The following is a 57671-nucleotide window of genomic DNA, read 5'->3' as shown; positions in this document are numbered from 1 at the left end:
TGGCTCAGAAATCTTCCAAACTGAATTCACTAGAAAACTTACATAATCGCTATTGTAATATAAATCTCTCGTATTTTTTAAATACGCTAGTTTACTGTTCCAATCGTATGTTTCCAACCTCTAACGCCTCCTTTTATATACACCCCTTACAATTCTCTATTTAACAAAACATTCCTACATTTTTAACAATTACCCAAGAAATTGGTTTTAATAAGGTGAGATTACTGCTTACATGACTCCTATACCAAATAAAAAGGCATACATATCTGTAATGATACATACACCTTTTATGCTACATCTCCTCAGGAGCCTCCACCCCAAGTAAACGTAATCCTTCTTTTAATACAACCGTCACAGCATAAACCAATGCGAGTCTGCTGTCTTTTTCTTCACTCTCTTCTAATATACGAACATTACCGTAATATTTATTGAACGATTGTGCTACATCTAATACATATTTCGAAATAATCGATGGCTCATTTTTATTGAAAGCTGCTTCAATTACTTGTGGGAATTTGTTTAATAATTTTACGACACTCCAGCTATGATCGTCTTTTAAAGCAAACGTACATGTTTCAAATTCTACACTTTCTTTTCTTAAAATAGAGCAAGCACGTGCATGTGTGTACTGTACGTACGGGCCTGTTTCTCCTTCAAATTTCAGCATGTTTTCTAATGAGAATTCAATATTGTGCATACGCTCATTTTTTAAATCGTGGAAAATAACTGCACCTACACCGACTTGCTTTGCTACTACTTCTTTTTGTTTTAAGTTTGGATTTTTCTCTTCAATATTTTGTTTTGCAAGGTCGATTGCTTCCTCAAGTACTTCTTCAAGTAAAATAACTCTTCCTTTACGTGTCGACATTTTCTTACCATCTTTTAAAATGAAGCCAAACGGTACGTGTTCCATACCATCAACCCAAGTATAGCCAAGTTTTTTTAATACAGTGAAAAATTGATTGAAATGTAAGCTTTGTTCTGGACCAACAACATATAGCGCTTTATCAAACCCATAAGTGTTTTGACGATATAAAGCTGCCGTTAAGTCACGCGTTGCATAAATCGTCGCACCATCTGATTTTCTAATTAAGCAAGGCGGCATTCCTTCTTCTTCTAAATTAACGACTAATGCGCCTTCTGATTCTTCCAGTAAGTCGTGCTCTTCTAAAATCCCAATAAAGTCTTCCATTTTATCATTATAGAAAGCTTCGCCTTGAAAATTAGTAAATTCCACACCGAGAAGTTCATAAATACGAGAAAATTCTTTTAATGATTCGTGACGGAACCAATTCCAAAGTTCAACTGCTTCTTCATCGCCTTCTTCTAGCTTTTTAAACCAAGCACGTCCTTCTTCTTCTAATTCATCATTCTCTTTTACTTCTACATGAAACTGAACATATAACTTAAATAGCTCACGTATTGGATCCTCTTTCACTACTTCTTCATTTCCCCATTTTTTATAAGCCGTAATTAACTTTCCAAACTGTGTTCCCCAATCTCCTATATAATTAATCCCTACAACTTCATAGCCACATTTTTCAGCGATATGTTTCAGCGAATTTCCTATCATTGTAGAACGTAAATGCCCCATCGAAAAAGGTTTCGCGATATTAGGAGAGGAATAATCAATTACTACTGTTTTTTCACAGCCAAAGTGGTTTTGACCGAACTCTTCTTTCTCCGCTAAAACTGTTTTTAATACTGCATCACTTACAGTTTCACGATTGAAAAATACATTTACATAAGGACCAACGGCTTCTACTTTCGTAAAAAACGGATCATTTAATTTCTCAGCAACTTCCTTTGCGATAAGAGCTGGTGCTTTTTTATATTGCTTCGCTAATGAAAAACATGGGAACGCTGCATCTCCAAATTCATCTTGTTTCGGTGTTTCAATTAAATCTAAAATTTGTTTTTGCGTTAATTCATTCGTGAAAATATTAGATAAACTTTCCGCAAACTGCATTTTATAATCCATGATACAACCTCCTTATTTTTTAAAACACAAAAAACTCGTCTCTAAAAAAGAGACGAGTTTGAACCCGTGGTACCACCCTTGTTGTTCGTTACGAACCACTTTCCCGTTTATAACGAGGACAGGGGGCCTCGGCTTTCTCTACTATTCGTTCAAGAAGCATCTCCGAAGTGCGCTTCATCTTTTTCTTCCGTACTAGGCTCACACCATCCCTAGCTCGCTTTCCTTCTAAAAAAGACTACTCTCTTCATCACAGACAGTATATTTAATTAATTATTGCTTATTATACATCTTTTCAAACAATTAGCAAGGGGCAATTACACCAAAGTGAAACTTAGCACTTTTTCTTTTGTATACGTGAAAATTGTGTTTTTCAAATCTAGAACTACGGAAATGATCTTTTAATACAACACGCTTTCTCGCCACTCGCTTCGCCTCCGCAATTGTTTCATCAGTAATATCATGATACAAAGCCAAGTGTTTTAATCCTTTAATTCCGTCAGATTCTATGACAGTTTCTTCAAACATCGGATCAAGGTAAACGACCTCATAACTATTGTCTTCACATTGCGCTAAAAATGAAAAATGCTCCGTTTGCGTTACTTGGATTCTTTGCATTGCTTCATCGATTTCAGAAACAGATGAAGACCATGTTTTCAAACCATTTCTCATGATATATGCCATATATTCATTGCCTTCAAGTCCTGTTACTGTTCCACTTTCACCAACAATATAACTAGCTACAATACTATCTGATGCCATACCGAGCGTACAATCTAACACTGTCATTCCGCTCTCTAATTTAGCAGCTTGTACAAACGGATCGTGTTCTCCACGCATTAACCTTTTCACACGAAACATCGCTGAGTTCGGATGAAAGAAAAATGATTCTTCCGTACCTTTCGGATAAATAGCTAATCGGTTCTTTCCTACGACAAGTATATCTTGTTCATACTGCTCATGTAATTTATGCACTGGTATATCATTACGTAAAATGAAAGAACGATTTAATTCTTCTGCTACCTTTTTTGCATATGCTGTCATTTCTTTGTTTGTTCTTCCTGCTGTTGTTACGATCATTGTTTCACCTCTATATAAAGAAAAGAGGGAGATTTACTCTCCCCCTTCTTTAACAATTCTTTTCGAAAGCTTGCTCTAAGTTCGTAATAATTTCATCCATAGTTGCACCTTCAATTTCATGACGGTGAATGAAGTGAACAACTTCTTTTCCTTTTAATAATGCCATAGATGGTGAAGATGGAGGAATTTCTCCGAAGTATTCACGCATTTTTGCAGTAGCATCTTTATCTTGACCTGCGAATACAGTTACAAGATGATCAGGTTGTTTTTCAGCACGAACAACCGCTTGACCTGCTGATGGACGTGCTAAACCAGCTGCACAACCACAAACAGAGTTTACAACTACTAAAGTTGTACCTGATGTATTTTCCATAAATTCTGTTACAGCTTCTTCTGTAGTTAACTCTTCAAACCCAGAACGCACTAACTCCTGGCGCATTGGGATTACCATTTGGCGCATGTATTCTTCATAAGCATTTGACATCTTGTAATCTCTCCTTCAACTTTCATTCCAAATTCATCATATCACGCTCTATTAATAGGTGCAAAAGAAAGATAACGATGATTTCATTTTTTTGTAGGGATTTCACAAACCCCACCGCGGCAATGTCCCACTGGAACAAGTTTTCTATTATTAGCGATATAATCGTATACTTTACTTCCAAAGCCAAGTACGATAGATAGCTTTATAAAAGGAACTGCAAACCAATAAGATGGAACGGCCTTTGCTAATACATCTATGCTCTGAATGCCGTCATACCACTTATTATTTTTAAAAATATACAGTCTTTGTTCCATTTTACTTTGTAGTTCTTGAGAAAGCTTATATTTCTCAACTACATCTTCATTTCGAAATGAAACAAATTTCATCTTACCCTTTTTATCTAATTTTTTCGTACGTTCTGCAACGGCCGTACACATCGGACACCAACTATCATAGAAAACAATCATACATTATTCCCCTTTACGAGACTCCGTCATTTGTTTCCATACAGAACCTTTTGCTTCTTCTCCGCCTTCAATACGCTCTAATGCTAGACGTGCTTGCATCGCTACTTCAAACTCTGAATCATCTTGCGCTGCTTTTAATGCTGGAATCGCACTTTCATCTCCAAGTTCAAATAAGAACATCGCTGCACGCCAGCGTACTAATTTACTTGGATCTTTCAGAGATTTAATCATAACGAACATCGCTGCCGGATCACCTACATCTGATAAACAATCTCCTGCAGTACGACGAACACTTACAGAGCGATCTAACAACGCTTTATATAATAACGGTAATACTTCATCACCTTTTACCATACCTAAATACGCTGTTGCTAAACGGCGTATTGAAACTTTTTCATCATCTAACGCCATCTTCAACACTGGAATATCTTCTTCAGTAGGATCCATTTGTTCTAATGCTGCAAAACGGTTTTTCCAGTCAGAATCTTTCATCATCTCTTCTGTTACTTTATATGGTTCACGCTTTTGAATCGTTACTTCAACAGCACCTGCTTGATTTAATAATTCTTTAACCGTTTCATTTACACGTTCTTCTGAATAAGCAGCAACAATCTCTTCTACTACTTCTTTCCCGATTTCTTCAAAATTACCGTAACGTGTACTTTGTTCTACCCATTTACGCTCTTTTACAACGTTTGGTGCAGACATTTGTACTTTCATAATTGATTCTTTGAAACGATCTGGTAAGCCAACGCGTTCTTCCGATGTTCCATCTGTTAACTTTACTTGCATTGGAATTGTAAAGAACATTTGAACAAACACTTTCACTTCTCCAAAATGAGACAGTTGTTGTTCTTCACTTTCTTCCACTACTTCTTCGCCAAAAACAGCACGAACTTGTTGTAATAATACTTTCCAGTCATACTTTGCATTTCGCTCGACTGCTAAAAAGTCAGCTACATGATACACACCTTTAATGCCTTCAATTTTCAAAATTTCTTGCACTTGCATTGGTGCTTGTTCTTTATTTTCATTTGTATAATTATTACGCGCTCCTGATGGTAATACTTCATTCAAAATAACTTTCATTGTATTTGGACTTGGCGTCGGTTCAATTGCTTTAATCTTCACGTAAAAAACTCTCCTTTATTGCGTGTTCTTAGCTGTATTGTAACATGTTATCACTCGATACTCCTACTCAGGTGCTTAATTTTACTACTTTCTTCCCGCTACCATACTATTTCATTCTTTTTACATTTCAAATTAGGGATGGGATTTTAAAAGCTTTCGTTTCTGATGATTTTTATTTTTTATCCATTTCTTGAGGCATCGCCATTATTTTTGAAAAAAACACGCTAAACAAAAAAATATGTAAATAAGCTATCCATATGGATAGCTTATTTACATATTTTTCGTTATTGGAAGTTATTTATTTGCTAATAAATCTTCTGCGTAACATTTAATCATCATGTAGCCTGCGTAACCGAACTGATCATACGTATCTGCTTCTTCTTTGGTCGCCTGTCTAAGTACTGAATATCCTTTCATTAACATACAATTCTCATCATGAACCATTTGTGAAGTGAAATACTCTGTTTCAATTCCATCTAATTCTAATGAACGATAGCCACTTATAAAACCATCCAATGCTGTTTCATGAATGGTTTTAATATGAACATCTATTTGTATTAACGTTTTACAACCTTTTAAATTTTCAGCCATAGGTGGGCTATCTCCGATCCAATCCATCAAACCTGCTAAAAATCCCCTTCTACTATTTGGATCTGTTTCAATTACTCTACCACATGCAAATTTACTGTTATCTAAAGGAATAGTCCAAAATTGCCCTGGTACTAAATAACGATTTGATTTTGGTTTAAATGGATAGTTTATACTCGTTGTTCTCCCCATCTCTTTTTTATCTATTGTATAACATATTCATGTAAAGTTAACATAACGTCCTATTATCGGTAGCAACAAAAAGGAGGATTCCTTACTCTCAGAAGGAATCCCTTTTTTATTTTCTATCACTCGATTCATCTTTTTATACATTCCTATACTGTGATGGGTTTTACGGTTCTCGATTGTTACTGGATTAGCCGAAAAACGTAATAAAATTTTGTATACTCTTTACTTGTTTTCCAAAAAAAAGCTGGCGGTACTCCTTCTTTAAGTTTATTAAAATACTTTCCACAATTTTTTCCGTAGCTATTACTTAAAATCACCTTTTATTACGATGCCCCCTCCCGCCTTCTCTCCAAAAAGGTAATACTCTCAATCACAACTTCAGTTCTATATATTCTCTTGCCTTGTTCATCATCGTAATTACTCGTCTGAATACGCCCTGTAATCCCAACAAGTGATCCCTTCTTACAATATTCAGTTACATTCTCAGCCGATTTTCGCCAAACGACACAATTAATAAAATCGACTTGTTGTTCACCTAAACTATTTCGAAATCCTCTATTCACCGCAATACATATTCTTGCATAAGCAACGCCTTGTTTTGTGTAGTATAATTCTGGCTCCTTTGTCAATCTACCGATTAATACAACTCGATTCATCATAAGTTATACCACCTCACATATTTTTCTTCATTGTAAGGAGAAGTATTTGAATAGTAAAAAGCACAAAATGATATATCCGTAAGTAAAAAGTATTATTTTAGACCTTACAAAACAAAAAAAGAAACCATACATAGTTCAAACATGTATGGTTTCAAAATTTATTACACTTCAGTACAAGATATGTAATATCCTCCGCGAGCCATCTTTATTTCAGCACGGTACATTACATTTTCTAAGTAAAAAGTAATCGGTTTAACTTTACTCTCAAATTTTAGTCTTTCATTGCATTCAGTTGCATATCCTTTAATCGCTGAAGTAATAACTTCAGATGATGGATACGTTAAAGCTTCATCTAGTTCTATGAAAAAACTTTTAGAAAATAGTTTTTTCATAATCCCCTTCTTCTCTTTCATCATATTCCATCTCCTTCAATTCAAGTTGATAACATCCATATTATACCATACATTCAATGTATCTTTGAAAATAAAAAAAACCTGCATTTTTCATGCAGGTTTTTTTTATTAGTCATTTTTCGTAAAGTAAGAAACGAAACGAAGAATTTCTAAGTATAACCAAACTAATGTAAGCATTAGTCCCATTGCAGTGTACCACTCCATATATTTCGGAGCTTGACTACGTACACCATTTTCGATTAAATCGAAATCTAGTAATAAGTTTAATGCAGCAACTACAATAACAACTGCACTAATAATAATACCGATTGTACCACCTTGGTGAATGTACGGAACAGTTACACCAAACATATTTAGTAGGAATACGACTAAATACATAACCATAATTCCGAGTGTTGCTGCCATAACGCCTGTACGGAATTTATCCGTTACTTTTACTACGCGTGTTGCATATAACACTAACATTGCAAATAGAATTGAGATTGTTAGTAATACAGCATTTAAAACGATAGAATCGCCAAATTTCATTGTATAAACTGCTGAAATACTTCCTAACACAACCCCTTCTACCGCCGCATAGATTGGTGCACCAAAAGGTGAAATACGCGGGAAGAACATAGACGCAAATGCGATGATTGCTGCAACGATTAAAGCACCAATTAATACTGGCATCTTCATCGTCCCCTGCATCATCTGTATGTATGAATAGACAGACGTTGCAAGTAGCAAGATAAGCATAATGAACGTTTTGCCTACTGTTCCGCCAATTGTCATCGCAGAAGCGCTTGCTCCCTCTTTACGGAATGCCTCTTTTTTCAACATTGGATTAGATGTTCTCATTTTTTCCCTCCTAAAATAGGTTCTACCAATAGTGTAAAGTTTTTCTCTTTACTTTTCAATATATGCAGCTTGTTTTTATTTTAATCCTTCAACGATGTCTGATAGTTCACTCCATCTTTCCATCTTTTTTTCTAGCTCTTCTTCTGTTTTCTGCTGTGCTTCAGATAATTCTTGTGCCTTTGTGAAGTCCGATCCAACTTTCGCAAGTTCTTCTCCAATTGACTCAATTTTTTCTTCAAGTTCGGCAATTGTATCTTCAATCGTTTCCCATTCACGCTGCTCATTGTATGAAAGTTTACGTTTACGTTGTTGTTTTGGAGCTTCTTCTACTACTTTTTTCTCTTTTTGAACTTCCGCTTTCTCCATAAGTTCTCTCGTTTTTTCCATTTCTAAATAATCTGTATAACTACCTAGGAACTCACGCACTTCGCCTCCGCCAGTAAAGATGAACAGTTCATCTACTACTTTATCTAAGAAGTAACGGTCATGCGATACAGTTAAAACGACACCTGGGAAATCTTCTAAATAATCTTCTAGTACTGTTAATGTTTGTGTATCTAGATCATTCGTAGGTTCATCAAGTAAAAGTACGTTTGGTTCTCCCATTAAAATACGTAATAAATATAAACGTCTTCTTTCACCACCAGATAGTTTACCAAGCGGTGTACCATGTGAATGAGTCGGGAATAAGAAACGTTCTAACATTTGAGATGCACCAATTACTTTTCCATCTGTTGTATGAATAACTTCTGCAATCTCTTTAATGTATTCAATCATACGCTGATTTAAATTCATCTCTTCATTTTCTTGCGTATAATAAGCAACTTTTACAGTTTGCCCAACTTCAATTTCACCACTATCAGGAGATAACTTACCTGCAAGCATATTTAATAGCGAAGATTTCCCGCTTCCATTCGCTCCAATAATTCCGATGCGATCGCCTGGTTTCACGATATGATTAAAGTTGTTTAATACCGTTTTATCACCAAATTTTTTCGTCACATCTTTTAACTCAAGTACTTTTTTCCCAAGACGGCTACCGCTAAGTGCAATATCAACTGACTGTTTTGCAGCTGGCCCTTCTTGGCCCTTTAGCTCATCAAATCGTTGAATACGTGCCTTTTGCTTTGTTGAACGGGCTTTTGCACCGCGGCGGATCCATGCTAGTTCGCGGCGATATAAGTTTTGACGTTTTGATTCTTGCGCAATTTCTTGTTCTTCACGAAGTGCTTTCGCTTCTAAAAACGTACTGTAATTCCCTTCATAACTATACAGTTTTCCATTATCTAATTCGAAAATACGATTCGTCACACGATCTAAGAAATAACGATCATGGGTTACAAGTAATACTGCGCCATTATATCGAGCTAAATATTCCTCTAACCATTCCACTGTCTCATGATCAAGATGGTTCGTAGGCTCATCTAAAATTAATAGATCCGGTGTTTCAATAAAACATTGCGCCATCGCAATACGTTTTTTCTGTCCACCAGATAAATTTCCAACAGTTGCAGTGAAGTCCGTAATTCCTAATTTCGTTAAAAGAGATTTCGCATTTGCATTTGCTTCCCATGCACTCATTGCATCCATACGTTGCTGCACTGCAAATAATTGTTCCTGTACTTTTTCATTACTTGGATCTTTTTCGATATGTAATAGCGCCTTTTCATACTCACGAAGAAGACGAATTAAAGGAGTATCACCATGGAAGACTTGCTCTAGCACTGTTAGTTGTTCATCAAACTCTGGTTGCTGTGATAAATAACTAATTGTATACCCACGAGAATGAGTCATATCACCTGTATCAGGAATTTCTGCCCCTGCAATAATTTTTAATAACGTCGATTTACCAGTTCCGTTTACACCGATAATTCCGGCACGGTGTCCTTCTGCAATACTAAATGATAATCCATCAAATAACGGTTTTTCTCCATATGATTTTGATAAGTTTTCCACAGTTAACATTTTCATATTTGTGCATTCCACTCTTTCATAAATTGTTCAATAAACTGTTCCATATAACGATGACGAACTTCCGCCTCTTGTTTTGCTGCGTTCGTATTCATTAAATCTTTTAATTTCAAAAGTTTTTCATAAAAATGATTTAAAGATGGATCATTATTTTTTCTATACTCTTCTTTCGTCATTTCTTCACGCGGCGGAATAGTTGGGTCATACATTAATCTCCCTTTTGCCCCGCCATATGCAAATGTACGTGCAATTCCAATTGCACCAAGAGCATCTAAACGATCCGCATCTTGAACAATTTCCCCTTCAAGCGACTCAAGTGTGCCGCCATGACCACCTTTATAAGACATATTGGCGATGATATGAAGAACATGTTTACTTTCCTCTTCTTCCACATGTAACTCTTCTAACCAATCAGAAACTTTTTTCATTCCTTCTTCTTCACTTTCATTTAACTTCTCATCTGCCACATCGTGAAGTAATGCTGCCATTTCAATTATAAAACGATTTCCCCCTTCTTGCTCGGATAAAGAAATCGCCAGTTTATGTACGCGTTCAATATGATACCAATCATGCCCACTCGCATCTTTTTCTAAAATATGTTTTACAAAAGTAATTGTTTTTTGAATCTTTTCTTGTTTTGTCATTTTATCTTCACCCAGTTACTTATTGTAACACGCCCGCATTTTTTCATCACATATTTTCTTGTCCGCCCATACACTGAGTGGTAAGCATCATCATGAAGGAGGAATAAATATGTTCTATAATAATCAACCGCCTTATCCAAGGCAACCATTTTACCCTCAACAACAAGAACAAAGATACACAGAACAATACGAAGAACAAGAGTTACAACAGCAAGAACAACAATATGACGAAAACCCATATGCAACAACGCAAAATCAAGAAACTGAATTTCCACAAAATCCATATGAAACACGTCCAAATTATGAATATCCTCAAAATCCATATGCGGTACCACAAAACCAAGAACAACAATATCAGCAAAATCCATATGCAGCACCACAAAACCAAGAACAACCATATCAACAAAATCCATATGCAGCACCACAAAACCAAGAACAACCATATCAACAAAATCCATATGCAGCACCACAAAACCCATACACAACTCAACCACAACAACCGCAATACCAACAACAAATGTATCAACCAAACTACGACGCACGTGTCTCACCACCTAAACCACCAACAATAGATCCAACGCAGCCACAAATTTTACCGCCTGGACCAACATTAGACATTACACAACCACAAATCTTACCACCTGGACCAATTACTGAACCAACACAACAACAAATTCAACAAGTTGTCGGTACACAGTTTTTACCTTTCAAGAAACCCGTACTAGATTTCGTAAAACCATGGGTAGATTACGGTTTAAATGAAGCAAAACATACATCACACGAACACGCATTAACAGAAGTTGCTGCGATTATGTTTTTAGTTGGTAAAGGCTTCAATCCGACGATTGCTCATTATATCGTAGAATCTTGGGAAAAGAATGAGCAGTTTTAAGGGTGTTTATTTTTAAAACATCAAAAATGCCAAATCCCTTATATCACAAAGGATTTGGCATTTTTAAGTATCTAGAACACTCGCTAAGTTTAAGGAGAACTTAACAGACATGCGTCCGGCATAATGCCATGTCCACACCCAAGGATTGGTTACATAAAATAACGTATCTAACATGGGAAGTCTATTGGTCTTTTCCCCTTATAGTAACACTCTCTTCTACTAAGACCTTTTCTTTCTAGGGCCTACAATTAATTTAATCGCTGTTCTTTCTTCATTATTGATAGAAATCTCTTGAAACGCTGGAACAAAAGCTAAGTCAATACCACTTGGAGCGACGAACCCTCTTGCAATCGCAATTGCTTTAATCGCTTGATTTATAGCTCCAGCCCCAATCGCTTGAATTTCCACATTACCACTTGTTCTTAGTACACCCGCTATTGCACCCGCGACTGAATTTGAGCTTGATTTTGAAGATACCTTTAATATATTTTCCATGTAAGTTGCTCCTTCTATTATTTAATCTCTCTTTCGTTACAATTTTAAATATTTTAGCGTATCTTTAATTACTATTCACACCAAAAACAAACGATGCTTCATATGTACATTTATTCTATATTTTCTGACTTCTTCCTGCCCAGCTACACAAATAAAAAAATAAACTAAATAATCTAATATACATACGATTAAATATCATAACTTCACCAAACGATAACATCCATACAGCAAAAGATAATATTGCTTTTTGTCAGACGAAATTAATATAGTAAAGTGAAACTTTACTCAGTGGGGATTTTGTTCATCCCCCAACTAACTTCTTTGCTTTCACTGAATTTTGAGGTGGGGTCTTACCGCTCGGAAAATAGCGGGATAAACGTTTCCTCGTTACTTTAATCCATTTAGAAATCCCATTCATTTTTCTATCAAATTATGAACCTTATCATCTTCAAAAAGTGTTACAGGTAATACCCCAATACTATATTTCATCATTTGAGCACTTTATATTCTAAATCTATCTCCTTTTATAGTACAAGCATACACGCCAATTGTGATTCATTTTCATAAACTATTATGTGTTTTACATTTATTAAGAATAGGAGGTAATATATTGGGTTCATACTATCATTCTTCAAACTCGTATAAAAAATGCTCATGTAAATCTTCTTCCAGTTCAAATAAAAAATGTTCATGTGACCATTCACATAAACGAAGCTGTCCTGCATACGGAACTTTTTGGCAAACTGAATTTATAACTGTTCCTTTTGGAAACCCTTTTCCATTTAATCACGTTGGACCTTTAGCAGGAGGCGTTTCCTTACTAAACCCTACTACTATACAATTTAGACAAGCTGGTGATTATAGAGTTTCGTTCATTTCCAGTATTAATACTACTTTAAATCCTGTATTTCCACATATCCCAGTCATAACTATATTTTTAAATAACAATCCACTTGCTAATAGTCAAGGTGACTTCGCTATTCAAATGAATACTTCATCAAATAACGAATGTCTTCAACTCGTTGGCGAAACGATTGTTACAGTGCCAGCTAATTCAACTCTTCAACTTAGAAATAATAGTGGCTTTAATCGTCAAAGTATTGTAACTTGTGACAATGGTATAAATTCAGTTGAATTAACAGTTACAAAACTAAGTTAATATTATTTCTTCACATTCAGATGCTATTTCAGCATCTTTTTTTATTGAATGCTCTTTTTTCTTCAAGTTCTATTCTCTCTCTTATAGAACTTAATTCCCCTTTTCACTGTAATAAAAAAGAAAAAAGTGCAGAATTTTTTCTAACACAAGATTTCTGCACTTTTATATTATACTTATTTATTCTGCCTTATTTCTCCACATAAACCGACTTAACAATTGTACGATTATACGGTTGTCCTTCTTTATTCATCCCTTTTATATCCATCGTAACGTTATATACTCCTGGTTGCTTAATGTCCTTTAAAGCACCTGTAAATGTATTTGTATTAATATTTTTTGATTCATTAAATTCAGATACTAACTTTCCTTCTTTATTAACGACTCTTACCGTTATGGAAAGATCCCCTTTTATTTCTGGTGCCGCAGGTGATTTTTTAAGTTTATATTCTGGCTTATTTACTTTAACCTTTGTTGGCATTTGAAGAATGAATGGCGCATTATTCTTGTAATCGCTTACGATTAAATATGCATCTTTCGACTGCTTCGCCATCATTTTAACTTTCCATTCGCCTACTTCCAATTTATCAAACTTAAATGTTCTAATTGTCGCCCCATTAAAGAAAGATTCACCTTCACCAGTAGTTATAGCGCTATCTTTGTTTGCATAGATTTTTCCTTTTGGAGATACCATTTGTACTTCTACATCAGAAGAAGCAGTTAGTACAGAAACTATTCCTTCAGCCTTTTTATCAACAGAAATACTTTGCTCTATCCACTGATTTTGTGGTAATTCGCCTCCTAAAATATTTTGATTTGAAGTTGTATTTAATTGTTCTAGATTTTCATTTGAACTAGTGCTGGATGCTACTAAAGCTGGTAACCCCACATTTGTCGTACGTAAATATGGTTCAATTCGTGCAAAAACAGCTGATCCTTTTCTTATATTGTCATGATCAAATCTTGAATCTGTAAATAAATGTGTACCGTACGATAGCTTCGCACTCCATTCATTTACTAGTCCATCATTTGAACCGTACGACGATAAATATAACCCGCCCATAGATAATGCAGAAAATGTTGGCCCCCAGCTAGTCCCAGTAGCCGTATAGTAACGGTTTAATTTAGCTGCTGGGTTGTTATCTATTGTTGAACGAAACTTTGCCATTTCACCTATTTGTAACGAATACGTACCATCATCTTTTTGACCTAATATAGAAGCAAGCCACCCTGCCCACCAACTATATGATAAATCTGCCAAATTTGAGCCGTGATGCGGTGTAGCAAGTGTAATAACATTTCCAACAAATCGATTCGCACCATATTCAACTAATGCAGCTTGTGTATCAATACCACCTTTACTATGTGCTACAATATTAACTTTTTTACCGAAATGATTATATATTTCTTCAAGTTTTTGTGCTAACAATTTTCCGTTATCCCACTGACTAGCCGAACCTTTCCCAGCAGCATCATATAATTGTATAAACACTGTTTGATAGCCTGCTTTCAAAGCATAATCATACATATCATTTATATCATGATATACTGTCTTTCCATACCAACTATCTGCATTACCATTTCTTCCTTGTACAAAGAGAATTGGTGGTTTATTCTCATCATAATTAGCAGGTTTTTGGCCTAAAAACCATTCTCCAGGTGTGAATACTTCTGTATCAGGAAACCCCTTTCCAAGCTCTTTTACAACTTCTGCCTGTACATTTGTGCTAATCGTTGGAGCCATGATAAAAAATACAATTAGTAAGGCCACACATCTTCTCATCAGTCGCATATTACTCCCCCTATTTTTTTGAAAGAAGGTGTTCTTTATAATATTTTATATTTTCCCTTCCTTAATAATAGCTAATCTTTTATTTTAAAAAGATGTTAGCCCTATTTTTAGAAGGTTACTAGTTGTATACCCTCTTCCTTAACTCTCGTTATTCTCTTTGTTTCTACCTCTTCCTTTTGATAGAATACGACAAAAAAGTTTCTCAATAATTGTTAACTTCGCTACACCCAGATATTTTTTTAATCATTATTGTTTATATAAAGCATACAAATCTTGAAAAAATTTTAGTAAAAAAACATTTTATTACTAGTTAGTTATTTAAAAATATAATAAAGATATGTACTTTCTTTTCATTAAATACAAACTAATTTTAAAGGAGCTTATATTATAAGACTTTCCTACGATTAAAATTTAAACTGAAATTTCCGAATAGATAGTTATATTTCCAGAAACATATATTATGATAATTTTCGTGCACTTGAATTAACTTTTTAGAAGTACTAACCTATCGGTGAGCAGAAGAAAATTCTGTAAAAAGAAAGGAGAATACTTTATGATGACCAAATTACAAAAGGAGTTTTTTAAACGCTTAAAAATTCCTGCAAAAGAAATAACATTTGATGATTTAGATGAAATTCTCTTAAAAATGGGAATGATTCTCCCCTATGAAAATCTTGATATTATGGCTGGTACTATTAAAAATATCTCAAAAGATAACTTAATAGAAAAGTTACTTATTCAAAAACGAGGTGGACTTTGTTATGAATTAAACTCCTTATTGTATTATTTCTTAATTGATTGTGGGTTTCAAGTATACAAAGTAGCCGGTACTGTTTATGATCTGTACGATAATAAATGGAAACCCGATGATGGTCATGTCATTATCATATTAAGTCATGAGAATAAAGATTATGTTGTGGATGCAGGTTTTGCATCTCATCTCCCTTTACATCCAGTACCTTTTAACGGAGAAGTCATATCCTCTCAAACAGGAGAATATCGAATTCGTAAGCGAAATACTCGAAAAGGTACGCATATTTTAGAAATGAGAAAAGGAGCTAACGGAGAATCTACAAGTTTCTTACAATCTGAACCTTCAAACGAATGGAAAATAGGCTATGCTTTCACTGTAGATCCAATAGATGAGAAAAAAGTGAATAATATTCAAAAAGTGATTGTAGAGCATAAAGAATCTCCTTTTAATAAAGGAGCTATCACTTGTAAATTAACTACTTATGGTCACATATCATTAACAAATAAAAATTATACAGAAACCTTTAAAGGCACCAAAAATAAACTACCAATAGAATCTAAAGATTATGCTCGCATTCTTCGTGACTCTTTTGGAATAACGCAAGAGAAATATGTAGGAAAAACACTAGAAAGAGGCTAGTTCACTACAAGTATTTCATAATAAAGCAGATTCTATATTTAGAATCTGCTTTATTTTATATTTCGTTATAATTTAATTTAATTTAATTTTGTTGTTACCCTTTAATTTTCAATTATATACTCATCATCATATTTATCGTATTGTAGCCCTTCCCCTATCTTTGACTCCGTAACTTGATCTCTTAAAAACGGTGCAGCATCCATTTTGCTAGTTGCAATTTCAATTCCATATTTTTTCGTTAAATGAGCTAACTCTATTAAAAACCACTCTCTTCGCAATGTAACTGGAATATCCAATGTTTTTCTTTTCATATATAATAGCACCTCTTTTATTTTCATAGCTTAAAAACATCACTGGATGCACTTATTAAAACTACCTTTCACCGCTAACATCCAATGAAACATTATAGTATATGCATGTCCATTTCAAACGTGCTATCACAAATATGATATTTAAGTTTACATAATTATATTATGTAATAGTAGAAAAGGAAGGCATGTCCCTTCCCCTTCTACTATAGAGATTTAAATTAAGAACATCTTGGTACACCTAAAGCTAAAAATAAACCTGCTACTCCCGCAGTAATCGGTACTTTTAACGTAATAACATCGTCTACCTTCGTTACTAAAAAGTAAGCATTACCTTCTTGTAATATACAAGTTACCAACAATTGAAATTCCATTCAAATCTCCTCCTTTCAATCGATATACTATAATTTATGAAATATCTTTCAAAAAGTAATAGGAAATATATCTATTTTTCTCTATATATAAAATAATCGTTTATAAGTCTAGTAAAAATATTAATTTTCTAAATTTATATAATACGTGTAATATCCAATAAGTTCCTATATAATCAATAAAGAAAATCTTACAAATGGAGGTATGAAAATGGAGGTTTTGAGTAATATTGGTGCAGCTTTATTTTTTATTGCTTTTATTCTTTTAATCTTATGTATCATTTCATTCTTTAAGAAAAATGGAAAAGCAAAACAATATGGTCGTCCTACCGTTATTCTTTTTATGATTTCAATTATATTAATAGTGACCGGTACAACAACATCTGAACACCCGGTCATCGAATTTTTTGCTATTTTAAGTTTCATTCTATTTATATTCTTCCTTGTACTTGCAATATTATCTGTTATTAAGAAGACAGGTGTAGCGAAAAAACAATTTATTATTACAGCCGTATTATTTGTCATTTTTGTTGCGCTATCAGGTATTTCAGCTCCTTCTTCTGAAAAAACGACAGCAACTAGTACAAAAGTCGCATCAAACAATGAAGAACAAAAAGATAGTGAACAGAAAAAAGAGCTAGAAAAGAAAGAGGCGGACGAAAAAACTCAAAAGCAAGAAGATGAGAAGCGTCAAGCCGAGGAACAAGCTCGTAAGCAAGAAGATGAAAAACGTCAGGCTGAGGAACAAGCTCGTAAACAACAAGAAGAACAGAAACGTCTAGCTGATGAACAGGCTCGTAAGCAACAAGAAGAACAAAAACGACAAGCTGAGGAACAAGCTCGTAAACAACAAGAAGAACAAAAACGTCAGGCTGACGAACAGGCTCGTAAACAACAAGAAGAGCAAAAAGCACAGCAAACTCAAACACAACCTGCTTCAGGAAATACTAGTAGTGCATATTACAAAAATTGTGCCGCAGTTAGAGCTGCCGAGAAAGCTCCTCTATATAAAGGACAACCAGGTTATGACTCACATCTTGATCGTGATGGCGATGGAGTTGCATGTGAAAAATAGTAATAAAAAAGAAGCTTCTAATAAGCTTCTTTTTTATTATCAGAAACTATTACGACGAATTCCCCTCCCACTTCCTTTTATAAAATTCATTTTATTATCCTTAAAACTGACACAGAATAAGTGATTTCAATCACTACATAGATGTTAATTTATCGCTATTCTTAATTTAGTTATTACATTCAAACTTTATGGAGGCGTTCATATGAAACATGCATTTACTGAAACTTCTATTGTCGGTGAGATCGTTACACAATTCCCGAAAGCTAGTGATCTTTTTAAATCATATAGAATAGACTTTTGTTGTGGTGGTAATAAACCACTTATTGATGCAATTCATGAAAGAAATTTATCAGCAACAGAAGTACTTACAGAATTAAATACACTTTATAATAATACGAAACGATTAAATGAATCTGAAATTGATTGGAAAAATGCTTCTTATCGTGAATTGATTGATTATGTTATAAATAAGCATCATCGCTATTTAAATGAAGAATTACCACAGTTAAGTCCGTATGTGACGAAAGTATTACGCGTCCACGGAGCAAGTCAGCCTCACTTAGCTCAAATTCATAAGCTATTTCACGAATTAAAGATGGAATTAGAACAACATTTAATTAAAGAAGAAACAGAAGATTTCCCATTAATTTTAGAATTTGAACAAAATCCAATTGAAGAAAACTATGTGAAATTACTTAAAGTAGTAGATGAGTTGGAAAATGAACATAATCACGCAGGCAACATTATTAAAGAGCTTCGTAAAGTTACAAATGACTTTACTCCTCCAGAAGGAGCTTGCGGTACTTATCGACTTGTTTACCAACGTCTTGAAGCATTAGAGTCTGACTTAGTTGAACACATTCATTTAGAAAATAATATTTTATTTCCACGTGCCATTACGAGAGCATAAATAAATTGCAGGACATGAGTATACATACTTATGTCCTGTTTTTTCATTTGGTAAAAAATATACACATCCCTCTCGAATAAATCCGAATTTTAACAATTTGTGAATCATTATAAAAATGTGACAAATATCACATCTCCCCTTTTTTGGATTTTCTATAATAGAAATATAATCCTTTGTTCAACATTTCACAGAAAAAGGGGAAACGAAAATGAAAAAACGTTTAGTTATGATCGGAAATGGTATGGCTGGCATACGCTGTATAGAAGAAATATTAAAACATAATAGTGATTCATATGAGATTACTATTTTGGGAGATGAACCGCATCCAAACTACAACCGTATTATGCTCTCTCACGTTTTACAAGGCAAAACAAATATGCAAGATATCATTATGAATGAATATAGTTGGTACGAAGAGAATGAGATAACTTTATATACAAACGAAAGAGTTCAAAGTATTAACCGAGAAGCAAAAATCATTATCACAGAAAAAAATCGTACTCTTACATATGACAAACTCATTATCGCAACAGGTTCTAGTGCTTTTATTTTACCTGTTGAAGGTTCTACTCTTCCTGGTGTAACAGGATTTCGAACAATTGAAGATACACAATTTATGATAGACACCGCTAAAGAAAAGAAAAAGGCCGTTGTTATTGGTGGTGGGTTACTTGGTTTAGAAGCCGCAAGAGGTCTTATTGACTTAGGGATGGACGTACATGTTGTTCATTTAATGCCAAACTTAATGGAGCAGCAACTAGATACGAAAGCAGCTTCTCTATTACGCAAAGATTTGGAAGCGCAAGGCATGAAATTTCTAATGGAAAAGAAAACTGTAAAAATTCTTGGTACAGACCATGTTGAGGGCATTCAATTTGAAGATGGTGAAGTTGTAGATTGTGATTTAGTCGTAATGGCTGTCGGAATACGCCCAAATACGCAAATAGCAAAAGATGCTGGTTTAATTGTAAATCGCGGTATTGTAGTCAATGACTATATGCTAACAAATGATGAGTCCATTTATGCAGTTGGAGAATGTGCAGAGCATGACGGTATCGCATATGGACTTGTTGCTCCTCTTTATGAACAAGGTGCGATATTAGCAAAACATATAACAAATTTACAAACTGATGGATATTCGGGCAGTATCGTCGGTACGCAATTAAAAGTTGCTGGTTGTGATTTATTCTCTGCTGGTCAAATTTATGAAGATGATCAAACGAAAGCAATATCCATCTTTGATGAATGTAAACGTTCCTATAAAAAAGTATTAATTCGTGATAATAAAGTCGTCGGTATCGTTTTATATGGTGACACAGCTGACGGTACACGCCTCTTTAGCATGTTAAAGAAAGAAGAAGATATACAAGAATATACACCAGCTTCCATTCTTCACAAAGCTGGTGAAGAGAGTGAACTTGACGTTGCTACTATGAGTGCTGATGACACGATTTGCGGATGTAATGGTGTTACGAAAGGTACAATCGTTCACGCCATTTTAGAACAAGAGTTAACGACTTTTGAAGAAGTTAAAGGCTGTACGAAAGCCGCAGGGTCTTGTGGTAAATGTCGTCCGCTTGTGGAACAAGTTTTATCTCATACACTTGGAGATGCTTTTGATGCCTCAGCGCAATCTGCCGGTATGTGTGGATGTACACCTTTATCCCGTGATGAAGTCGTAGCGGCCATTCACGAGAAAGGCTTAAAATCTCCAAAAGAAGTACGAAATGTTCTTGGTTTTGCACATGAAGACGGCTGTTCGAAATGCCGCCCTGCTTTAAACTACTATTTACGTATGGCGATTCCAGAAGAATATGAAGATGATAAATCGTCCCGTTTCGTTAATGAAAGAATGAATGGTAACATCCAACACGATGGTACATTCTCTGTTATTCCACGTATGTACGGAGGCGTTACAACAGCAGATGATTTAATGAAAATTGCTGAAGTTGCGAAGAAGTATGATGTTCCACTTGTGAAAATTACCGGTGCAAGCCGAATTGGCTTATACGGTGTCAAGAAACAAGATTTACCTAACGTATGGGCTGACTTAAATATGACTTCTGGATATGCGTATTCAAAATCTCTTCGTAATGTAAAATCATGTGTTGGCTCTCGTTTTTGCCGTTTCGGTACGAAAGATTCATTAGGACTTGGTATGTTGCTTGAACAATCATTAGAAATGGTAGATACACCTCATAAAATGAAAATGGGTGTAACTGGTTGTCCGCGTAACTGTGCGGAAGTACTGACGAAAGATTTTGGCGTTGTTTGTGTCGAAAATGGATATCAACTTTATATTGGCGGAAATGGTGGTACTGAAGTACGTGAAGCTGATTTTGTAATGATTGTCCCTACTGAAGATGATGTCCTTCGCATCGCTACAGCTTACATGCAATATTATCGTGAAACTGGTATTTACGGAGAGCGTACTGCCTACTGGACAGAACGTTTAGGCTTCGATCACATAAAAGAAATACTGCAAGATGCAAATATGGTTACTACGTTAAATGAACGTTTCCAAAAAGCTCGTGGCACATATAAAGAAGCATGGGGACAAGCACTAGAAACGAAATCATTAAAAGCGATGTATGAAGTAGAAACTGTGAAATAAGGAGCTGTGACCTATATGATACAAACGAAAGAAAAAATAAAAGTTATGCGTGCAGAAGACCTTCCTATTCAAATCGGTAAAGAGGTGCAAATGAAAGGTATGTCTTTCGCCCTATTCCGCCTTTCAAATGGCGATATTCGAGCTGTAGAAAATCGTTGTCCTCATAAAAACGGGCCATTAGCGGAAGGTATCGTATCTGGAGAATTCGTCTTTTGTCCACTACATGATTGGAAAATTTCACTACTAACAGGTGAAGTTCAAAAACCTGATGACGGTTGTATTCAAACGTATGAAGTAGAAGTTATTGACGGAGATATTTATATATACATGTAATTTACAAAAGGAAGCCTCCCCTGGCTTCCTTTTAAATAAAAATAGACGAGGTGCGAATATGAACGGATATGTATATTTAGTTGGTGCAGGACCAGGTGATGAAGGGCTTATTACAAAAAAAGCGATAGAGTGCTTAAATCGTGCAGATATCGTCTTATATGACCGCTTATTAAACCCTTCCTTTCTTAATTATACAAAAGAAACATGTGAACTTATTTATTGCGGAAAAATGCCAAAGAATCATACTATGCGTCAAGAAATGATTAACTCACACCTCCTTCAATTTGCGAAAGAAGGAAAAATCGTAGTCCGCTTAAAAGGCGGAGATCCATCTATTTTTGGCCGTGTTGGTGAAGAAGCAGAAACTTTAGCATCAGCAAATATTCCATATGAAATTGTACCAGGTATTACATCTAGCATCGCCGCTAGTATCTATGCAGGTATTCCCCTCACCCACCGTGACTACAGTAATAGTGTCACTTTATTAACCGGACATGCAAAAGGTCCTTTAAGCAATCATGGAAAATATAATTCATCTTACAATAGCGACACGATTGCCTACTACATGGGTATAAAAAACTTACCTACAATTTGTGAAAACTTACTACAAGCAGGAAAAAAAGAAGATACGCCAGTAGCAGTCATTGAATGGGGTACAACTGGTAAACAGCGCGTTGTCACAGGGACACTGTCTACCATTGTTTCTATTGTCAAAAACAAAAATATTTCTAATCCTTCTATGACAATTGTTGGTGATGTCGTTTCCTTACGTAATCAAATCTCTTGGAAAGAACGCAAGCCATTGCACAGCAAGAAAGTTTTATTTACATCTGCAACAAATAAAAAAAGCGCAATAAAGCAAATGTTACAAGAGTCCGGTGCAGAAATATATCAAATTCCAACTTTCAAAAAGAAAGAATACACATTAACCTCTGAACAAATCAATAAGATTTTTAACGTTGATCGTCTTGTATTTTGTTCCGCTGACAGTGTAGACATCTTAATGCAATCATGCAGTAAATATCATAAAGATATTCGTTCCTTACAGGCAGAACTTCAGTATATGAACCTTTCTATTCAAGAAAAGCTCATGCAATATGGATTGTTCAGTAAACCTGCGCAATTTTCTTCGAATTCAACGATTTATTTAGGACGAAACATTAACCGAATTGCTGTTATTCAAGAAAAAATTGGTGCTGGTTCCTATATGATGACTCATGAGTACACAATTGATCATCGCTTCGATGAAATTCATTCACGTATTCTTTCTGAATTCTCATGGGATAGCATTGTATTTGAAGGTCGTGCTTCTATTGATACGTTTCTAGCAGAAATAAAACGCCTTGGCTTTATCAATATTCTTGCTCTCCCATTCTCGTATACCGACGTTCCAACTTTACACTATGCAAATAAAGTTGGGTTTCATAGCGTAGATCATCAATTACAAGAAACTCTTATGAAGAAAGACATGGTGAGACAATGAAAGGAATTGTATATGTTGGACATGGGAGCCGGCTACAAGAAGGTAATGAACAATTCATTCAATTTATTCAATCTGTTATGAAAGAGCGAAACGAAAGAATTCAAAAAATAGCTTTTCTAGAACTAACGACACCTACTATTTCGGATGCAGTTACAGAAACGATAATAGAGGGAGTAACTGAAATAATGATTGTACCTGTTTTATTATTTGCAGCAGCTCACTATAAACGTGATATTCCTTTTGAAATAGAGCAACTACAAAAGAAATATCCACAAATAACATTTTCAGTTGTACCTCCTTTTAGTACACATCCACATATGGTGGAACTTGTAGTGAAAAGAATACGTGAAGCTATGTCAATGCAAAATAGTAGTATTTTACTCGTAGGACGAGGCAGTAGTGATCCACAACCGATACATGAATTACAACAAATCAGAGCAGCTGTCGAACGAAAACTTGGTATGCCAGTATCCTGTTCCTTTTTAACGAAAGGAACTCCCTCTTTTGCTGCTGAGCTCAAGGCTATAACATCGACTGCGTCCCATGTATATGTCATGCCGTATCTTCTCTTTACCGGATTATTACTTCAAAAAATTAAATTGCATACAAAAAAATATGATCACGTTACGACTTGTAACTGTCTTCAGTTTGATACATACATGAAGTTAACATTATTAGAACGAATGGAGGAATGCATATATGTATAACATGTACCCTCTTATGTTTAATCTACAAAATAAAGTGGTCGTTATCATTGGTGGAGGTAAAATTGCATATCGAAAAGCGTCTGGATTAAAAAATACAGGTGCTTTCGTCACTGTTGTCAGCCCAGAAATTTGCGAGGAAATGAAGGAACTTTCTTATATTACTTGGAAGCAAAAAACTTTTAGTAATGATGATATTAAAGATGCTCATCTTATTTATGCAGCTACAAATCAACATGCTGTAAATATGATGGTCAAACAGGCCGCTCATGATTTCCAGTGGGTTAACGTTGTAAGTGGTAGTACAGCATCATCTTTTCACACACCTGGTGTCATTCGAAATGATAAATATGTTGTCACTATTTCAACTTCAGGTAAGGACCCATCGTTTACGAAGCGCATGAAGCAAGAATTAACATCTATACTTCCTAAACTTATAAAAAAACTTTCTCATACTCGCAAATTGTAATCTATCACTCAGCTAAAATAGTAATTAACTTTGAACAAACGTTTTTAGAGGCGTTTGTTCTTTTTGCTTTAGTTTCGTTTTTTAGGCTCAGACAAGCAATTGGACAAGAATCTGTGAAGAAAAATAACGGCAACAATTACGGACATAAAAAACAGTTGCTTGAGAGCAACTGCTTCAATACAGGTTTTATATTGGATATTCATTCAACCAAATTAGCGCATATTCATACTCATCAAAAAATCTCACAGATTCTTTCGTATTAGATTGTTGTAAATAATCCATTATCTCCCCCTCTTCAAGGAGAAATGCAATTGCCTTACTGTGATTCAAAATGGTTTCATTGAAAAACTTCTCTTTCCATACTTTTTGAACAGAAAAATGATTTGGCGTGTATCCTTTTCTATCCACCAACAATTTATATTTCCGCCCTTCGGAAATGAATTGCTGACAAACCTGCTCGAAACCATTAAACCATTCATACACATCATCTGTTTTTATATTACCAACTAGATGGGTAACAATTACATCTCCTGAAACTGTTGTGCTGATATTTTGTTTACTCAACTTGGAATCATCCCCCTTATTTACAATAATACGGAAAAACTACATGGAATCAATAAAGATAAAATTCTTACTTGACGCTCCCCCATCACTATCAACCTAAGCTCATGTAACGTCAATTATAAGCGAGATTGTGTCTTTTTTCGCAAATCTATATGTAGATGCTTTAAAGATTTACATACGAAATAACCCGTAACGAGTTTCCTTTTTTTTGAATTAAGCCACTTGATTATCAGACATAGTACAATTGTAAACGACACTCAATATATTTAAGACTGTTTTCTTCTCATATCGATGGGATTTCCGTCCATCATTTACCGCCTCAAATCTATTCGTTTTTGCACGTACATTCAAAACAAAATATATGACAAATAAATAACGACAGTTACTGTAATAATGCTGAAAAGTGTTGAAAATAAAACGATTTGTGCATGTAATTCAGGTTCTATTTGATACTCCATAGCAATGGTTGATGTATTTCTTGAAGTAGGAAAAGAACTTGCAATAAATAATGATTGTGCAACAATACCATCCATGTTTAGTAGATATATCATAGCAAGTGCTAATAATGGTCCCATCAGTAACCTTCCAATTAAAGCCCATGTTATGACTCGATGGAAAAAATTAAGCTTAATGTTGGATAATTGTGCCCCTAGCAATATGAGTGCTATTGCAACAAAACCATTCGCAAGCTGATTAAGAGGAATAAAGATAGAATTAGGTATTTGAATTGTAAAAGATTGAAAGAAAACCCCTAATACGAGTGCATGAAATACAGGCAGTCTTAGAAATGATTGAATAATACCTCCGATTGTTTTTGTTGCTGATAGTAAGTTATATATCCCATATGAATAAGTTAAAAGATTCTGGAAAATAACAATAAAAATTTGAATGGAAACCCCCACTGGATTGTTACTGAAAATCAATTGACTTACTGGTAACCCATAATTACCGGAATTCATTAACGAAATGCTATTTTTTAGAGCTGCACTTTCTCCTTTTTCTAACTTTAATATTTTTGAAATGAAATGACTTACTATGATCAGACTCAGACTATAAAGCATTAAATAGTATATTATCTGGAGCAACAAACCTGTTTCTATACGAATATCATATATATTCACAAATACAGCCGCTGGCATCAAGCAATAAGTAATAAGTGTAGATAGCTGCTTTAAGTTAAATTGAAACTTTCTTTGTAAGATTGCACCAATTAGCATCAATATTAATATTGGTAATATCACGTCTAATATAATAAAAACAAACATGTAAAACCTCATTCCAAATATATTATAGTTGGATGAAACTCTTTACTAAATATGGACCACATTTAATTCATCGGAAAACACCCTCAGTTCTTAATAATCAGAAAACTGAAATCAATAATATGAAAATGCTCATCAAAAATTCTTATTTCATTTCCCTCCCCTCTCTTTTCTTTAACATATCAAATATAACTCATAAAGAAAATTATGGATTGTTTATACAAATTCATAATTTTATCTTATCAACCTAAACGGTATTTTTTATTTTAAGTATTCTTTTTCACAATATCCATTAGCCTTACCAAAAAATCTGGCCCTAGAGAAATCTGATACTGCAGTTACTATGCGAAGAATACTTACATCAATTCCATACTTGTCGCTTAAAACACCTAACATACCTGATACTTGTTTATCTTGAGTGGACTTATATTTTTTTCATCTAAACATCCCGATTCAATTAAATATTTGCATTCTAAAAATGAGTTCGATCTTTAGAATAGATTTAAGATTTCCTTCACTAATCTACCCTTTAATTGAATAACTTTTGACTTCTATATTTTAAAATAAAATTCCATAAACCTTCTGTTTTTCATTTTAAAAACACATTCTTTTAGAAAACGAGCGTTTGTTGAGATAGCAATAAAAACATGTTGAAGCCTATTACTAAAAAAACCATCCCAATATACTTTGGGACGGTTCTTTTTCCTTATTAATGATTCTTTAACATCACTAACAATTTCTCTTGGCTATACATCCACACTGTAATAATTAAACAAGCAAGTGCGACTTCTGATAACGCCATAAATCCAATTGCATAATGACCTGTTAATTGGAATAGTAATGTTAAAATTAGCGGTGGGAAGAATCCTCCTAGTCCACCTAAAGCTGATACGAGACCATTTACAATACCAGCTTGTTCTGAGAAATACATTGGAACGAGTTTAAAGATTGTACCATTACCTATACCTGCACAAAATGCGACTAGTAGGCAACCAAATGTATACACGTTCATGCTAGGCATAAATGATAAAATAATACCTGAAAGTGTTAAACCGATAAATACAAAGATTAATATTTTAAATGGATTAAACTTATCACCGAGCCAACCACCAATTGGGCGCATAATTGTTGCGAGTACGATGAATCCAGCTGTCCGCATACCTGCATCTACTTTCTCTAATCCGAAGTGAGATACTAAAAAGTTTGGTAAGTATACGGTAAATGCGACAAATGATCCGAATGTTAAAAAGTAAAAGATACATAAAAACCAAAGTTTTTCATTTTTATATACACCTTTTATTTGTTCCATTAATGGTGTATTCACCTTTTTCTCTTTACGATCGCCTAATAAAAAATTCATAAGTGCAAATGCTGCAAGTAAAACCAAATAACATTGTACTGTCGCTCTCCAGCCAACTGAAGTTGCGATAACAGGGGCTAAAAATGAAGTAATGGCTGTTCCGGCATTACCTACACCGTAAATACCATTTACAAAACCGTGACTCTCTTTCGGAAAGTATTTTGGTAAAGAAGTTACCCCTACAGAGAATACAGCACCACCGATTCCGACAAATAATCCACCAATAATTAAATCCATCATAGAATTGGCAACACTAATATAAAAGACAGGAAATAATAATAAAATAAAACTAATAAAGAATAATTTTCTTGCTCCGAAACGATTTGTCCAATAACCAATTGGAATGCGAAGAACAGAACCTAAAATAACCGGTACTGCTGTTACCATAGAAATTTGTCCCGCAGTTAATGAAATATCCGCTTTAATATAAGGCATTAATGATGATAAAATGACCCATACCATAAAACCGATAACTAGATTAGAAGTTTGTAAACTTAATTGAAAATTAGGACTTTTCATCCTGTTCCCTCCTATGTATGCATAGTTATATTCATTCTCTCCAGCCTAATCACGTCCTAACATGATTAGGCTGAAAAGAATCAACCACCACTTACTGGCGGAATCATTGCTACGACATCGCCAACTTGAATGATGTCATCCTCATTTGCATACTCTTCATTTATCGCGACCATAATCTCGTTTGAAATTGCTACATTATATTCCTTAATCAGAACTTCCTTCAGCTTCACAACTGTAATATTTTCACAATCTATGTGTAATGCTGGCTTACTTACTTCTTCTTGTAAATGTGCAAATAATAGTACTTCAATCATATACTCCTCTCCTTTCCAGGCTCACCATTTGCATATGTTACCTTCTCTAACTGATCACCTATCCATGACTCACCATCTTCCCAAAACTCTTTCTTCCAAATTGGAACAATTTGTTTAATACGCTCCATAATATATTCGTTCGCCTCATATGCAGCTTTCCGGTGTGGTGTAGAAACAGCGACAACAACAGCAAGATCAGAAATTTGTAATGTACCAATACGATGTGTAATAGCGACATATGTCCCCGGCCACGTCTCTCCTACTTCAGTGCCAATTCTCTCAAGCTGGTTCTCCGCCATTGTCTTATAAGCTACATACTCTAAACAAAGTGTACGTCGACCTTTCGTAAATTCTCTAACAGTACCAATAAAAGTAGTAACCGCACCACACTCACGACGAATTACTTTGTTTGTAACTTCTTCAATTGAAATAGGTGTATCAATTACTTCATAATACGTATGTGTCATCTTGCACCTCTGATCCTTATATAAGTTAGCAATCTCTTTTTCTATTACTTGTATGATCGAAGCGGCTCTTCCCACGGCCACTCACTTCCGACGTTCGATTCTAATAACAGTACCGAAACGGTTATTCCTGTTTCAAATCCTCTCGTTCCTCTCGGCAGAACGATAAATGCATTCGCTTCTGCAATTGAAGAAATTGCGCTAGATTTATCTAAACCGACTGGTGTAACTTGCAATTGCCCATCTACAATTTCTACTCTCCCTCTTACAAAACGAGTAAACGGATTTGCTTTCGAAATGTCTTTCTGTAAAATTGCCTCTGCACGATATATGTGCGGATCTTTCCTATGCAAGTATGTTCCAATGACAGGTCGAACATACAATTCACATCCGACATAACAAGCAGAAGGATTACCAGATAGACCAAATAATAGTTTTCCCTCTAACTCAGCTACAGTTGTCACACTTCCTGGTCGCATCGCTATTTTGTTAAAAAGTACATTAGCTTGTAATCTCTCATAAATAGCCGGTAAATAATCATAGTCTCCTACTGAAACGCCACCAGTTGTAATTAATATATCAACTTCTTTTATCGCTTTTTTTACAGTGTTATAACACGTCTCAAAATTGTCAGCGAATTGCCCATAATACTGTACAATTCCACCTGCTCGTTCAATTTGAGCAGCTACCATATAAGAGTTACTATTTCGAATCTTCCCTGGCTTTAATTGTTCATGTACTTCGAGCAGTTCACTTCCTGTCGTTACAATTCCAATGACTGGCTGTTTTACAACATATACCGTACTATAACCAAACGTAGCAAGAAGTGCTGCAACTCCAGGATTAATAACAGTCCCTTTTTTCACCAGAATGCTATTTTGTTTTACATCTTCTCCTTTAAAAGAAATGTTATCCCCAGCAACAAAGGAGCGTTTCAATTTCATATAAGTCTTTTCGTTTTCTTCAAATCCTTCCGTTAGCTCTAACATAACTACTGCATTACACCCCGCAGGAATTGCCGCACCTGTCATAATACGGACAGCTTGAAATGCTTTCACATCTTCTGTAAAAACAAAACCTGCTCCAATTTCACCAATCACTTCAAACAGAATGGGATTACTGCTACTTGCTTCTTTTGTGTCTTCTGCTCGAATCGCAAATCCGTCGTATGGAGAACGATTGAAATGCGGGACATCATGATCTGCAATAACATCTTCTCCAAGTGTTCTACCGTAGCTTTCTATAAGAGAAACCTTTTCTATTTCACCTTGGTAAGCATATTCCATTACACGTGCAACTGCTTCTGCCACTGGAATTGGTATACGTTTTTCTAACATTCTTTTTCACCTCGTTTTAATAAGGGACAACTCTCTTTCTGTTCATCCTATATATTTTGCGTATAATCGTTTTGCTATTTTCACATCATTTGTTCCATGAATAAATGCCCTACCGTCTGTAAATAAAACGAAACGATATTCATCAATTAGAAATGATAGTAAGTAAGGCGTTTTTTGGACAAGTACACTTTTTTGTAATCGTTTTTGAACTTCCTCTAAATGAAGAACACGTTTTACCCCTGAACGGATTTGAACCGTATTCCGTCCGCATAGCACTTCCATTTTCATCTGTGCTTCAAATGTTAAACTTGGGTACGTGCGTGTATTTCCACAAGATGGACATGTATTTTTCTTCTGTCTATTTACTTTTAATGAGAGATATTGATTGTTCCAAATATCAAATGATAACATTGTTCCTCTTAGCGCCTCGAAATCATCCACCAATATTTTCATCGCCTCTGTTACTTGATGAGCAACGACCATTTGTACAGCCGGTTGAATGATTCCTGCTGTATCGCATGTTGCACTGCCCATAGGATGATCCATTAAGCAGCGAAAACATGGTGTTTTCCCTGGAAGAATTGTATACGTTACACCGTAACTTCCAATACATCCACCGTATATCCAAGGTATATTTTCTTTTTGTGAAATGTCATTTATAAGTAGGCGCGTATCAAAATTGTCAGTCGCATCTAATATGAGATCCACTTCTTTTGTTAACTCTTTCATTTCTTGCAGTGTGACATCCGATACAACTGATACAATTTCCACTTCAGAATTAATCTTTCTTAAATGCTCTGCCGCTGCAATTGCTTTCGGTTTGCACTGCTGTGCATCTTCTTCTGTATATAATTGTTGCCGTTGTAAATTACTCCATTCGACGTAGTCACGGTCAGCAATTGTCAATTTCCCAATTCCCATTCTAACAAGAGCTTCTGCATTTGCAGCTCCTAGTGCACCCGCACCGATTAGGAGCACATGCTTTTCTCTTATTTTTCTTTGTCCCATTTCACCAATTCTAGAAAACAATACTTGTCTTGCATAACGCTCTTGCATAAGAACTCCGCCTTTCACTATCCACCAATGTAAGACATTTCAACTTTTGGACGTTTACTTGTACTTTCAACCGTTCTTTCATCTGAATATCGATCTGTTCTATATCGCCATGTATGTTGTAAAATTTTTAATAATGAGGCGTCAGAAATATTTTCTCGAAGAAGCGTTCGCAAATCCGTTCCTTTTGTTCCAAATAAACATGTAAAAAACTTACCGTCTGCCGAAATACGGGCTCTCGTACAAGAAGAACAAAATGATTCAGAAACAGAATTAATAAATCCAACTTCTGCATCGCTCCCTACATATCGATACATTTTCGCAACCTCTCCAAAGTAACGAGGTTTAACAGGCTCAATCGGATATACACGATTAATCTTCTCTATTAATTGTTCCTTCGTAATAACTTGTTCAAAGTTCCAGCCGTTTGTACTGCCCACATCCATAAACTCTATAAAACGGAGCTGAATTTCTTGTTCTTTAAAGTAACGAGCCATATGAAGAGTTTGACTATCATTCATTCCTTTTTTTACGACCATATTTACCTTTACTTCTAACCCTGCGTTCTTCGCTTTTTCAATTCCTTTTAATACAGGTTTTGTGCTTACATTTCGTCCATTAATTTTTTTGAAGACATAATCCTCTATCGCATCCAAACTAATATTTACACGTTTTAATCCCGCTTCTTTTAACGCCTTTGCTTGTTTTGCTAAATGAATACCGTTTGTTGTGAGTCCAATATCTTTTAAGCCTTCTAGCTTTGCAAGTCTTGCAATTAACGTCGGTAAGTCTTTACGCAATAAAGGTTCACCGCCAGTAAGCCTAATTTTATTGACTCCCATACTTATAAATAATCTCGCTAATCTTTCTATTTCATCGAACGTTAATAAAAGCTCTTCCTTTAAAAAAGCGTAATCAGGTCCGAACACTTCAGCAGGCATACAGTATGTACACCTAAAATTACAACGATCAATAACTGAAATACGTAAATCTTGAAGTGGCCGTTCTAAAGAATCTTTCATGTTCTCATGCATCTATATCCCTTCTTTTCTGCTGCAATCCTTAGTAAGCTTTCAATTTTTTTATTTGCCTTCATTATAAAAAAGAAGCTACATATTCAATGTGACTTTTCTCACATTACTTTCCCCATTCAAAAATTCTTCACAAATCCGTTCGAATTTTGTTCACATCTTTAATCTCATCCACTTTGTCTATTGAATTTTTCAAACTAAAAACTGAAGATTTCTTCCCCTTACGGTCATTGAAATTTCAATTTATTTTTAAAATAGCTCTTGCATTTTCATCATACTTACACTCAAAATAGGAAATGTATTGCTTATAAGAAGAAAGGTGATCACTGTGGCAAACAGTATGACATTATCTCAAGATTTAAAAGAATTACTTGCATCTGTTGAATATAAAATGCAAATTAAAAAAGGTAGTTTTATTTTTCAAGAAGGTATGGAGGCAACAGAGCTCTATATCATCCACTCAGGAAAAGTACAAATTAGTAAATTAAGTGCTGACGGACAAGAATTGACACTCCGAATTTGTTCGGAATATGACATTATTGGAGAACTAACATTATTCACGGACAATGCGAAATACTTATTAAATTCAAAATGCCTTGAAGATGTTGAAGTAGGAGTTATAAAGCGTGAAGCGTTAGAAAAAGCATTACTCCAAAAACCAGCACTTGTATTTGAATTTATGAAATGGATTAGTGAACATTTAAGAAGAATGCAAACGAAGTTCCGAGATTTAGTATTACACGGCAAAAAAGGTGCCCTGTACTCTACTCTTATACGAATGACAAATAGTTACGGTGTATTAAAAGAAAATGGGATTCTCATCGATTTACCATTAACAAATCAAGAACTTGCTAATTTCTGTGCAACTTCACGTGAAAGTGTAAATCGAATGTTAAATGAATTAAAAAAGCAAGGTACAATTTCGATTCATAAAGGAAAGATTACAATCCACGATTTACAATTTTTAAAATGTGAAATTGCTTGTGAAGATTGCTCTGCTTCTGTTTGTAGCATTGATTAGCATCTTATTTAGATGCTAATCTTTTTTCAATTTAAACTACTTATTAACGGCTATTACCTATATAAACAAAAACGAGGCCTTCCATATTAGACCTCGTTTCGTTTTAGCTGCTAACTCCTATCTGTTTACAGCAGTATTATTTTTTCAACTCATTAGGAATACGTCTTCTGTAAATTACATAACTACGGCTTACATATTTAATTGGGGCACTAAATACATGTACTAGTCTTGTAAATGGCCACACTGCGAATAAACCCATCCCTGCAAGAATATGAATTTTAAACCATACTGGTACTTCCGTCATATATTCAACTTTCGGTTGGAAAATAAAGAGACTTCGGAACCAAGGGCCAATTGTTGTACGATAATCAAATCCTTTTGAATCGATATTTAAAAATGTTGAAGAAAGTCCTGCTAACATTACGATAAGTAATAAAATAAGCGCAATATAATCTCCCTTTGTACTCGTTGCAATGATACGTTTTACAGTTACGCGGCGGTACGTTAATATAATTAAACCGATGATAGAAGCAACACCTGCCGGAAGCCCGAAACTAATTGCCATTATGTGATACGTATGCTCAGAAATACCTATCGAACGGTATACAGCTTCTGGAATTAATATCCCCATAACATGACCGCCAATTACGAACATAATCCCAAAGTGGAATAATAGACTTCCGATTCGGAGCATTTTCTTTTCTAATAGTTCACTAGATTTTGATGTCCATCCAAATTGATCATAGTTGTATCTAAAAATATGTCCACCGATAAAGATTGCAAAAATGATATAGGGAAACAATACCCATAGAAATTGATTCATCATTTTAACAACTCTCCTTTCTAATTTGTCTGTACATCCCATGCTTCGATAGCGAGTAGAACAGCCGCAAGAATTGGTTCATACATACTACCTGCTTCTTTTAACTGAACGTGTAATGCTTGTATATTCTCCTTGTATTTATTCATAATTGGTTCACTGTCTTGCTCATTTGCATTTGCAAAAAACTCAAGAAAAAGTGGTAAATAATCAGGTAGTTCTTTATCCGTTACTTCAAAACCAGATTTTTTATAATGCTGCTTTAACTCTAATAATTCAATACCTCTTTCTCTTTGTTCACCAGTGTTCATATAAGTAAGATACATATTTGTTTTCTTACCAAAATCGAATGTATATACGTAACTATCAATGAGTTGATCATTCGTTTTATGTAGCGCTTGCTTTATAAAGGCTGTAAGTGATGCTTTAACTTCTTCCTTTTCTATCGTTTCAATCTCTTCTTGCAATTCAGTTACAGCTTCTCTCCACCCTAGTTCAGGATAGGAGAGAAGAAAAGAAGAACAAGAAAAAGCAGTTTGTAAACTTTGTTTCATCATTTTCTGCCCCCTTTATTTAAGAAATTGTCATACAAGAGCCTGGACCACCTGCGAATGCTAAACCACAGCTTCCTTGTTCGCTATATAAATCTGCCACTTGTTCACGGTGAGTGCCCGGAATGACGAAGCGATCTTTATATTTCGCAATAGCAAGAAGACGATACATATCTTCTACATCCTGTTTCGTTAAACCAAGTTCTTTTAATACAGCTTCATTTGGCTCTTTATTAATTTGCAGCGCTCTCATATGCGTTCGCATAACAGCCATTTTCTTCAATGTAAGACGAATGTGTGATTCATCTCCTGCAGTGAGTAAATTCGCTAAATATTGAATTGGAATACGCATATTATCGATAACAGGGAAAATCTCTTCTGCTTGCCAGTTACTGCCTTTCCCTTCCACCATATTCATAATTGGGCTAAGCGGCGGAATATACCAAACCATCGGCATTGTACGGTACTCTGGATGAAGAGGCAGAGCAATTTTCCAATCGATAATCATTTTATAGATTGGTGACTCTTGTGCTGCTTTAATCCATTCTTCAGGAATGCCTTGTTTTTTCGCTTCAGCTGCTACTTCTGGATCATTTGGATCTAGGAAAACAGTAAGCTGAGATTCATATAAATCTTTTTCGTCTTCAACAGAAGCTGCTTCTTTTACTTTGTCAGCGTCATATAGCATTACCCCAATATACCTGATACGTCCCACACATGTTTCTGAACAAATTGTTGGCATACCAGCCTCAATACGTGGGAAACACATTGTACATTTTTCAGCTTTATTCGTTTGCCAGTTAAAATACACTTTTTTATATGGACAAGATGATACGCAGAACCTCCAAGCACGACATGCATTTTGATCTACAAGAACAATGCCGTCTTCTTCACGTTTATACATCGCACCAGATGGACAAGATGATACGCAAGACGGATTCATACAATGTTCACATATGCGTGGTAAATACATCATAAAGACGTTTTCAAAATCTGTTTTAATTTCTTCTTCCATTTTCTTTACGTTCGGATCTTGTAATCCTGTTATATGTCCACCAGCTAAATCATCTTCCCAGTTCGGACCCCATTCAATTTTGTCGATAAATTCGCCTGTAATTGCTGATTTCGGACGAGCAACTGGTTGATGCTTACGCTGCGGGCTATTTGTTAATGTTTCATAATCATAATTCCAAGGTTCAAAGTAATCATCAATTGTTGGTTGATCTGGATTGTGGAAAATGTTCATAAGACGTTTCATTTTCGAACCAGATTTCAGCTGAATTTCACCATTTTTCAATTCCCATCCGCCTTTATATTTCTCCTGATCTTCCCATTGTTTCGGATAACCAATTCCAGGCTTCGTTTCTACGTTATTGAAGTACATATATTCCGCACCTGGACGATTTGTCCAGGTGTTTTTGCACGTTACGCTACAAGTATGACAGCCGATGCATTTATCTAGGTTCATTACCATTCCGACTTGCGCTTTAATCTTCAAGCCAATCTACCTCCTTCAGTTTACGGATTACAACATTTAAATCACGCTGGTTCCCAGTCGGACCATAATAGTTAAATCCATAGCTTAATTGGCCATATCCACCAATCATATGTGTTGGTTTAACATGAATACGGGTTGGACTATTATGCGTTCCCCCACGGGTGCTTGTTAATTTCGTACCAGGCACGTTAATGTGGCGATCTTGCGCATGGTGCATAAATGCCATTCCCCTCGGTATACGGTGCGTTACAACAGCACGCGCTACGACAACACCGTTACGGTTAAAGCACTCGATCCAATCATTATCAGCAACGCCAGCTTCTGCAGCGTCCTCTTTATTCATCCAAACAGTTGGACCACCTCTAAACAGCGTTAACATCGGTAATGAATCGAAATACATACTATGAATCGACCACTTATTATGCGGTGTTAAATAGTTTAGTGTAATCTCTTTCCCTTCTACTTCAGGGCGTGACTTACGGAACGGTTTATGTTGCAGAATTGGTTTAAATGTTGCCATCGTTTCACCAAATTCTTTCATCATGTCATGGTCTAAGTAGAAAGATTGTCGACCAGTTATCGTTCTCCAAGGAATAAGACGTTCCACATTTGTTGTAAACGGTGAGTAACGTCGTCCACCTTTTTCTGAACCTGTAAAGGCCGGAGAAGTAATTACTGTTTTCGGTTGTGCTGTAATTTGTTCGAATGTAAAGCATTCTTCTTCACGTTCTTCTGCTAAATCACGTAATTTTAGATCTGTTTGTTTTTCAAGTGCTTCCCATGCTTTTACTGCCATATGACCGTTTGTTGTAGAAGAAAGCGTTAATACCGCTTCAGCAGCATTGATTGCTTCTTTTATGTCTGGGCAACCTTTCGCAATAGTATCCGTTCGAACAACTCCTAATTTGCTCTTTAATTGCTCATACTCTTTTTCTGCTGACCAAGAGATCCCTTTCGTACCAATCGGTTGTTTTCCGGCATTTGGTCCAAGTGCTGTCATTTTGTCATAAATCGTTTTATAATCCCTTTCAACAACATGAATTTGTGGCATCGTTTTACCCGGGATTGGTTCACATTCACCTTTACTCCAATCTTTAATCTTGCCAAGTGGTTGCGCTAATTCTTGCGGTGTATCATGAAGAAGTGGTGTTGCAACAACTTCTTTCATTGGTTCAAGATCTATTTTCTTCGCTAAATCTGACACAGCTTTAGAGAGTGAAGTGAAAATATCCCAGTCAGAGCGTGCTTCCCACGGTGAACCGATTGCTGGATTAAATGGATGCACAAATGGATGCATATCTGTACTACTTAAATCATGTTTTTCGTACCAAGTTGAAGCAGGTAAGACGATATCAGAATACAGCGCTGTTCCAGCCATACGGAAATCTAAATTAATGAGTAAATCAAGCTTCCCTTCTGGTGCTTCTTCATGCCACTTAATTTCTTCTGGTCGTAATGAATCACTATCGTCATTCATTAATCCGTTTGTTGTACCTAATAAATGTTTTAAGAAATATTCATGCCCTTTACCAGAACTTGAAATTAAATTCGCACGCCACACGAATAAGTTGCGCGGGAAGTTGTTTTTATTATCAGGATCTTCAATCGCAAATTTCAGTTCTTTTTCTTTTAATTTTTGTGCAACATATTTTCCGATTTCTTCTTGCGTTGTTGCACCAGCAGCAACAGCTTCTTTATATAATTCAATTCCATTTTTCTCGAATGTTGGATAAGAAGGTAACCAGCCGAGTCGTGCTGCTAATACATTGTAATCACCGTGATGTTGATAACGTGAGTTACCTTCAATTGGTGATGCTAAATGTCCAACAGGTGTATCTTCATAGCGCCATTGATCTGTTACGAAATAGAAGAAAGACGTACCATTTTGTAATTTTGGTGGCCCTTGCCAATCTTTTGCCATCGCGATTGTTTGCCATCCTTCTGCAGGTCGTAACTTTTCTTGACCAACATAATGCGCCCATCCCCCGCCGTTTACTCCTTGTGCCCCAACTAGAAGAACAAGATTTAAAACTGCGCGATAAATCGTATCAGAATTAAACCAATGGTTAATACCAGCTCCAACAATAATCATCGAGCGACCATTTGTATCAGCGGCATTTTGTGCGAACTCACGAGCGATTTGAATAATTAGTTCTCGTTTCACTCCTGTCATTTTCTCTTGCCATGCAGGTGTAAACGGTACATCATCATTGAAGTCTTTCGGCTCTTGTCCGCCAAACCCTCGGTTCACCCCGTAATTTGCTAACGTTAAGTCGTATACAGTTGTAACGAACACTTCGCCTTCTTCTGTCATAACCTTTTTCACTGGAATTGTACGTTCTAATACTTTGTTTCCATCATCAGAGAAGTACGGAATTTGTACCGTTCCAATCGTTTCTTCCATTCCAAGTAAAGAAAGACGTGGATCAATCTTTTCACCTGTTTCTTCATCTTCTAAACGCAAGTTCCATTTCTTTTCGTTATCCCAACGTGAGCCCATTGTGCCTTGAGGTGTTGCAAAATCATTCGTGTTCTCGTTCCAAAGAACAGGTTTCCATTCTCCTAACTTCGTTTCGCGTCCAATATCAGCAGCGTTTAAGAAACGATCAGCAACGAATTGATCTCCTTTTTGTTTCAATGTGACAAAGAAAGGAAAATCAGTATATTGCTTCGCATACTTTGTGAAATATTCCACTTGATTATCTACGTAAAATTCTTGTAAGATCACATGCCCCATTGCCATCGCAAGTGCACCATCTGTACCTTGTTTCACACTAATCCAATCATCCGCAAACTTTGTAGATTCAGCGAAGTCAGGACTGACAGAAACGACTTTCGTTCCTTTATATCGAACCTCTGCTAAAAAGTGAGCATCTGGTGTTCTCGTCATCGGTACATTTGAACCCCATGTCATAATGTAACCAGAGTTATACCAGTCACTACTTTCTGGTACATCTGTTTGATCGCCCCAAATTTGCGGAGAAGCTGGTGGTAAATCTGCGTACCAATCATAGAAACTAAGCATCGGCCCACCCATAAGTTGCATAAAACGACTACCAGCAGCATGACTTAACATCGACATAGCTGGAATTGGTGAAAAGCCAACATTTCGATCTGGCCCGTATTTAATTACTGTATAAAGTAGAGAAGCTGAAACGAGTTGTAATACTTCATCCCAATTCGCACGAATAAATCCACCTTTACCACGCGCCTGCTTATACTTACGTGCTTTTTCAGGGTTTTCCACAATACTTTTCCAAGCATCTAGTGGTGACTCGTTATTTTGTAGTTCATCTTGCCACATACTCCAAAGAACACCACGTACATACGGATATTTCACACGAAGTGGACTATAAATGTACCAAGAAAAACTTGCTCCACGTGGGCATCCTCGCGGTTCAAAATCTGGCATATCAGGACCTGTCGTTGGATAGTTAAGCTCCTGCCCTTCCCACGTCACAATTCCATCTTTCACATATATATTCCAGCTACATGAACCAGTACAGTTCACGCCGTGTGTAGAACGAATTACTTTATCATGCTGCCAACGCTTTCTGTACACATTTTCCCATTCGCGATCTTCATATGTTTCTTGTGTATGATTATCGTTATAACGATCTATTGGTGAAAAATATTTTAAACGTCTCATTAGTGCTGAAGTTTTTTTCTTCATACTGTTCACTCCTTTAATACGTCTCTCTTACATACCCTTACTATAAGAGAGGTTGTAAAATACAGATGTGACATTTCGCACAGTTCAAGAGATTGTCAAAAATTCAGTAGAAAATAAGTTTGTGAGAAAGTCTTGTGTTCCGTTGTGAAGATTATGGTTAATCTTAATTATTAGGAGAATGGTATTTTGAGGTATCGACTATTTTGCAAAAGAAAAAGAGTTTTGATATTATTTCAAAACTGCCATAAGGAAAAGAGTATAAATTGTATGTAAAAAATTTTTTCCCAATGTTATTATTTTATATCGAGTCTGATTTTACATAAAACTACAAATCATTATTTACTGTATTGCCCTTAGTTACGGAAACAATTATACTAGATGTAATCGAAATAAATAATCTGAATATTCTCAGAATTTAAGGTAAAAGTTTTACTATCTACAAATAGAATTAGAAATATGTCCACTAAATAGATTAGAAAACGATAATAACATTAGGAGGATTACGATGCCCCAGCTTGATTCATTACATCCCACTGTAGAAAAAATAATCAATAATATTGAAAAAATAATGGTCGGAAAACGAAAAGAAACGATCTTAGCTTTGACAGCTCTCTTAGCTGACGGTCATGTGCTATTAGAAGATGTTCCTGGTGTCGGGAAAACAATGCTAGTACGTGCTCTTTCTAAATCCATTGATGCTGATTATAAGCGAATTCAATTTACACCTGATTTATTGCCGTCAGATGTAACAGGAGTTTCTATTTATAATCCGAAAGAGCTCCAATTTGAGTTCAAGCCTGGACCAATTATGGGGAATTTTGTACTTGCTGATGAAATTAATCGTACATCTCCAAAGACACAATCTGCTTTACTTGAATGTATGGAAGAAGGCAATATTACAATCGATGGCATTACAAGGCCTTTACCAAAGCCGTTCTTTGTCATGGCTACACAAAATCCGGTCGAATATGAAGGAACATATTCTCTACCAGAAGCTCAGCTCGATCGTTTCTTATTGAAACTAAAAATGGGATATCCTACACCAGAAGAAGAATTTGAAATTTTAAACCGGATGGAAAAAACAAATCCACTCTCTCAATTACAGACCATTACTACAATAGAAGAATTAATTTATTTACAACAAAGCGTACGGGTAGTAAGTATGGACAAAGCAATTAAGCATTACATTGTAAAACTTGTTAATCAGACTCGTACGTACAGTTCTATACAGCTAGGTGCAAGTCCACGTGGCTCAATTGCTTTAATGAAAGCTTCACAAGCTTATGCATTTATCCATGGCAGAAATTATGTTATTCCAGACGATGTTAAATTTTTAGCTCCTTACGTTTTAGCACATAGACTCATTTTAAAAATGGAAGCAAAATTTGAAGGAATAACTGGAGAACAATTTATCGCAAAAATCGTTGCACGAACTACTGTGCCGACTCAAAGGACGATGAACCCTTGATGAAACGAATACTGCGAGCGCTATATCACGTTACGAAGTTATTGCTACTCCCTTTATGTCTAGTCTTAACATTTGTGTACGCTATGTTTCAAGGAGGGTTTGTAAGTTGGTTTTTGTTTTACAGCACAATTCCCATTGCTCTTTATTCACTACTACTCCCCTTTTACGCTTTACGGGACGCTGAAGTAAGACGAATAACAAACCAAAATGGATATGTAGTAGGAGAACAATTTATAAGCACGATTACAATAAAAAGAAAATTTCCTTTTCCCTTACTTTATTTAGTTATAGAAGATGAACTGCCACCACAATTTATAAGTTGTAAACAAACAAAGATGAATAAGGTAGTACTCTTCCCAGGATTGAAACGAAATATTTCGTTTCAATATGTTATTGACACAATCTCTAGAGGCGAGCACACTTTTTCAAGCGTTCGTGTAAAAACTGGCGATTTATTCGGCATGATAGAGAAAGAAGTAACTTTTTCAGTTCCAGATACATTTTTAGTCTATCCCCAGTATGTAGATATAGCATATCGACAATTGGAAAATCATTTCGAACAAGGAGCGCTTTCAGCAAATATAAATTCAGCAAAAGACTCTACAATCTCTGTCGGTGTCAGAGACTATAAACCTGGTGATCGCTTTTCATGGATTGATTGGAAAGCAACTGCACGAACAAACACTATTATGACAAAAGAGTTTGAACAACAGCGCAGCCATAATGTCATGATATTCATAGACAGAACCGAGTCTCCTCTATTCGAATCAGTCGTCACATTTACTGCCTCTATCGTAAGGACTGTCTTGAAACAAAATTTACCAGCATCATTCGTGTCTATCGGAAAAGAACAAACTATTTTCCCTTTAGACAATGGAGATACGCAGTTACAACAAATCCTTTGTCATTTAGCAAAAGTGCAAGCAGACAGTGTATTCCCGCTCTCCCAGAGTGTAGACATGGAACTAAGAAAAATTTATGAGCCCGTCACGGTTATACTCGTGACCAGTAATCTTTCTCCCGATATTCAAAAGGCGGCTGATTGTGCTGCTATAAGAAATAGAAAATGTATGGTTTTTGTCGTGAAAGAAAAAGCGAATCAACTTTCACACCGAGAAATCAGTATAATAGAAACTCTAAAAAAACGACAAATATTTGTAAACACGGTTTATGAAAACCGGTATACAAACGTGTTTTTTGAGGTGAGCAAATGATAACATTACAAACAAAATACAAGTGGGATACGAACAGATTCTTTATGCATGCATGTGTATTTCTTCTTTTACTAGAATGGCTAAGACCTCTTATAGGTATTACAAATGTAGGTAGATTAGATATTTTCGTAACATTTATAGGAATTTGCTTCGCTCTCTCTTTTTTTCAAACGAGGTGGCAGATTCCAATAAAAATTGTCACAGTCCTATTTATCATTCATTCCCTATATTATAAAAATGCTTTTATAAATCCATCTTGGCTAACAGCATTCTTTTCTGATATGTTTCGAAATTCCTCCCTGTTTTTCCAAGGGAATTTACTAGATATTTCTCCAGTTTTTCCGACGGTTTTATTTTTTCTCTCATTTTGGTTTTTGAGTTCTTTTACTTCATTTTGGATTATTCATAAAAAACGTGGGTTTCTATTTCTTGTATTGACTATTATTTATATCGCAACTTTTCATAACTTACATTTATACAATGCAAACTACGCTATTATTCGTACTGTTGTCATCGGCTTTTTTATGCTTAGTCTTCTTCAAGTAGAACGAATAAAAGAACGTGAACACTTACAAAATTATGCTAGGGAAATCTCAAAATTACTTAGACCACTTACAATATTTATTGTATTATTAGCAACCATCGCATACTTTTCTCCAAAATTTGGCCCTCAATGGCCAAACCCAATGGATTTTTTAAAATTCAACACATCTGAAGCAAGTAAAGAAAAAAAAGTTTCTACAATTGGGTATGGTTTAGATGACTCACGATTAGGTGGTCCTTTTAAGGCGGATCCTACAATTGTTTTCACAGCACGAACGCAAAACAAACAATATTGGAGAGTCGAAACCAAAGATTTTTATACCGGAAAAGGCTGGGAGGTTTCTGAAAATCCGAAAAAGGTTTCTTTTAAAAATAAAAACGACGTCGTAAGCTGGTACGAACAAAACACAAAAACAGAAACTACTGAGGCAACAATTACCATGCAAAAAAGTTACCCTCACCTTACCTATCCAGCAGGATTAGTAACAGTTGAAGCTTCTTCTGATGTATCATACAGTGTTGACCCGTTTTCAGAAAAAATTTATACAATGAATGGAGACTCTTCTACTACTTTACATTCGTATAAATTAACATATGAGATCCCTGAGTTTTCCATAAAAAACTTGCAAGCTGTAAAAACAAATGAAGGTCAAGAAACAAATCCTTATTTTATGACAAAGTACACACAACTTCCCGAGTCATTACCACAGCGCGTAAAAGACTTGGCTATCAATCTTACAAATGATAAAGACAACCGATATGATAAAGTATTAGCTATTGAAAATTACTTCACAGACAACTCTTTTACATACGAATCAACGAATGTCTCATTCCCTGCCAAAAGCCAAGATTATGTAGATCAATTCCTTTTCGATACAAAAAGCGGCTACTGTAATAATTTTTCGACGTCTATGATTGTACTACTTCGTTCTGCCGGGATTCCAGCTCGCTGGGTGAAAGGCTATACAGAAGGAACTCTTGACAATACACTTGCCTCTGCAGAAGGTGAGGATGTTTATACAATCACGAACGATAACGCACACTCTTGGGTCGAAGTATATTTCCCAGAATACGGATGGATTCCATTCGAACCGACAAAAGGATTTACTAATCCCTATAATTTTATAAATAATACGCCTGCTCCTATTTCACAAAATAGCGAAGCAAATAATTCTAATAACGAGCAAATACAACAACGAAATAATGAAGCAAAACTTAAAAGTTTAATTGAAAATACAGAAGAAGCTTCTACTAAAAAGGTCACAAATTCTAAAACTAGTTTTTCTTGGTGGTACGTATTCCTCTCTACGATACTAATTAGTATTATAGGATACATTCTCTTCACCACTAGAATGAAATGGATGACATTTCTTATTATTCATTTCTATAAATACCGAAAAGATGATGCTGTTTATCAAAAAGCTTACGGTGCACTTTTAAAACAATTTGCGAGAATTGGCATACCACGGGGTGAAAGTCAAACATTCCGAGAATACGCTCTCCATATCGATACACTTTACAACTCGACCGATATGCAACAACTTACTGCCAGTTATGAGAACGCTATGTATCAACAGGGGCAGGCTACGGTAGAATGGAAGAAATCCGTACACTTATGGGAAGTACTTATGAAAAAAACAGCTTCTCCACCTAAATCAGATGGCTTTGATACAGTTATTTAATCTTGAAAATTTGAGTTTAAAGAAAACGTCTCAAAGAACTACATTGTTCTTTGAGACGTTTTTTAATAAAGTGAAACTCCTACTTATTCCCCAAGCACCTTCTCAATCTCAACCTCTAAATCTACCGGCTTCGTCTGCGGAGCAAAACGCCCTACTACTTTCCCGTCTTTTCCGATTAAAAACTTCGTAAAATTCCATTTCACTGCTTTCATACCAAGTAAACCTGGTGCTTGTTCTGTCATGTATGTATATAGAGGGTGAGCCTTATCACCTTTCACATCAACCTTTGCAAACATCGGGAAGTTTACACCGTAGTTTAATTCACAAAAACTAGTAATGTCCGCTTCTGTACCTGGTTCTTGTCCCCCGAATTGGTTACAAGGAAATCCGAGTATTTCGAGTCCTTGGTCTTTATATTTATCATATACCTCTTGTAATCCTTTATATTGTGGTGTGAAACCACATTTGCTAGCTACATTGACAATAAGAAGTGCTTTTCCTTCGTAATCTTTTAACGATTTTTCTTCACCTGTAATTGTTTTAGCTGAAAAATCATAAACTGTCATTGTCTTTGCCCCTCTCTTCACTATCATTCTATGTTTATACTATACTACATTCGTGAATATACAGCTCTTATTACGTACTTATAAGTTGTAATGATAGCGCTTTATTTCTGTTCGAAAATTCGACACAAACTACTAGACTTTTATGATGGAAAGTTTTACAATTGAAATGTGAACAAAATGTGACAGTTTATATTCCATTATAAAAGAAAAGGATGGTGTTCATTATGAAAACTGCACAACATGAAACGATTTCAAATCGCGAGTTTTATTTCGTACTATATATGATGTTATTGTTTGTTACTGGCTGGGTAATCGATGTAAATGGTTTATTCTTAAGCTCCTACTTTAATTTAGCAGGAGAGATTATGCTTCCATTAGTAGGCGGGATTGTTGGACTGTTCATTATGTCTATTAATAAACAACAAACGAAATAATAATATTACAAAAAGGCAGAAGACGAGCTTCGTTTTCTGCCTTTTTTCTATTTTAGCGTATAATAAAAACATGCAGTATATAAGGAGTGGTAACTATGAAAAAAGTAGAGCAATTATCTTCTCACCTATATCTTATTGATGATTTCGATTTACAGCATAATGAACGAACAGGTACGTACGTTTTATTAGGTGACGATATTACTTTAATTGAAACTTGTGCAGCCCCTTCTCTTCCGTATATTTTAGACGGCTTACAACAATTACATATTGATTTAAACGATGTTAAAAACATTATCGTTACACATGTGCATTTAGATCACGCTGGCGCAGCTGGTTTAATGATGGAAAAGTGCCCAAATGCTACGTTATATGTGCATTCTCGTGGTGCTCGTCATATGATTGATCCAACAAAACTTATTTTAGGTGCAAAAGCTGTCTACAAAGAAGATTTCGATAAACTCTTTGATCCAATTCTTCCAATTGAAGAAGAACGTGTTCATATTGTACAACATGGTGATACGTTAAAAATTGCAAAAGATCGCACCCTTACATTTTATGATACACCAGGACATGCGAAGCACCATATTAGCATTCACGATTCATTAACAAACGGGATTTTTACTGGCGATACAATTGGAATTTATTATAGAGAACTCGCAGACGTTGATGTAGAGTTATATCTACCATCAACGTCCCCTTCACAATTCCAACCAGATGCGATGATTACTTCTAAAAATCACATTCAAAGTATAAATGTAGATACTATTTATTTCGGTCATTACGGCGCATCCTCTCATGTTACAGAAGTATATAATCAACTGGAATATTGGCTACCTATTTTCGTTCATACTGGTAAGGAAGTCTTTGAAAAGTATAATGATTTCGATGAAGCAACTAAAGCTTTACAAACTTTGTTAATGGATAAAATCTCTTCTCATCTTACAAAGTTAAACGTTCCATCAGATCATTCCGTTTATAATATTTTACATTTAGATATAGAAATTAGCGCAATGGGCATTATTGATTATTTCACGAAGCAAGATAAAGCAAACTCCACTATTAACTAACAGTAAAAGAAGAGATATACAACAGTAGTTATTGTATATCTCTTCTTTTTTTGAATATATTTTGAGTAAAGGATGGTGGAATATAATGCAAAAAGTGATGCTATACCTCTGCTTCACATTATTTATCGTCTTATTATTATTTGTAGGAGTAAAAATTCAATTTTATTTAGATACAGATGCACAAGTGAACTTTAACGTTTATCCAAGATTATTCTACTTTACACTCTTCCCTCTTATAGTTGGCATTTTATTACGCTTCCTTCAATCTATTAATCGCGAAACGAGTAAACAAAACTGGAGCTTTCAACCGGATAAATTTATTGCTATTACAGTGCCTACACTATTCATTTCCTTTTCCCCAGCACTACTCTTTTCACCACTTGCCGAATACCTACCTTATTTAGTTAATATTATTCTAATAAATACAACTTTTGTTACGATTATTAGTTTAATAGCTGGTTATTCCCTTTTAGATTGTTTTATACAAAAGGATCATGCAAATATGAAAAAATATAATTGAATGCTTTATTTAATCGTGCAAGTCAAGGATTGTACTGCCTTGGCTTGTTTTTAGAATACTTATATTCCTGTATAATACAGTTATCGAATGAAATTCGGAGGAATGATACAATGTTTTTTCAATTTTTTCTACTAGCAGTCATTATGTCTTTTATTAGTGGTCGACTAATTGGTACAAAACTAAATCTTGTCAAACAAGCAAGTGCAGCCACTTTAGGTGTTTCACTTACATCAGCTCTGTATTGGTTTTTATATTTACGCTATCAAGATGAATCTGTTGTCGGTGTTGATAGATATTTTTGGCTAGGAAGCTCATTAATTGTATCGATGCTATGTTACCTAGTTTTTGAATTATTTGATCCTATTAGGCGTGGCGAAATGGATGACGTAGCAACGGAAAGCCGAAATCCTATTTCAAAATTCTTCGCTAAAATTGGTAGACAAAAAAGATATATGCGTGTCTCTTCTATTGCAATAAAACACGGAATGGGTAAATATTTAGCTTTAAAGCGCTCGCCAGAAGCAGATCGTAAGCTCGCCACTTCACTTCGAAATACACTAGAAGAATGCGGCGGTGTATTCATTAAATTCGGACAAGTTTTATCAACTCGCTCTGATTTATTACCACCTGCTTTTATTCACGAGTTATCAAACCTTCAGGAAAATGTAACGCGTTTATCACAAAAACAAGTTGAAGAAATATTGAAAAAGGAACTACATATACCAAAAGATGAAATTTTCAGCTCCTTTGAAATGGAACCGTTAGCTGCCGCCTCTATTGGCCAAGTACATAAAGCGAAGTTGAAAGAAAACGACCAGGATGTCGTCGTTAAACTACTACGTCCTAATATTTCTGAGACAATTAAACGTGACTTAGATATTTTAATTCACTTTTCTTTATGGATTTCCAACAAATCAACTTGGGCTAAAAATATCGGATTTCTTGATTTAGCACATGGCTTCTCTATCGCAATGAAAGAAGAAATTGATTTCAAAATTGAGGCTCGTAACTTCGAACAAGTGTCTGATTCACTAAAAAATAGCGAAACGAAAGTAAAAATACCGAAAGTATATCAAGAATACAGCAATTCAAAAATACTTGTGCTTGAATTTTTAGATGGAGTAAGCGTTAAAAGTGGGTCAGCATTATTAAATGAATTACAAATTGATACGAAAAAAGTACAACGGCAACTCTTTGATTGTATTTTAGAGCAAATTTTCTTTAAAGGTATTTTCCATGCAGACCCTCATCCAGGTAATGTGTATATTCTTCGTGATGGCACTCCTGCATTACTTGATTTCGGTTCTGTTGGACGATTAGGAACACTACAACAAGATGCATTCAAGCGACTACTTATCGGCTTTGAGCGCAAAAATTCATATGTCTTGCTTGATGGATTGCTTCAATTAGTTGAAAAGAAACCAAATGTTGATAAAGAAGGATTAGAACAATCTATCAGTCAATTATTAATCCAAAGTACGTATGGTTCTACAAATGGTTCTGAAGAATTCATTCAGGGGCTATTTCAAATAATCGCTGAGTTTGAATTAGCATTTTATCCAATGGTTGCAGGGGCTTTCCGCTCTCTAATTACGCTAGAAGGAACGATGCTGCAACTAAATCCTGAATTCAATTTAATGGACGAAGCGAAGCGCTTTGCGAAAGATCATGCAGCTAGCTTCATGCCGGTTAACAATTATTCTAGTTTAAAAGAAGCTGCAACAAACGAATTACTCACTATGTTACCTGCCATGCGACGCATTCCTAGAAAACTAGATGATTTAAGTTCAAAACTAGAAAACGGAGAATTCTCCGTAAAGGTCGGCTTTTTCTCTGACGAAACAAATGCATCGTTCATTACTACTTTTATCTCACAATTCCTCATTGCATTTATTGGAACTGCATTTGGTGGGATTTCGGTAGGCGTATTGCATTTAGCAAACAATGCGGAAGAGCCAAATGATCAATTTTTAAGTGTCGTTGGTTACGGTGGTTTATTTATAAGTGCGATATTACTTGTAAGAGTAGCTATTCATGCGGTAAGGAAATTTAAGTAATAATAAAATGAGTATGAAATCACGTAGATTTTATACTCGTTTTTATTGTGAAAATATTCAATATGCACTAGGAAATTTATGTTAAACTAAAGAAAATCGTGCACTATGTCAAAATACATGTCAATCAAGGGAGAATTATTATGTATAGATTTTTTGGATTCTCGTGTCTAATGTTTCTCGCAAGCATATTTTCTTTCTTTATTCTAAGAGGGCCTAATGCAAATTTAACTTTAATTATTTCGATACTAGGTATTCTCTCATTACTCGGCATTATTTTTGCGATAGCATCAAAAAATTGGTTATTCGGAATAGTTGGTACTGCATTAAATGGTGTAATACTAGTATTGGTATATTTCTTATTGCTAGCAAAAGGAATAGGTGGTTAATATATTTCCATTTCAATAAGAAAAGCTCAGAGCTTAGGCTATGAGCTTTTCTACTTATCTCACCTTTTCATCTACATACTCCATAAACTGCTCCGCTTTAATAAATCTTTCTTTGTACGCCTCAGGCACTTCTTCTACTGTTATCCCGCCACTCGATTTCGTTTTTACTAACACAGTTTGATGTGACATTAATGCCTCCATATATTGTTCATACTCTTCAGGAGTTAGTACTTCTTTACTAGATTTATGGCCATTTAATTTATCAAAATACGGATGAAGCTCCATTACTACCTTTTTCAATTCCTCTTTTTTAGCTGGTGATAATTGATCATAATCTATATTACCATTCGAATCCCCGTACGCAAGCTTTGCATTAGTTAATTTTTTCAGTTCTTTTGTAAACTCTTCATATTCCTTCGAACTCATTTCATCTTTCGCTTCTGATAATTTTGCATTAAAACGCATATACGTTTCTAATGTCATCGCTCCGGCGTGTTTTTTTAAATTCTCAAAAGATCCGTATATACCATCCGCCATAATAGATTGATATGCAAAACCGGTCGTAGGGATTAAAAATGCTGCTGCAAGCACTCCGGCGATAAGACGTTTCTTCACCTTACTTCCCCCGCGATTCATTTTGATTTGAACAATTACTTTTTCTTTTAACTCCGGCGGGGCAACAATCCCCTTCGCTTCTTCTCGTATAGATTCTCTAACTCTACAATCTAAACTCATTTCACATTCCCTACCTCTCCTAAAAAGATTTCTTCTACTTGCTCTTTTTGACGTAGTTTCTTTAATGCCGCATGAATTCTAGACTTCACTGTACCAATTGGAATATGTAATATTTGTGCTACTTCTTCTTGTGAATATTCGTATAAGTATCTTAAGATAATAACTTGTTTCAATTTATACGGTAATTTATGAATGAGTTCGATTAGTTTTTGGTTTGATATTTTACTTACAACATCGTTAGAAAAATCAATTTGCACTGGCTTTCTTTGCTCTTCTGCTTTTTTCATAATTCGTAGTCGCATCCATCTCTTTCTTCTATAAGAATGAATTTGTTTAATCGCAAGCCCAATTAGCCAAGGGCGAAATGGCTTCTCGCTATCATATTTACGAAGCGATTCATATAGCTGTATGTATACTTCTTGAACGACATCATCTACATCCGTTTTATCTTCAATTAAAAAATGTGCTGTTTTATATACTTCTTGAATCGTTACATCATACAATTCGCTATACGCTTCTTTATTTCCTGATAAAGTTAATCGAATTAAATGTGCGTAATCTATTTCAGCCTTCATATTCCAGCCCTCCTTTGTCTTACACTATATATTGGCAAGTAATTCATATTTCGTTCGATTTTTCCGAAAAAATTTTTTATATAAATTAATATTATGATCCAATGAGTTCATAAGCTTCACTTATAACCACACATAACTATTATATAATTTTCCAATTTCTGATAAAGATTTAAAATGATTTATATAGTCAAATTTAGGAGGATATATGATGAAAGCTATCGTTGTAACGTCGTTCGGTGGTCCTGAAGTGATGAAATATACAGATTTGGATATACCGGCTATTTCAGAAGATCAAGTTTTAATTCGCGTTGTTGCTACTAGTGTAAATTTCGCTGATATTAAATCACGTTATGGCAAAAAAGGAAATAAAGCACTACCTTTTATTCCAGGTATAGATGCCACTGGTATTGTAGAACGCGTCGGTTCTCATGTGAAAAATATTCAACCTGGACAGCGTGTCATTGCTTTTCCTCATAATGGATCTTACGCAGAGTACGTTGTTTCAAATGAAAATCTCACTTTCGTTTTACCCCATGAAGTCGACTTTCAAACCGCAGCTGCTTGTCCGATCGTATCTTTCACAAGCTATAATTTACTCGTGAATGTTGCAAGGCTTCAACAAAATGAATCCGTGCTGATTCATGCAGCTGCTGGCGGAATTGGTACTACCGCGATTCAACTTGCAAAACGATTAGGGGCTGGAACAGTTATCGGTACTGTCGGAAGTGAAACGAAAAAAGAAATCGCTTTAGATGCTGGAGCTGATTATGTTATTTGTCATCAAGATGAAGATTTTGTAGAGAAAATCAATGAGCTGACAAACGGAGAAGGAGTGAATATAATTTTGGACTCTATTTCTGGAACTGTCTCTGAAAGAAGTTTAAACTGCCTAGCTTATTACGGTCGCCTCGTTCATTTCGGTAATGCAAGCGGTAAAATTGGCAATTTCAAAACGAAAGATTTACACGCAAGTTGCCGCTCTATACTAGGCTTTAGCTTTGGCACTACACGGAAAAAACGTCCTGAACTACTCCAAGAAACGGCAAATGAAGTTTTCCGTTATTTGCGTGACGGAAGTTTGCAAATGAAAGCTACAAAATCTTTTCCCCTTCAAGATGCAGGGAAAGCACATGAATGGGTCGAAAGTAGAAAAAGTACAGGGAAAGTAATACTAACTGTTCAGTCTTCTTCCTGAAATGAATACTGGAAACAGAGGTGGCATTCATGGGATCACGAATTATGCATGTTATTATCGCTAACGGTATTGCTGAGAAACTATGTATTCAAGATAAAACTTCTTTCTTACTTGGAGGGGTAGCCCCTGATGCGGTTCATTCAGCAGAAGAAAAAGGAACTTCACACTTTTACGCTGGTACAACGAAGAACTATACGAGAAGAATAGATTATGATTCATTCTTTCATAAATACGAAGCACATATAGATTCCCCCTTTATTTTAGGCTATTATACCCACCTCATTGCCGATGATAATTGGCTAAGTGGCTTTTTTCTACCATGGCTAAAAAATAGAATAGAGAATGACGAAACCATCGCACCCCTGTACTATAACGATTTTAAACTGTTAAATGCAAAGTTGCTTCATCATTACGATCAAGAACAACAGCTCTTCTCTCTTCTCAATCAAGAGGCTCACATTGTGGATATTGAAGAGGTTTCTAAAGAAAACGTTTTAGCTTTTCGAAAGTATCTTTTTGAAGATATGTTGTATCCTGAGCAACATTTGCATGAAGACTTACAGGTGTTTACGTTTAATCAAATTGTCGGTTACATTGAAACCTCTATTGAAAAAGGTGCATTTTTTATTAAACAACTCTCTCATGAAAAATCCACTTCAAAGATTTAATCCCCCTCAATATATTTGAGGGGGATTTTCACATAGCAATATTATTATTGGTTCTTCTCCATAACCGCAAAATAATTCCCTTCACTATCAGCAAAGTTAAACACTTTACCAGAAGGCATAGTTACCATTTCTCCAACAGTAACATTTTTATTTTTTAAACCTGCATATAATTGATCCAGATTTTCTGAGAAGAACATTAAGGACGGTGTACCAAGATTTAATTCTGGGCTCATTTTCGAAATAACTTCTTTATTATGTAATATAATGTTCGTTTCAGCACCGTTAGTTGGAGCAATTTCAATCCATCTCATTCCTTGCTTGTTATCTTCCTCCGCAACTACATGAAACCCTACCTTTTCCGTCCAAAAATTTACTGCCTCATCTTGATTATTTACATATAACATAATTTGTCCTACTTTATGAATCATTTCTATTCCTCCTATTGTTTTTTTACATTCTATGTAGCTTTCTACAGCTGGTATCGTTATTCCTTTTGAGTTGGTATGTACTTCTTTGCAAAATTTATCGACTGACTCATCCCATCCAGTTCGTCAAAATAATTGTTTCTTTCAATCATGTTATATCCGTCGAATCCAATTTCATCTAATACTTTGAAGAATATATCGAAATCCACTTCACCATTTCCTACTGCTACTTCTATATACTTACTTGAACTATTACTTTTCACTTCTTTACAATCTTTAATATGAGTTTGTACTATATAATCTTTTAATAGTAATAAACCTTCTAACGGATTTTCATTTACATCACTTATTAAATTTGCTGGGTCAAAGTTAACAGCTAGTCCTTTCGAGTTTGCATTTTCTAAAAATCGTTTTAATACTATTGCTTTTTCAGATCCTGTCTCAATAGCAAAGACTCCCCAAAATTTGAACGCTAATTCTCCTATCTCATAACAAACCCGTATCATTTTATCATAGCACTCACTTTTTTCATCATCTGGAACTTTCCCAATATGAGCTGTTATGATCTTTGCTCCCAGCTCCAAACCTCTGTCAGTAATATATTTAATCTGATTTATTGTACTGTCAACTTCTGTTCCTGTAATTCCATTTTCTCCAAAACTAATTGCTAATGATGGAATCTTTATTCCATTAAAAGATAAGCTTTTCTTTAAAGCAGTCCATTCTACCACTGGAATATTAGCTAAGTTGAAGTTTTTATTCATAGCATATAATTGAATATATTCTAAATCCCATTCCCTTGCTTTTTGTATTCCTTCGTTTACTTCAATATGTTTCGTATTCAAAAACATTCCTAATTTCCTATCCATATATGAACCTTCTTTTTATCATTTCGCATCAGTTTAATATTCGACTTTTTTTATATTACTTCCTTGTACATATGTTGATTAAAAAAGTGATAATAGATACATTTCAATAATCATTAATAAAACTCCTTGTATTATTCAATTGCAAATAAAAAAGACGTAACTACAAATAGTTACGCCTTCCCCATTATTTATCTAGGCTTTTTCTTCCCAGTAAATGCTGGTTTCTTTTTCTTAGGTGCTGGTGGCTTCGATTCTACAAATGTTCCTTTGAACATTTCTTGCTTCGTAAATACGATGCCTAGTTTTTTCGCAAATTGTAGTAATTTGCGCTCTTCTTGTGGAGTTACAAGAGATACGACAGTTCCTTCTTTACCCATACGTCCAGTACGTCCTGAGCGGTGAATGTATTGGTCTACTGTGTCTGGTAATTCTAAGTGAATTACATGTGTTAAATCATCAATATCAATACCGCGTGCTGCAATATCAGTAGCAAGTAGGATTTCTAATTTTCCACCGCGGAAAGCACGCATCGTTGCTTCACGCTCTTGTTTACTTGCTTCTGCATGAAGAGCCGCTGCTTTCATTTTACGGAATTTCAATTTCTGAGTAATTTCATCTAAACGGAATGGATCGTTTAAGAAAGCAACTGCTTTTACATCGCCCATATGCATAATTCTTCTTACGTAATCATTTTTTTCGCGTCGCTCACAAATGATATACGTATGCTCAACTAAGCTTTTTGATTCTGCACGTGTTACACGTACTAATTGTGGTTCAACTGCTAAATCACGTGCCGCATCTTCTGCCGCTTTTGTCATTGTCGCCGAGAAGAATACTAATTGACGATCGCGCATCGTTGATTTAATTACATCTTGCACTGCACCCATCATTTTTTGCTTTACAATTTGATCAAACTCATCAAATACAATTGTTTTTACTTCATGCATTTTTAGCTTTTTCATACGAATTAATTCTAAGATACGGCCTGGTGAACCGACAATTACTCTTGGGTGTTTCTTTAATTTTTCAACTTGGCGCTTAATATCTGCACCACCAATTAAAGATGCACCTGAAATTTCAGTTCCTGCTGTAAATTTTTGAACCTCTTCATGAATTTGCATTACAAGTTCACGCGTTGGAGCTAAAATAACAACTTGTGGCTGTTTTACTTCAGGATTAATTTTATGTAAAAGGGGTAATAAGTACGCTAATGTTTTTCCTGTTCCAGTTGGAGATTCAGCTATAACGTCTTGTCCTTCTAAAATAGTTGGAATCGCTTGTTTTTGAATTTCAGTTAATTCTTTAAAACCAGCCTTCTCCCAAGCTTCTTGTAAAAATGGTTGCATATCTTTTATCATTTGTTTTTCTCCTTTATCTCTATTTTTGAAGAAAATGCTGTATTGTTCGCACCGTTTCTATCATGTGTGAAATAACAGCTATTAAATCATCAACATGGTCTTCTGTAATCGCTTTTTGAAATAGAACCTCTACCTTATTATGATATGAAATCGCTTGCTTATTATATTCGTATGAAACTTTCTGCATAATCATTCTTTCTTTTCCCCATATAGAACGCATTAAAGTTTCAATTTCTTTGCATCCTACTTCTGGTTGTTCTAACGGGAATGAAAATGCTAGCTTCATTTCACAACCTGGTGTAAACTGAGGCACTTCTAGTATTTCACCAGACAAGTTCTTTGCATCCACAGATAATGAAAATGTTGCTTCTACTAATGGTTCGAACGGTTCTGTTAATTGAAATGAGATATGATATATACGACTTAATGAGGCAAGGTCCATCATATCTTTTCGATCTGTTACAAGAATATCTCCATGTAGATCAAAATCATACACAGCACCTTCTACGATTACTTTTAAATTGTCAAAAGCAGTTGGATCAAACATAATTTCCTCCAAAAAACAGGCGCCTTTCGATGGAAAGGCGCCACTTGATGTATATATAGTTTACAGATAAACGAGATGAATTACAACCTTTTAGAATAAACCTACTGCTTTTCCATCTTCATTTACATCCATTTGAAGTGCTGCTGGTTGTTTTGGAAGACCTGGCATTGTTAACATTGTACCTGTTAACGCAACGATAAAGCCTGCACCGATAGATGGTTTTAACTCACGAATTGTAACGATAAAGTCAGATGGACGACCTAATTTTGTTGCATCGTCAGAAAGAGAGTATTGTGTTTTCGCCATACAAACTGGTAGGTTACTCCAACCTTCTCCTTCATATTGAGCTAATTGCTTACGTGCTTTCGGAGCAAATTCAATATCTTTTGCGCCATACACTTTTTGAGCAATTGTACGAATTTTTTCTTCTAATGGTAATTCTAATTCATAAAGTGGTGCGTAGTTGTTTTCACCTTTTTCGATTTCTTTTAGTACTTTTTCAGCAAGGTCAACTCCGCCTTGGCCACCCTTCTCCCAAACTTCTGTTAAGGATACTGCATAGCCACGCTCATTACACCACTCTTGTAAGTATGTAACTTCTGCATCTGTATCTGTAATGAATTTATTAATTGCAATTACGAAAGGCACACCAAAGCTTTGAATTGTTTCAACATGCTTCTGTAAGTTTTCCATACCTTTTGCTAATGCATCTACATTTTCTTCTTTTAATTGATCTTTTGCTACGCCACCATGCATTTTAAGCGCACGAATCGTCGCAACAATAACAACTGCTTCTGGTTTAATGCCAGCTGCACGAGCTTTAATATCTAAAAACTTCTCAGCGCCTAAATCAGCACCAAATCCAGCTTCTGTAATAACATAATCACCTAATTTTGCTGCCATTGTCGTAGCGATAACACTGTTACAACCGTGAGCAATATTCGCAAATGGTCCGCCATGAATAATAGCTGGTGTATTTTCTAATGTTTGTACTAAGTTTGGTTTTAATGCGTCTTTTAATAATAGCGTTAACGCACCTTCTACACCTAAATCTTTAACCGTTACAGGTTGATTTGCAAAGTTATAAGCAACTACGATGCGAGATAGACGCGCTTTTAAGTCTTGAATATCTGTTGCAAGGCAGAATACGGCCATAATTTCAGATGCGACTGTAATGTCAAAACCGTCTTCACGTGGTACACCTTGTACAGGTCCACCAAGACCAATTACTACGTTACGAAGGGCACGATCATTTAAGTCAACACAGCGTTTCCAAACAATTTTACGCGTATCAATTCCAAGTGTGTTTCCTTGTTGGATATGATTATCAATAAACGCTGCTAATGCGTTATTGGCAGTTGTGATCGCATGGATATCTCCAGTAAAGTGAAGGTTAATGTCTTCCATTGGTACGACTTGTGAAAAACCGCCACCTGCTGCTCCACCTTTTAATCCC

The 57671-nt window shown here is 35.3% G+C and carries 57 protein-coding genes and 1 other annotated feature (2 of these 58 running past the window's edge); of the genes, 21 read left to right on the top strand and 36 right to left on the bottom strand.

The genetic code is table 11. The features are described 5' to 3' along the window. The 12 genes from N2V79_RS10695 to N2V79_RS10640 all read right to left on the bottom strand — a co-directional run. A protein-coding gene (locus tag N2V79_RS10695; RefSeq protein ID WP_053564639.1) for a class I SAM-dependent methyltransferase crosses the window boundary here: on the bottom strand, positions 1-117 show its start. Its footprint begins 762 nt before the window's first position; the window shows 117 of its 879 coding nt (coding positions 1-117); it begins with the start codon at positions 115-117; the stop codon falls past the left edge of the window. A gap of 175 nt (positions 118-292) precedes the next feature. Then, positions 293-1981, bottom strand: a complete 1689-nt coding sequence (argS, locus tag N2V79_RS10690; RefSeq protein ID WP_053564640.1) for an arginine--tRNA ligase — start codon at positions 1979-1981, stop codon at positions 293-295. A gap of 45 nt (positions 1982-2026) precedes the next feature. Continuing rightward, positions 2027-2241, bottom strand: a binding site (T-box leader). Positions 2242-2281: 40 nt separating this feature from the next. Then, on the bottom strand, positions 2282-3058 hold the full coding sequence (locus tag N2V79_RS10685; RefSeq protein WP_340719839.1) for a class I SAM-dependent methyltransferase: 777 nt from the start codon (positions 3056-3058) through the stop codon (positions 2282-2284). Between the two features lie 49 nt (positions 3059-3107). Next, positions 3108-3542: a BrxA/BrxB family bacilliredoxin gene (locus N2V79_RS10680; RefSeq protein ID WP_000063706.1), complete on the bottom strand. Its 435-nt coding sequence runs from the start codon at positions 3540-3542 to the stop codon at positions 3108-3110. Between the two features lie 83 nt (positions 3543-3625). Then, entirely contained in the window at positions 3626-4009 is a 384-nt protein-coding gene (locus N2V79_RS10675; RefSeq protein ID WP_000634891.1) for a thiol-disulfide oxidoreductase DCC family protein, read from the bottom strand. Positions 4010-4012: 3 nt separating this feature from the next. Beyond that, positions 4013-5140 (bottom strand): conserved virulence factor C family protein, encoded by a 1128-nt coding sequence (locus N2V79_RS10670; RefSeq protein ID WP_000692587.1) that lies wholly within the window; start codon positions 5138-5140, stop codon positions 4013-4015. A 294-nt stretch (positions 5141-5434) separates the two neighbouring features. Further along, positions 5435-5920 carry an Imm26 family immunity protein gene (locus N2V79_RS10665; RefSeq protein WP_088021925.1) on the bottom strand — a complete coding sequence of 162 codons (486 nt, stop codon included), beginning with the start codon at positions 5918-5920 and terminating at the stop codon, positions 5435-5437. 320 nt (positions 5921-6240) lie between these two features. Beyond that, positions 6241-6576: a single-stranded DNA-binding protein gene (locus tag N2V79_RS10660; protein WP_000982013.1), complete on the bottom strand. Its 336-nt coding sequence runs from the start codon at positions 6574-6576 to the stop codon at positions 6241-6243. Positions 6577-6737: 161 nt separating this feature from the next. Then, entirely contained in the window at positions 6738-6992 is a 255-nt protein-coding gene (locus tag N2V79_RS10655) for a DUF4318 domain-containing protein (RefSeq protein WP_075716794.1), read from the bottom strand. A 105-nt stretch (positions 6993-7097) separates the two neighbouring features. Then, positions 7098-7829: a Bax inhibitor-1/YccA family protein gene (locus tag N2V79_RS10650; RefSeq protein ID WP_001260655.1), complete on the bottom strand. Its 732-nt coding sequence runs from the start codon at positions 7827-7829 to the stop codon at positions 7098-7100. A gap of 75 nt (positions 7830-7904) precedes the next feature. Next, on the bottom strand, positions 7905-9800 hold the full coding sequence (locus N2V79_RS10645; protein WP_000783191.1) for an ABC-F family ATP-binding cassette domain-containing protein: 1896 nt from the start codon (positions 9798-9800) through the stop codon (positions 7905-7907). Beyond that, positions 9797-10444, bottom strand: coding sequence for an HD domain-containing protein (locus tag N2V79_RS10640; protein WP_069355499.1), 648 nt, complete (start codon positions 10442-10444; stop codon positions 9797-9799). Before N2V79_RS10640 ends, N2V79_RS10645 begins: the two co-directional genes overlap by 4 nt. A 109-nt stretch (positions 10445-10553) precedes the next feature. Between N2V79_RS10640 and N2V79_RS10635 the strand changes: the two genes are divergently transcribed. Beyond that, positions 10554-11336: a hypothetical protein gene (locus N2V79_RS10635; protein ID WP_161114125.1), complete on the top strand. Its 783-nt coding sequence runs from the start codon at positions 10554-10556 to the stop codon at positions 11334-11336. A 219-nt stretch (positions 11337-11555) separates the two neighbouring features. Here the strand turns inward: N2V79_RS10635 and N2V79_RS10630 are convergent, their stop codons facing one another. Further along, a complete protein-coding gene (locus N2V79_RS10630) occupies positions 11556-11831 on the bottom strand; it encodes a stage V sporulation protein S (RefSeq protein ID WP_327887022.1) in 276 nt (91 codons plus the stop codon). 610 nt (positions 11832-12441) lie between these two features. Here N2V79_RS10630 and N2V79_RS10625 point away from each other — a divergent pair. Continuing rightward, positions 12442-12990 (top strand): hypothetical protein, encoded by a 549-nt coding sequence (locus N2V79_RS10625; RefSeq protein WP_000536156.1) that lies wholly within the window; start codon positions 12442-12444, stop codon positions 12988-12990. A gap of 187 nt (positions 12991-13177) precedes the next feature. Here the strand turns inward: N2V79_RS10625 and N2V79_RS10620 are convergent, their stop codons facing one another. Beyond that, positions 13178-14779, bottom strand: coding sequence for an esterase/lipase family protein (locus N2V79_RS10620; protein WP_327887021.1), 1602 nt, complete (start codon positions 14777-14779; stop codon positions 13178-13180). A gap of 553 nt (positions 14780-15332) precedes the next feature. Between N2V79_RS10620 and N2V79_RS10615 the strand changes: the two genes are divergently transcribed. After that, positions 15333-16172 carry an arylamine N-acetyltransferase family protein gene (locus tag N2V79_RS10615; protein WP_227900680.1) on the top strand — a complete coding sequence of 280 codons (840 nt, stop codon included), beginning with the start codon at positions 15333-15335 and terminating at the stop codon, positions 16170-16172. Between the two features lie 101 nt (positions 16173-16273). On the opposite strand, the gene N2V79_RS10610 is transcribed toward N2V79_RS10615, so the two are convergent. Continuing rightward, on the bottom strand, positions 16274-16483 hold the full coding sequence (locus N2V79_RS10610) for a hypothetical protein (protein ID WP_000824206.1): 210 nt from the start codon (positions 16481-16483) through the stop codon (positions 16274-16276). Between the two features lie 218 nt (positions 16484-16701). Then, on the bottom strand, positions 16702-16854 hold the full coding sequence (exsG, locus tag N2V79_RS10605) for an exosporium protein ExsG (RefSeq protein ID WP_000395679.1): 153 nt from the start codon (positions 16852-16854) through the stop codon (positions 16702-16704). 208 nt (positions 16855-17062) lie between these two features. Here exsG and N2V79_RS10600 point away from each other — a divergent pair, with 208 nt between their 5' ends. From N2V79_RS10600 to N2V79_RS10570, 7 genes are all read left to right on the top strand, one after another. Further along, a complete protein-coding gene (locus tag N2V79_RS10600) occupies positions 17063-17926 on the top strand; it encodes an excalibur calcium-binding domain-containing protein (RefSeq protein ID WP_340719838.1) in 864 nt (287 codons plus the stop codon). Positions 17927-18128: 202 nt separating this feature from the next. Continuing rightward, positions 18129-18836: an iron-sulfur cluster repair di-iron protein gene (gene ric, locus N2V79_RS10595; protein WP_090976304.1), complete on the top strand. Its 708-nt coding sequence runs from the start codon at positions 18129-18131 to the stop codon at positions 18834-18836. 208 nt (positions 18837-19044) lie between these two features. Continuing rightward, complete coding sequence (gene nirB, locus N2V79_RS10590) at positions 19045-21450, top strand: NADPH-nitrite reductase large subunit (protein WP_106822245.1); 2406 nt, start codon at positions 19045-19047, stop codon at positions 21448-21450. A gap of 15 nt (positions 21451-21465) precedes the next feature. Next, on the top strand, positions 21466-21783 hold the full coding sequence (gene nirD, locus N2V79_RS10585) for a nitrite reductase small subunit NirD (protein ID WP_000616683.1): 318 nt from the start codon (positions 21466-21468) through the stop codon (positions 21781-21783). 58 nt (positions 21784-21841) lie between these two features. Beyond that, on the top strand, positions 21842-23266 hold the full coding sequence (locus tag N2V79_RS10580; RefSeq protein ID WP_340719837.1) for a uroporphyrin-III C-methyltransferase: 1425 nt from the start codon (positions 21842-21844) through the stop codon (positions 23264-23266). Next, positions 23263-23973, top strand: coding sequence for a sirohydrochlorin chelatase (locus tag N2V79_RS10575; RefSeq protein ID WP_000676477.1), 711 nt, complete (start codon positions 23263-23265; stop codon positions 23971-23973). Before N2V79_RS10580 ends, N2V79_RS10575 begins: the two co-directional genes overlap by 4 nt. Continuing rightward, positions 23966-24439: a precorrin-2 dehydrogenase gene (locus tag N2V79_RS10570; RefSeq protein ID WP_078401106.1), complete on the top strand. Its 474-nt coding sequence runs from the start codon at positions 23966-23968 to the stop codon at positions 24437-24439. Before N2V79_RS10575 ends, N2V79_RS10570 begins: the two co-directional genes overlap by 8 nt. 186 nt (positions 24440-24625) lie before the next feature. Here the strand turns inward: N2V79_RS10570 and N2V79_RS10565 are convergent, their stop codons facing one another. The 8 genes from N2V79_RS10565 to moaA form a co-directional block, all read right to left on the bottom strand. Further along, complete coding sequence (locus N2V79_RS10565; protein WP_225988557.1) at positions 24626-25033, bottom strand: STAS/SEC14 domain-containing protein; 408 nt, start codon at positions 25031-25033, stop codon at positions 24626-24628. Positions 25034-25350: 317 nt separating this feature from the next. Next, positions 25351-26268, bottom strand: coding sequence for an AEC family transporter (locus tag N2V79_RS10560; protein ID WP_069355489.1), 918 nt, complete (start codon positions 26266-26268; stop codon positions 25351-25353). Positions 26269-26974: 706 nt separating this feature from the next. Then, positions 26975-28144, bottom strand: coding sequence for a nitrate transporter NarK (gene narK, locus N2V79_RS10550; RefSeq protein ID WP_069355488.1), 1170 nt, complete (start codon positions 28142-28144; stop codon positions 26975-26977). Between the two features lie 80 nt (positions 28145-28224). Next, complete coding sequence (gene moaD / locus N2V79_RS10545) at positions 28225-28458, bottom strand: molybdopterin converting factor subunit 1 (protein WP_069355487.1); 234 nt, start codon at positions 28456-28458, stop codon at positions 28225-28227. Continuing rightward, positions 28455-28925 (bottom strand): molybdenum cofactor biosynthesis protein MoaE, encoded by a 471-nt coding sequence (locus tag N2V79_RS10540; RefSeq protein WP_069355486.1) that lies wholly within the window; start codon positions 28923-28925, stop codon positions 28455-28457. The genes moaD and N2V79_RS10540 overlap by 4 nt, the downstream gene beginning before the upstream one ends. Before the next feature lie 44 nt (positions 28926-28969). Continuing rightward, positions 28970-30259: a molybdopterin molybdotransferase MoeA gene (locus N2V79_RS10535; RefSeq protein ID WP_197234085.1), complete on the bottom strand. Its 1290-nt coding sequence runs from the start codon at positions 30257-30259 to the stop codon at positions 28970-28972. A gap of 42 nt (positions 30260-30301) precedes the next feature. Further along, positions 30302-31315, bottom strand: coding sequence for a molybdopterin-synthase adenylyltransferase MoeB (locus N2V79_RS10530; RefSeq protein ID WP_078401110.1), 1014 nt, complete (start codon positions 31313-31315; stop codon positions 30302-30304). A gap of 17 nt (positions 31316-31332) precedes the next feature. Continuing rightward, complete coding sequence (gene moaA / locus N2V79_RS10525) at positions 31333-32346, bottom strand: GTP 3',8-cyclase MoaA (RefSeq protein WP_340719836.1); 1014 nt, start codon at positions 32344-32346, stop codon at positions 31333-31335. A gap of 325 nt (positions 32347-32671) precedes the next feature. On the opposite strand from moaA, the gene N2V79_RS10520 reads away from it, so the two are divergent. After that, positions 32672-33364 carry a Crp/Fnr family transcriptional regulator gene (locus N2V79_RS10520; RefSeq protein ID WP_000013866.1) on the top strand — a complete coding sequence of 231 codons (693 nt, stop codon included), beginning with the start codon at positions 32672-32674 and terminating at the stop codon, positions 33362-33364. A gap of 136 nt (positions 33365-33500) precedes the next feature. On the opposite strand, the gene narI is transcribed toward N2V79_RS10520, so the two are convergent. The 4 genes from narI to N2V79_RS10500 are packed head-to-tail and all read right to left on the bottom strand — an operon-like array spanning position 33501 to position 39906. Further along, on the bottom strand, positions 33501-34190 hold the full coding sequence (gene narI, locus N2V79_RS10515) for a respiratory nitrate reductase subunit gamma (RefSeq protein ID WP_000981851.1): 690 nt from the start codon (positions 34188-34190) through the stop codon (positions 33501-33503). 17 nt (positions 34191-34207) lie between these two features. Continuing rightward, entirely contained in the window at positions 34208-34738 is a 531-nt protein-coding gene (gene narJ, locus N2V79_RS10510) for a nitrate reductase molybdenum cofactor assembly chaperone (protein ID WP_063220184.1), read from the bottom strand. 19 nt (positions 34739-34757) lie between these two features. Then, entirely contained in the window at positions 34758-36233 is a 1476-nt protein-coding gene (gene narH, locus N2V79_RS10505) for a nitrate reductase subunit beta (protein ID WP_340719835.1), read from the bottom strand. Then, a complete protein-coding gene (locus N2V79_RS10500; RefSeq protein ID WP_000730786.1) occupies positions 36223-39906 on the bottom strand; it encodes a nitrate reductase subunit alpha in 3684 nt (1227 codons plus the stop codon). The genes narH and N2V79_RS10500 overlap by 11 nt, the downstream gene beginning before the upstream one ends. Positions 39907-40411: 505 nt before the next feature. Here N2V79_RS10500 and N2V79_RS10495 point away from each other — a divergent pair. From N2V79_RS10495 to N2V79_RS10485, 3 genes are read left to right on the top strand one after another with little or no spacing between them, the layout of a single operon-like run. Continuing rightward, positions 40412-41374 (top strand): AAA family ATPase, encoded by a 963-nt coding sequence (locus tag N2V79_RS10495; protein ID WP_025117808.1) that lies wholly within the window; start codon positions 40412-40414, stop codon positions 41372-41374. After that, complete coding sequence (locus tag N2V79_RS10490) at positions 41374-42588, top strand: DUF58 domain-containing protein (RefSeq protein ID WP_069355480.1); 1215 nt, start codon at positions 41374-41376, stop codon at positions 42586-42588. Before N2V79_RS10495 ends, N2V79_RS10490 begins: the two co-directional genes overlap by 1 nt. Beyond that, entirely contained in the window at positions 42585-44813 is a 2229-nt protein-coding gene (locus N2V79_RS10485) for a transglutaminase TgpA family protein (protein ID WP_075717270.1), read from the top strand. Before N2V79_RS10490 ends, N2V79_RS10485 begins: the two co-directional genes overlap by 4 nt. 83 nt (positions 44814-44896) lie before the next feature. Here N2V79_RS10485 and bsaA read toward each other — a convergent pair whose 3' ends face one another. After that, entirely contained in the window at positions 44897-45379 is a 483-nt protein-coding gene (gene bsaA, locus N2V79_RS10480) for a glutathione peroxidase (RefSeq protein ID WP_000219434.1), read from the bottom strand. 224 nt (positions 45380-45603) lie between these two features. On the opposite strand from bsaA, the gene N2V79_RS10475 reads away from it, so the two are divergent. From N2V79_RS10475 to N2V79_RS10455, 5 genes are all read left to right on the top strand, one after another. Continuing rightward, positions 45604-45813 carry a DUF3925 domain-containing protein gene (locus tag N2V79_RS10475; RefSeq protein WP_043938462.1) on the top strand — a complete coding sequence of 70 codons (210 nt, stop codon included), beginning with the start codon at positions 45604-45606 and terminating at the stop codon, positions 45811-45813. A gap of 95 nt (positions 45814-45908) precedes the next feature. Further along, positions 45909-46880 (top strand): MBL fold metallo-hydrolase, encoded by a 972-nt coding sequence (locus tag N2V79_RS10470; RefSeq protein WP_053564662.1) that lies wholly within the window; start codon positions 45909-45911, stop codon positions 46878-46880. Positions 46881-46965: 85 nt separating this feature from the next. Next, on the top strand, positions 46966-47400 hold the full coding sequence (locus tag N2V79_RS10465) for a hypothetical protein (RefSeq protein WP_340719834.1): 435 nt from the start codon (positions 46966-46968) through the stop codon (positions 47398-47400). Positions 47401-47510: 110 nt separating this feature from the next. Continuing rightward, a complete protein-coding gene (locus tag N2V79_RS10460; protein ID WP_340719833.1) occupies positions 47511-49457 on the top strand; it encodes an ABC1 kinase family protein in 1947 nt (648 codons plus the stop codon). 140 nt (positions 49458-49597) lie between these two features. Then, a complete protein-coding gene (locus N2V79_RS10455) occupies positions 49598-49843 on the top strand; it encodes a hypothetical protein (protein WP_088352121.1) in 246 nt (81 codons plus the stop codon). Between the two features lie 54 nt (positions 49844-49897). On the opposite strand, the gene N2V79_RS10450 is transcribed toward N2V79_RS10455, so the two are convergent. Continuing rightward, positions 49898-50578, bottom strand: coding sequence for a DUF3600 domain-containing protein (locus N2V79_RS10450; protein WP_000050703.1), 681 nt, complete (start codon positions 50576-50578; stop codon positions 49898-49900). Continuing rightward, a complete protein-coding gene (locus N2V79_RS10445; protein WP_000642664.1) occupies positions 50575-51153 on the bottom strand; it encodes a sigma-70 family RNA polymerase sigma factor in 579 nt (192 codons plus the stop codon). Before N2V79_RS10445 ends, N2V79_RS10450 begins: the two co-directional genes overlap by 4 nt. Before the next feature lie 208 nt (positions 51154-51361). Between N2V79_RS10445 and N2V79_RS10440 the strand changes: the two genes are divergently transcribed. Together N2V79_RS10440 and N2V79_RS10435 are read left to right on the top strand one after the other, a co-directional pair. Then, positions 51362-52348, top strand: a complete 987-nt coding sequence (locus N2V79_RS10440; protein WP_340719832.1) for a quinone oxidoreductase family protein — start codon at positions 51362-51364, stop codon at positions 52346-52348. Between the two features lie 29 nt (positions 52349-52377). Next, entirely contained in the window at positions 52378-53016 is a 639-nt protein-coding gene (locus tag N2V79_RS10435; RefSeq protein WP_340719831.1) for a hydrolase, read from the top strand. A 44-nt stretch (positions 53017-53060) separates the two neighbouring features. Here the strand turns inward: N2V79_RS10435 and N2V79_RS10430 are convergent, their stop codons facing one another. The 5 genes from N2V79_RS10430 to N2V79_RS10410 form a co-directional block, all read right to left on the bottom strand. Then, positions 53061-53444 carry a VOC family protein gene (locus N2V79_RS10430; protein ID WP_340719830.1) on the bottom strand — a complete coding sequence of 128 codons (384 nt, stop codon included), beginning with the start codon at positions 53442-53444 and terminating at the stop codon, positions 53061-53063. Between the two features lie 56 nt (positions 53445-53500). Next, positions 53501-54310 carry a sugar phosphate isomerase/epimerase family protein gene (locus N2V79_RS10425; RefSeq protein ID WP_340719829.1) on the bottom strand — a complete coding sequence of 270 codons (810 nt, stop codon included), beginning with the start codon at positions 54308-54310 and terminating at the stop codon, positions 53501-53503. A gap of 188 nt (positions 54311-54498) precedes the next feature. Next, entirely contained in the window at positions 54499-55668 is a 1170-nt protein-coding gene (locus N2V79_RS10420; protein ID WP_000588597.1) for a DEAD/DEAH box helicase, read from the bottom strand. A 19-nt stretch (positions 55669-55687) separates the two neighbouring features. Further along, positions 55688-56215 carry a hypothetical protein gene (locus tag N2V79_RS10415; RefSeq protein ID WP_142245192.1) on the bottom strand — a complete coding sequence of 176 codons (528 nt, stop codon included), beginning with the start codon at positions 56213-56215 and terminating at the stop codon, positions 55688-55690. A 90-nt stretch (positions 56216-56305) separates the two neighbouring features. Next, positions 56306-57671, bottom strand: partial view of a formate--tetrahydrofolate ligase gene (locus tag N2V79_RS10410; protein WP_014482011.1) — the 3' portion only. It continues 323 nt past the right edge of the window; the window shows 1366 of its 1689 coding nt (coding positions 324-1689); its start codon lies off the right edge, out of view; the stop codon is at positions 56306-56308.

It is taken from the genome of Bacillus sp. CH_70, from assembly GCF_038007045.1.
Lineage (GTDB): Bacteria > Bacillota > Bacilli > Bacillales > Bacillaceae_G > Bacillus_A > Bacillus_A cereus.
This window is presented reverse-complemented; position numbering and strand designations above follow the sequence as displayed.

What these genes read in the sequence shown, in the direction of transcription:
- argS (WP_053564640.1), bottom strand. Translation starts at nt 1,981, where the DNA reads ATGGATTATAAAATGCAGTTTGCGGAAAGTTTATCTAATATTTTCACG.
- N2V79_RS10685 (WP_340719839.1), bottom strand. Translation starts at nt 3,058, where the DNA reads ATGATCGTAACAACAGCAGGAAGAACAAACAAAGAAATGACAGCATAT.
- N2V79_RS10680 (WP_000063706.1), bottom strand. Translation starts at nt 3,542, where the DNA reads ATGTCAAATGCTTATGAAGAATACATGCGCCAAATGGTAATCCCAATG.
- N2V79_RS10675 (WP_000634891.1), bottom strand. Translation starts at nt 4,009, where the DNA reads ATGATTGTTTTCTATGATAGTTGGTGTCCGATGTGTACGGCCGTTGCA.
- N2V79_RS10665 (WP_088021925.1), bottom strand. Translation starts at nt 5,920, where the DNA reads ATGGGGAGAACAACGAGTATAAACTATCCATTTAAACCAAAATCAAAT.
- N2V79_RS10660 (WP_000982013.1), bottom strand. Translation starts at nt 6,576, where the DNA reads ATGATGAATCGAGTTGTATTAATCGGTAGATTGACAAAGGAGCCAGAA.
- N2V79_RS10655 (WP_075716794.1), bottom strand. Translation starts at nt 6,992, where the DNA reads ATGATGAAAGAGAAGAAGGGGATTATGAAAAAACTATTTTCTAAAAGT.
- N2V79_RS10650 (WP_001260655.1), bottom strand. Translation starts at nt 7,829, where the DNA reads ATGAGAACATCTAATCCAATGTTGAAAAAAGAGGCATTCCGTAAAGAG.
- N2V79_RS10645 (WP_000783191.1), bottom strand. Translation starts at nt 9,800, where the DNA reads ATGAAAATGTTAACTGTGGAAAACTTATCAAAATCATATGGAGAAAAA.
- N2V79_RS10640 (WP_069355499.1), bottom strand. Translation starts at nt 10,444, where the DNA reads ATGACAAAACAAGAAAAGATTCAAAAAACAATTACTTTTGTAAAACAT.
- N2V79_RS10635 (WP_161114125.1), top strand. Translation starts at nt 10,554, where the DNA reads ATGTTCTATAATAATCAACCGCCTTATCCAAGGCAACCATTTTACCCT.
- N2V79_RS10630 (WP_327887022.1), bottom strand. Translation starts at nt 11,831, where the DNA reads ATGGAAAATATATTAAAGGTATCTTCAAAATCAAGCTCAAATTCAGTC.
- N2V79_RS10620 (WP_327887021.1), bottom strand. Translation starts at nt 14,779, where the DNA reads ATGCGACTGATGAGAAGATGTGTGGCCTTACTAATTGTATTTTTTATC.
- N2V79_RS10615 (WP_227900680.1), top strand. Translation starts at nt 15,333, where the DNA reads ATGATGACCAAATTACAAAAGGAGTTTTTTAAACGCTTAAAAATTCCT.
- N2V79_RS10610 (WP_000824206.1), bottom strand. Translation starts at nt 16,483, where the DNA reads ATGAAAAGAAAAACATTGGATATTCCAGTTACATTGCGAAGAGAGTGG.
- exsG (WP_000395679.1), bottom strand. Translation starts at nt 16,854, where the DNA reads ATGGAATTTCAATTGTTGGTAACTTGTATATTACAAGAAGGTAATGCT.
- N2V79_RS10600 (WP_340719838.1), top strand. Translation starts at nt 17,063, where the DNA reads ATGGAGGTTTTGAGTAATATTGGTGCAGCTTTATTTTTTATTGCTTTT.
- ric (WP_090976304.1), top strand. Translation starts at nt 18,129, where the DNA reads ATGAAACATGCATTTACTGAAACTTCTATTGTCGGTGAGATCGTTACA.
- nirB (WP_106822245.1), top strand. Translation starts at nt 19,045, where the DNA reads ATGAAAAAACGTTTAGTTATGATCGGAAATGGTATGGCTGGCATACGC.
- nirD (WP_000616683.1), top strand. Translation starts at nt 21,466, where the DNA reads ATGATACAAACGAAAGAAAAAATAAAAGTTATGCGTGCAGAAGACCTT.
- N2V79_RS10580 (WP_340719837.1), top strand. Translation starts at nt 21,842, where the DNA reads ATGAACGGATATGTATATTTAGTTGGTGCAGGACCAGGTGATGAAGGG.
- N2V79_RS10575 (WP_000676477.1), top strand. Translation starts at nt 23,263, where the DNA reads ATGAAAGGAATTGTATATGTTGGACATGGGAGCCGGCTACAAGAAGGT.
- N2V79_RS10570 (WP_078401106.1), top strand. Translation starts at nt 23,966, where the DNA reads ATGTATAACATGTACCCTCTTATGTTTAATCTACAAAATAAAGTGGTC.
- N2V79_RS10560 (WP_069355489.1), bottom strand. Translation starts at nt 26,268, where the DNA reads ATGTTTGTTTTTATTATATTAGACGTGATATTACCAATATTAATATTG.
- narK (WP_069355488.1), bottom strand. Translation starts at nt 28,144, where the DNA reads ATGAAAAGTCCTAATTTTCAATTAAGTTTACAAACTTCTAATCTAGTT.
- moaD (WP_069355487.1), bottom strand. Translation starts at nt 28,458, where the DNA reads ATGATTGAAGTACTATTATTTGCACATTTACAAGAAGAAGTAAGTAAG.
- N2V79_RS10540 (WP_069355486.1), bottom strand. Translation starts at nt 28,925, where the DNA reads ATGACACATACGTATTATGAAGTAATTGATACACCTATTTCAATTGAA.
- N2V79_RS10535 (WP_197234085.1), bottom strand. Translation starts at nt 30,259, where the DNA reads ATGTTAGAAAAACGTATACCAATTCCAGTGGCAGAAGCAGTTGCACGT.
- N2V79_RS10530 (WP_078401110.1), bottom strand. Translation starts at nt 31,315, where the DNA reads ATGCAAGAGCGTTATGCAAGACAAGTATTGTTTTCTAGAATTGGTGAA.
- moaA (WP_340719836.1), bottom strand. Translation starts at nt 32,346, where the DNA reads ATGCATGAGAACATGAAAGATTCTTTAGAACGGCCACTTCAAGATTTA.
- narI (WP_000981851.1), bottom strand. Translation starts at nt 34,190, where the DNA reads ATGATGAATCAATTTCTATGGGTATTGTTTCCCTATATCATTTTTGCA.
- narJ (WP_063220184.1), bottom strand. Translation starts at nt 34,738, where the DNA reads ATGAAACAAAGTTTACAAACTGCTTTTTCTTGTTCTTCTTTTCTTCTC.
- N2V79_RS10500 (WP_000730786.1), bottom strand. Translation starts at nt 39,906, where the DNA reads ATGAAGAAAAAAACTTCAGCACTAATGAGACGTTTAAAATATTTTTCA.
- N2V79_RS10495 (WP_025117808.1), top strand. Translation starts at nt 40,412, where the DNA reads ATGCCCCAGCTTGATTCATTACATCCCACTGTAGAAAAAATAATCAAT.
- N2V79_RS10490 (WP_069355480.1), top strand. Translation starts at nt 41,374, where the DNA reads ATGAAACGAATACTGCGAGCGCTATATCACGTTACGAAGTTATTGCTA.
- N2V79_RS10485 (WP_075717270.1), top strand. Translation starts at nt 42,585, where the DNA reads ATGATAACATTACAAACAAAATACAAGTGGGATACGAACAGATTCTTT.
- bsaA (WP_000219434.1), bottom strand. Translation starts at nt 45,379, where the DNA reads ATGACAGTTTATGATTTTTCAGCTAAAACAATTACAGGTGAAGAAAAA.
- N2V79_RS10475 (WP_043938462.1), top strand. Translation starts at nt 45,604, where the DNA reads ATGAAAACTGCACAACATGAAACGATTTCAAATCGCGAGTTTTATTTC.
- N2V79_RS10470 (WP_053564662.1), top strand. Translation starts at nt 45,909, where the DNA reads ATGAAAAAAGTAGAGCAATTATCTTCTCACCTATATCTTATTGATGAT.
- N2V79_RS10465 (WP_340719834.1), top strand. Translation starts at nt 46,966, where the DNA reads ATGCAAAAAGTGATGCTATACCTCTGCTTCACATTATTTATCGTCTTA.
- N2V79_RS10460 (WP_340719833.1), top strand. Translation starts at nt 47,511, where the DNA reads ATGTTTTTTCAATTTTTTCTACTAGCAGTCATTATGTCTTTTATTAGT.
- N2V79_RS10455 (WP_088352121.1), top strand. Translation starts at nt 49,598, where the DNA reads ATGTATAGATTTTTTGGATTCTCGTGTCTAATGTTTCTCGCAAGCATA.
- N2V79_RS10450 (WP_000050703.1), bottom strand. Translation starts at nt 50,578, where the DNA reads ATGAGTTTAGATTGTAGAGTTAGAGAATCTATACGAGAAGAAGCGAAG.
- N2V79_RS10445 (WP_000642664.1), bottom strand. Translation starts at nt 51,153, where the DNA reads ATGAAGGCTGAAATAGATTACGCACATTTAATTCGATTAACTTTATCA.
- N2V79_RS10440 (WP_340719832.1), top strand. Translation starts at nt 51,362, where the DNA reads ATGAAAGCTATCGTTGTAACGTCGTTCGGTGGTCCTGAAGTGATGAAA.
- N2V79_RS10435 (WP_340719831.1), top strand. Translation starts at nt 52,378, where the DNA reads ATGGGATCACGAATTATGCATGTTATTATCGCTAACGGTATTGCTGAG.
- N2V79_RS10430 (WP_340719830.1), bottom strand. Translation starts at nt 53,444, where the DNA reads ATGATTCATAAAGTAGGACAAATTATGTTATATGTAAATAATCAAGAT.
- N2V79_RS10425 (WP_340719829.1), bottom strand. Translation starts at nt 54,310, where the DNA reads ATGGATAGGAAATTAGGAATGTTTTTGAATACGAAACATATTGAAGTA.
- N2V79_RS10420 (WP_000588597.1), bottom strand. Translation starts at nt 55,668, where the DNA reads ATGATAAAAGATATGCAACCATTTTTACAAGAAGCTTGGGAGAAGGCT.
- N2V79_RS10415 (WP_142245192.1), bottom strand. Translation starts at nt 56,215, where the DNA reads ATGTTTGATCCAACTGCTTTTGACAATTTAAAAGTAATCGTAGAAGGT.